Origin of the sequence: Pseudomonas sp. 203-8, from assembly GCF_020708595.1 — a bacterium.
Classification (GTDB): Bacteria; Pseudomonadota; Gammaproteobacteria; order Pseudomonadales; family Pseudomonadaceae; genus Pseudomonas; species Pseudomonas aeruginosa.
Genome location: NZ_JAJFDF010000008.1, coordinates 110957 through 166642 on the forward strand (window position 1 = coordinate 110957; position 55686 = coordinate 166642).

General features: G+C 67.6%; 55 protein-coding genes (2 of these 55 only partly in view). 25 read left to right on the forward strand and 30 right to left on the reverse strand.

The features are described 5' to 3' along the window. The 3 genes in view from LJF27_RS19440 to LJF27_RS19450 are tightly spaced (at most 55 nt apart) and all read right to left on the reverse strand, a layout consistent with a single transcriptional unit that may run on beyond the window. Positions 1-1160 carry the 5' portion of a GMC family oxidoreductase gene (locus LJF27_RS19440; RefSeq protein WP_003102870.1) on the reverse strand. Its footprint begins 436 nt before the window's first position, so 1160 of the gene's 1596 nt are visible here — the first part of the coding sequence; the start codon lies at positions 1158-1160; the stop codon falls past the left edge of the window. Positions 1161-1215: 55 nt separating this feature from the next. Next, entirely contained in the window at positions 1216-1764 is a 549-nt protein-coding gene (locus tag LJF27_RS19445) for a hypothetical protein (RefSeq protein WP_003084486.1), read from the reverse strand. Between the two features lie 54 nt (positions 1765-1818). Continuing rightward, positions 1819-3249 (reverse strand): coniferyl aldehyde dehydrogenase, encoded by a 1431-nt coding sequence (locus LJF27_RS19450; RefSeq protein WP_003102868.1) that lies wholly within the window; start codon positions 3247-3249, stop codon positions 1819-1821. 288 nt (positions 3250-3537) lie between these two features. Between LJF27_RS19450 and LJF27_RS19455 the strand changes: the two genes are divergently transcribed. Continuing rightward, positions 3538-4185 carry a TetR/AcrR family transcriptional regulator gene (locus tag LJF27_RS19455; protein ID WP_003084488.1) on the forward strand — a complete coding sequence of 216 codons (648 nt, stop codon included), beginning with the start codon at positions 3538-3540 and terminating at the stop codon, positions 4183-4185. Here LJF27_RS19455 and LJF27_RS19460 read toward each other — a convergent pair. From LJF27_RS19460 to LJF27_RS19485, 6 genes are all read right to left on the reverse strand, one after another. Beyond that, a complete protein-coding gene (locus LJF27_RS19460; RefSeq protein ID WP_003102866.1) occupies positions 4170-4580 on the reverse strand; it encodes a GNAT family N-acetyltransferase in 411 nt (136 codons plus the stop codon). The genes LJF27_RS19455 and LJF27_RS19460 overlap by 16 nt on opposite strands. Before the next feature lie 62 nt (positions 4581-4642). Beyond that, positions 4643-5641, reverse strand: coding sequence for a hydrolase (locus tag LJF27_RS19465; RefSeq protein WP_003084490.1), 999 nt, complete (start codon positions 5639-5641; stop codon positions 4643-4645). 36 nt (positions 5642-5677) lie between these two features. Next, positions 5678-6244 (reverse strand): hypothetical protein, encoded by a 567-nt coding sequence (locus LJF27_RS19470; RefSeq protein ID WP_003084491.1) that lies wholly within the window; start codon positions 6242-6244, stop codon positions 5678-5680. A 2-nt stretch (positions 6245-6246) separates the two neighbouring features. Beyond that, positions 6247-6843, reverse strand: a complete 597-nt coding sequence (gene rsmD, locus LJF27_RS19475) for a 16S rRNA (guanine(966)-N(2))-methyltransferase RsmD (RefSeq protein ID WP_003102864.1) — start codon at positions 6841-6843, stop codon at positions 6247-6249. Then, positions 6843-8330 (reverse strand): M16 family metallopeptidase, encoded by a 1488-nt coding sequence (locus tag LJF27_RS19480; protein ID WP_003117890.1) that lies wholly within the window; start codon positions 8328-8330, stop codon positions 6843-6845. Before LJF27_RS19480 ends, rsmD begins: the two co-directional genes overlap by 1 nt. After that, the gene (locus LJF27_RS19485; RefSeq protein WP_003084498.1) at positions 8323-9720 is read right to left on the reverse strand and encodes a M16 family metallopeptidase; all 1398 of its coding nucleotides are present in this window, start codon (positions 9718-9720) and stop codon (positions 8323-8325) included. Before LJF27_RS19485 ends, LJF27_RS19480 begins: the two co-directional genes overlap by 8 nt. 120 nt (positions 9721-9840) lie before the next feature. On the opposite strand from LJF27_RS19485, the gene ftsY reads away from it, so the two are divergent. The 5 genes from ftsY (at position 9841) to LJF27_RS19510 (ending at position 14524) form a co-directional block, all read left to right on the forward strand. Then, a complete protein-coding gene (gene ftsY, locus LJF27_RS19490) occupies positions 9841-11211 on the forward strand; it encodes a signal recognition particle-docking protein FtsY (protein WP_004346639.1) in 1371 nt (456 codons plus the stop codon). Then, positions 11208-11879, forward strand: coding sequence for a cell division ATP-binding protein FtsE (gene ftsE, locus LJF27_RS19495; RefSeq protein ID WP_003084505.1), 672 nt, complete (start codon positions 11208-11210; stop codon positions 11877-11879). Before ftsY ends, ftsE begins: the two co-directional genes overlap by 4 nt. Beyond that, positions 11879-12886, forward strand: a complete 1008-nt coding sequence (gene ftsX / locus LJF27_RS19500) for a permease-like cell division protein FtsX (RefSeq protein ID WP_003084508.1) — start codon at positions 11879-11881, stop codon at positions 12884-12886. Before ftsE ends, ftsX begins: the two co-directional genes overlap by 1 nt. Before the next feature lie 113 nt (positions 12887-12999). After that, positions 13000-13854, forward strand: a complete 855-nt coding sequence (rpoH, locus tag LJF27_RS19505) for an RNA polymerase sigma factor RpoH (RefSeq protein ID WP_003084510.1) — start codon at positions 13000-13002, stop codon at positions 13852-13854. Between the two features lie 64 nt (positions 13855-13918). Next, the gene (locus tag LJF27_RS19510) at positions 13919-14524 is read left to right on the forward strand and encodes a hypothetical protein (protein ID WP_003084511.1); all 606 of its coding nucleotides are present in this window, start codon (positions 13919-13921) and stop codon (positions 14522-14524) included. A 4-nt stretch (positions 14525-14528) separates the two neighbouring features. On the opposite strand, the gene mtgA is transcribed toward LJF27_RS19510, so the two are convergent. Next, a complete protein-coding gene (gene mtgA, locus LJF27_RS19515; protein ID WP_003100972.1) occupies positions 14529-15260 on the reverse strand; it encodes a monofunctional biosynthetic peptidoglycan transglycosylase in 732 nt (243 codons plus the stop codon). Between the two features lie 36 nt (positions 15261-15296). Here mtgA and LJF27_RS19520 point away from each other — a divergent pair, with 36 nt between their 5' ends. The 5 genes from LJF27_RS19520 to LJF27_RS19540 all read left to right on the forward strand — a co-directional run bounded on the left by LJF27_RS19520 (position 15297) and on the right by LJF27_RS19540 (position 19167). Next, entirely contained in the window at positions 15297-15674 is a 378-nt protein-coding gene (locus LJF27_RS19520) for a DUF423 domain-containing protein (RefSeq protein WP_003084513.1), read from the forward strand. Positions 15675-15776: 102 nt separating this feature from the next. Beyond that, a complete protein-coding gene (gene thiS, locus LJF27_RS19525) occupies positions 15777-15977 on the forward strand; it encodes a sulfur carrier protein ThiS (protein ID WP_003084514.1) in 201 nt (66 codons plus the stop codon). 58 nt (positions 15978-16035) lie between these two features. Next, positions 16036-16833, forward strand: a complete 798-nt coding sequence (locus LJF27_RS19530) for a thiazole synthase (protein WP_003084517.1) — start codon at positions 16036-16038, stop codon at positions 16831-16833. A 153-nt stretch (positions 16834-16986) separates the two neighbouring features. Further along, a complete protein-coding gene (gene trmB / locus LJF27_RS19535; protein ID WP_217683854.1) occupies positions 16987-17658 on the forward strand; it encodes a tRNA (guanosine(46)-N7)-methyltransferase TrmB in 672 nt (223 codons plus the stop codon). 162 nt (positions 17659-17820) lie between these two features. Further along, positions 17821-19167 (forward strand): DUF1329 domain-containing protein, encoded by a 1347-nt coding sequence (locus LJF27_RS19540; RefSeq protein ID WP_023117224.1) that lies wholly within the window; start codon positions 17821-17823, stop codon positions 19165-19167. Positions 19168-19179: 12 nt separating this feature from the next. Here the strand turns inward: LJF27_RS19540 and LJF27_RS19545 are convergent, their stop codons facing one another. The 12 genes from LJF27_RS19545 to LJF27_RS19600 form a co-directional block, all read right to left on the reverse strand. Continuing rightward, positions 19180-19437, reverse strand: coding sequence for a hypothetical protein (locus tag LJF27_RS19545; protein WP_003084524.1), 258 nt, complete (start codon positions 19435-19437; stop codon positions 19180-19182). A 61-nt stretch (positions 19438-19498) separates the two neighbouring features. Continuing rightward, complete coding sequence (locus LJF27_RS19550) at positions 19499-19822, reverse strand: DUF3392 domain-containing protein (protein WP_003084525.1); 324 nt, start codon at positions 19820-19822, stop codon at positions 19499-19501. Between the two features lie 80 nt (positions 19823-19902). After that, positions 19903-21057, reverse strand: coding sequence for a radical SAM family heme chaperone HemW (gene hemW, locus LJF27_RS19555; RefSeq protein WP_003100967.1), 1155 nt, complete (start codon positions 21055-21057; stop codon positions 19903-19905). Positions 21058-21177: 120 nt separating this feature from the next. Further along, positions 21178-21771: an RdgB/HAM1 family non-canonical purine NTP pyrophosphatase gene (rdgB, locus tag LJF27_RS19560; RefSeq protein ID WP_003084527.1), complete on the reverse strand. Its 594-nt coding sequence runs from the start codon at positions 21769-21771 to the stop codon at positions 21178-21180. After that, complete coding sequence (locus LJF27_RS19565) at positions 21768-22187, reverse strand: DUF4426 domain-containing protein (protein WP_003100965.1); 420 nt, start codon at positions 22185-22187, stop codon at positions 21768-21770. Before LJF27_RS19565 ends, rdgB begins: the two co-directional genes overlap by 4 nt. A gap of 131 nt (positions 22188-22318) precedes the next feature. After that, positions 22319-22939 (reverse strand): methionine biosynthesis protein MetW, encoded by a 621-nt coding sequence (metW, locus tag LJF27_RS19570; protein ID WP_003084530.1) that lies wholly within the window; start codon positions 22937-22939, stop codon positions 22319-22321. Positions 22940-22946: 7 nt separating this feature from the next. Further along, positions 22947-24086 (reverse strand): homoserine O-succinyltransferase MetX, encoded by a 1140-nt coding sequence (metX, locus tag LJF27_RS19575; RefSeq protein ID WP_003084535.1) that lies wholly within the window; start codon positions 24084-24086, stop codon positions 22947-22949. Positions 24087-24174: 88 nt separating this feature from the next. Beyond that, positions 24175-26142, reverse strand: coding sequence for a dynamin-like GTPase family protein (locus LJF27_RS19580; RefSeq protein WP_003121751.1), 1968 nt, complete (start codon positions 26140-26142; stop codon positions 24175-24177). A gap of 107 nt (positions 26143-26249) precedes the next feature. Further along, positions 26250-26546, reverse strand: a complete 297-nt coding sequence (locus tag LJF27_RS19585) for a DUF167 domain-containing protein (RefSeq protein WP_031628111.1) — start codon at positions 26544-26546, stop codon at positions 26250-26252. Further along, a complete protein-coding gene (locus LJF27_RS19590) occupies positions 26543-27136 on the reverse strand; it encodes a YggT family protein (protein WP_003084544.1) in 594 nt (197 codons plus the stop codon). Before LJF27_RS19590 ends, LJF27_RS19585 begins: the two co-directional genes overlap by 4 nt. A 10-nt stretch (positions 27137-27146) precedes the next feature. Next, positions 27147-27968 carry a pyrroline-5-carboxylate reductase gene (gene proC, locus LJF27_RS19595; protein WP_003084546.1) on the reverse strand — a complete coding sequence of 274 codons (822 nt, stop codon included), beginning with the start codon at positions 27966-27968 and terminating at the stop codon, positions 27147-27149. A gap of 11 nt (positions 27969-27979) precedes the next feature. Next, positions 27980-28672 carry a YggS family pyridoxal phosphate-dependent enzyme gene (locus LJF27_RS19600; protein ID WP_003084549.1) on the reverse strand — a complete coding sequence of 231 codons (693 nt, stop codon included), beginning with the start codon at positions 28670-28672 and terminating at the stop codon, positions 27980-27982. 214 nt (positions 28673-28886) lie between these two features. Here LJF27_RS19600 and pilT point away from each other — a divergent pair, with 214 nt between their 5' ends. Further along, the gene (gene pilT, locus LJF27_RS19605; protein WP_003084552.1) at positions 28887-29921 is read left to right on the forward strand and encodes a type IV pilus twitching motility protein PilT; all 1035 of its coding nucleotides are present in this window, start codon (positions 28887-28889) and stop codon (positions 29919-29921) included. 177 nt (positions 29922-30098) lie between these two features. Beyond that, the gene (pilU, locus tag LJF27_RS19610) at positions 30099-31247 is read left to right on the forward strand and encodes a type IV pilus ATPase PilU (protein ID WP_003110016.1); all 1149 of its coding nucleotides are present in this window, start codon (positions 30099-30101) and stop codon (positions 31245-31247) included. Between the two features lie 7 nt (positions 31248-31254). Here the strand turns inward: pilU and czcD are convergent, their stop codons facing one another. After that, positions 31255-32154: a CDF family zinc transporter CzcD gene (gene czcD, locus LJF27_RS19615; protein ID WP_003100957.1), complete on the reverse strand. Its 900-nt coding sequence runs from the start codon at positions 32152-32154 to the stop codon at positions 31255-31257. Between the two features lie 153 nt (positions 32155-32307). Between czcD and LJF27_RS19620 the strand changes: the two genes are divergently transcribed. The 3 genes from LJF27_RS19620 to LJF27_RS19630 all read left to right on the forward strand — a co-directional run bounded on the left by LJF27_RS19620 (position 32308) and on the right by LJF27_RS19630 (position 35509). Next, positions 32308-32712: an NINE protein gene (locus LJF27_RS19620; protein WP_003084560.1), complete on the forward strand. Its 405-nt coding sequence runs from the start codon at positions 32308-32310 to the stop codon at positions 32710-32712. A 242-nt stretch (positions 32713-32954) separates the two neighbouring features. Continuing rightward, complete coding sequence (locus LJF27_RS19625; protein ID WP_003100955.1) at positions 32955-34328, forward strand: pyridoxal-phosphate dependent enzyme; 1374 nt, start codon at positions 32955-32957, stop codon at positions 34326-34328. Beyond that, entirely contained in the window at positions 34325-35509 is a 1185-nt protein-coding gene (locus LJF27_RS19630) for a cystathionine gamma-synthase (protein WP_003110017.1), read from the forward strand. The genes LJF27_RS19625 and LJF27_RS19630 overlap by 4 nt, the downstream gene beginning before the upstream one ends. Before the next feature lie 226 nt (positions 35510-35735). Here LJF27_RS19630 and LJF27_RS19635 read toward each other — a convergent pair whose 3' ends face one another. The 7 genes from LJF27_RS19635 to gshB all read right to left on the reverse strand — a co-directional run bounded on the left by LJF27_RS19635 (position 35736) and on the right by gshB (position 41701). After that, the gene (locus LJF27_RS19635) at positions 35736-37007 is read right to left on the reverse strand and encodes a dihydroorotase (RefSeq protein WP_003118805.1); all 1272 of its coding nucleotides are present in this window, start codon (positions 37005-37007) and stop codon (positions 35736-35738) included. Continuing rightward, positions 37004-38008, reverse strand: a complete 1005-nt coding sequence (locus LJF27_RS19640) for an aspartate carbamoyltransferase catalytic subunit (protein ID WP_003084569.1) — start codon at positions 38006-38008, stop codon at positions 37004-37006. Before LJF27_RS19640 ends, LJF27_RS19635 begins: the two co-directional genes overlap by 4 nt. 23 nt (positions 38009-38031) lie before the next feature. Next, positions 38032-38544: a bifunctional pyr operon transcriptional regulator/uracil phosphoribosyltransferase PyrR gene (pyrR, locus tag LJF27_RS19645; RefSeq protein WP_003084574.1), complete on the reverse strand. Its 513-nt coding sequence runs from the start codon at positions 38542-38544 to the stop codon at positions 38032-38034. A 111-nt stretch (positions 38545-38655) separates the two neighbouring features. Further along, positions 38656-39090 carry a Holliday junction resolvase RuvX gene (ruvX, locus tag LJF27_RS19650; protein ID WP_003084575.1) on the reverse strand — a complete coding sequence of 145 codons (435 nt, stop codon included), beginning with the start codon at positions 39088-39090 and terminating at the stop codon, positions 38656-38658. Then, complete coding sequence (locus tag LJF27_RS19655) at positions 39090-39659, reverse strand: YqgE/AlgH family protein (RefSeq protein ID WP_003100947.1); 570 nt, start codon at positions 39657-39659, stop codon at positions 39090-39092. The genes ruvX and LJF27_RS19655 overlap by 1 nt, the downstream gene beginning before the upstream one ends. A 48-nt stretch (positions 39660-39707) precedes the next feature. Then, positions 39708-40601, reverse strand: a complete 894-nt coding sequence (locus LJF27_RS19660; protein ID WP_003162015.1) for an energy transducer TonB — start codon at positions 40599-40601, stop codon at positions 39708-39710. 146 nt (positions 40602-40747) lie between these two features. Next, on the reverse strand, positions 40748-41701 hold the full coding sequence (gshB, locus tag LJF27_RS19665) for a glutathione synthase (RefSeq protein WP_003100943.1): 954 nt from the start codon (positions 41699-41701) through the stop codon (positions 40748-40750). 254 nt (positions 41702-41955) lie between these two features. Between gshB and pilG the strand changes: the two genes are divergently transcribed. The 9 genes from pilG to LJF27_RS19710 all read left to right on the forward strand — a co-directional run. Then, positions 41956-42363 carry a twitching motility response regulator PilG gene (pilG, locus tag LJF27_RS19670; RefSeq protein ID WP_003084583.1) on the forward strand — a complete coding sequence of 136 codons (408 nt, stop codon included), beginning with the start codon at positions 41956-41958 and terminating at the stop codon, positions 42361-42363. Positions 42364-42409: 46 nt separating this feature from the next. Continuing rightward, the gene (gene pilH / locus LJF27_RS19675) at positions 42410-42775 is read left to right on the forward strand and encodes a twitching motility response regulator PilH (RefSeq protein ID WP_003084587.1); all 366 of its coding nucleotides are present in this window, start codon (positions 42410-42412) and stop codon (positions 42773-42775) included. A 50-nt stretch (positions 42776-42825) separates the two neighbouring features. Beyond that, complete coding sequence (locus tag LJF27_RS19680) at positions 42826-43362, forward strand: chemotaxis protein CheW (RefSeq protein WP_023117223.1); 537 nt, start codon at positions 42826-42828, stop codon at positions 43360-43362. A gap of 84 nt (positions 43363-43446) precedes the next feature. Next, positions 43447-45495, forward strand: a complete 2049-nt coding sequence (pilJ, locus tag LJF27_RS19685) for a chemotaxis chemoreceptor PilJ (RefSeq protein WP_003100940.1) — start codon at positions 43447-43449, stop codon at positions 45493-45495. A gap of 60 nt (positions 45496-45555) precedes the next feature. Continuing rightward, complete coding sequence (gene pilK / locus LJF27_RS19690) at positions 45556-46431, forward strand: type 4 fimbrial methyltransferase PilK (RefSeq protein ID WP_003100938.1); 876 nt, start codon at positions 45556-45558, stop codon at positions 46429-46431. An 11-nt stretch (positions 46432-46442) separates the two neighbouring features. Next, positions 46443-53861 (forward strand): chemotaxis signal transduction system protein ChpA, encoded by a 7419-nt coding sequence (gene chpA / locus LJF27_RS19695; RefSeq protein ID WP_023117222.1) that lies wholly within the window; start codon positions 46443-46445, stop codon positions 53859-53861. After that, positions 53854-54885 (forward strand): chemotaxis protein CheB, encoded by a 1032-nt coding sequence (locus LJF27_RS19700; RefSeq protein WP_023091443.1) that lies wholly within the window; start codon positions 53854-53856, stop codon positions 54883-54885. Before chpA ends, LJF27_RS19700 begins: the two co-directional genes overlap by 8 nt. Next, positions 54882-55388 (forward strand): chemotaxis protein CheW, encoded by a 507-nt coding sequence (locus LJF27_RS19705; protein WP_003106119.1) that lies wholly within the window; start codon positions 54882-54884, stop codon positions 55386-55388. The genes LJF27_RS19700 and LJF27_RS19705 overlap by 4 nt, the downstream gene beginning before the upstream one ends. Positions 55389-55395: 7 nt before the next feature. Next, positions 55396-55686, forward strand: the 5' portion of a protein-coding gene (locus LJF27_RS19710; protein WP_003117898.1) for an AraC family transcriptional regulator. Its footprint extends 504 nt past the window's final position; only the first 291 of its 795 coding nucleotides appear in the window; the start codon lies at positions 55396-55398; the stop codon falls past the right edge of the window.

Genomic DNA, 55686 nt, shown 5'->3' on the forward strand with positions numbered 1-55686 from the left:
GAGCCCTCCGCGCTGTCCGGGTGGAAGCCGTCGCGGAGCAGGGCGAGCATCATGTTGGTATGCGGTAGCTGTTCCATGCGCAGGGCGTTGTCGCTGCCGAAGCCGCCGAGCAGCACCGAGGCCAGCGACGGTTGCAGCGGCGGCACCTCCAGTTTGTAGGACATGCGTCCGGTGACACCGTCGTCCCATTGGAAATGGTCGGAGTAGATCGACTGCGGTGCGCCGTAGAAGGGGTTGATCACCCGGTCGAACAGCCCCGCGCTGAAATTCACCGTGTGCAGGAAGGTGCGCTTGCCGACCCGCTGGCTCGGATCAGGCGCCTTCGAGCGGAGAAGAATCGCCGGGGTGTTGATGCCGCCGCCGGAGAGCACGTAGTGCCTGGCCCGGACCCTGATCCGGCGGCCGTTGGGCGCCACGCAGCGCTCATCCATGCCCAGGCATTCGAGGCCCGTCACCTTGTCGCCGTCCAGCAGCAGCCGGTTGGCGCGCGCCAGGTAGAGCAGCTCGCCACCCTTGTCGAGGGTCGCCGGGATGGTGGTGACCAGCATCGACTGCTTGGCGTTGACCGGGCAGCCCATGCCGCAGTAGCCGAGGTTCCAGCAACCGAGGACGTTGCGCGGGATGACCTTCCAGTGATAGCCGAGCTTCTCGCAGCCCAGGCGGATCACGTCGTTGTTGGCATTCGGCGGCAGCGCCCAGGGCGCCACGTGCAGGCGCTGCTCCATTTTCTCGAACCAGGGCGCCATGTCCTCCGCGCTGTGGCCCTTGACCCCGTAGACCTGGGCCCAGTGCTGCAGGGTCGGTTCCGGGGTGCGGAAGCTGCTGGTCCAGTTGATCAGGGTGGTGCCGCCCACGGCGCGGCCCTGGAGGATGGTGATGGCGCCGTCCTTGCTCATCCGGCCGATGCCTTCCTGGTACAGCTCGGGGTAGGCGTCGGCCTCCTGCATCTTGAAATCGCTGCTGGTCTTCAGCGGGCCTTCTTCCACCAGCAGCACCTTCAGGCCGGCGGCGCTGAGGATTTCCGCGGTGGTGCCGCCGCCGGCGCCGGTGCCGACCACGACCACGTCGGCCTCCAGCTCCAGGTCGTCGTCCAGGCGCGAGCCGTTGTAGGTTTTCCAGCCGCGGGCGAGGCCCTCGGCGAACAGATCGGGTACAGGCATGAATGCACTCTCAGGCTAGGCGGCTTCGGGCTCTTCGTATTGTTCCGGGGGCGGCTCAAGCGATCTTCGGCGGTCCGGGGTAGCCACAATGGGCCCACGCCTCGGGGCGGGCGTACCAGGCCATCATCGCCAGTTGCATCAGCGAACTGTGGCCCATCCGCAACAGGCCGATGAAGCTGTTTTCCCAGCGCGAAAGGAATGCCCGCACGTCGTCGCCGCTGGCGTTCTCCCAACTGCCCCAGATACCGGTGAGCGGGCCACGGGTGAGCGGCAGGGCGAGCACGTCGAAGAGTTGCTGGGTGAGCTTGAACATCTCCGGGGAGAGCCGCGCCAGGTTGTGGTCGAGGCTCTGGATCGCGCCCTCCACGGCTTTCGGCATCTGCTCGGCGGAAACCGCGCCGAGCAGCATCACCGGCAGCAGCGCACGGAGGAACGGCAGGTCGGATTCGCGGACCTTTTCCAGGCCGCTCGCCGGTTTCTCCGCCGAACAGCCGGTGAGGCTGGCGGTGACGCCCGCGGTGGCGAGGAAGGCGCCGCCGATCAGGCCGACTTTCATCAGGCTGCGTCGGGACAGGCCGGCGCTTTCAAGGGTGGTGTCGCTCATTGTTGTTATGTCACCTGCAGCGTAGGAATGAGGGGGCGCCGCACGCGCCCCGGTTCAGCGCACGAACAGCTTGTAGACGAGCTTCTGGATCGACTTGCCGTAGGGGGGGTAGATCATTCGCGCGGCGTTGAAGCGCGGCTTGCTGAACACGCCCTTGGCCTTGCTGAAGGTGAGGAAGCCTTCGTGGCCATGGTAGTGGCCCATGCCGGAGGGACCGACGCCACCGAACGGGATGTCGTCCTGGGCGACATGCAGCAGGGTGTCGTTCAGACACACACCGCCTGAGTGGGTCTCGTGCAGCACGCGCTGCTGCTGCGCCTTGTCGTAGCCGAAGTAGTACAGGGCCAGCGGTCGCGGGCGCTGGTTGACGTAGGCCAGGGCGTCTTCCAGGCGCTCGTAGGGGATCACCGGCAGCAGCGGGCCGAAGATTTCCTCCTGCATCACTTTCATGTCGTCGCTGACGTTCAGCAGCAGCGTCTGCGGCAGGCGCCGTTGCTGGCCTTCGGCGAACAGCGGGACGAGGGTCGCGCCCTTCTCGCGGGCGTCGTCGAGATAGCCCCGGAGGCGGCCGAGCTGGCGCTCGTTGATGATCGCGGTGTAGTCGGGGTTGTCCGAAAGACGCGGGAAGAAGCCCTGGACCACCTCCTTGTACTGACTGACGAATTCCTCGACGCGCCGGCTCGGTACCAGCACGTAGTCGGGCGCGACGCAGGTCTGCCCGGCGTTGAGGCTCTTGCCGAAGGCGATCCGCTCGGCGGCGTCCTTCATCGGCACGCTGTCGGAGACGATCGCCGGCGACTTGCCGCCCAGCTCCAGGGTGACCGGGGTCAGGTTCTCGGCGGCGGCGCGCATCACGTGCTTGCCGACGCTGGTGGCGCCGGTGAACAGCAGGTGGTCGAACGGCAGCTTGGAAAAGGCCACGCCGACGTCTACCTCGCCTAGCACCACGGCGACCTGGTCCTCGGGGAAGATCCGCGCCAGCAGGTCCTTGAGCAGGCGCCCGGTGGCCGGGGTCGACTCGCTCATCTTGATCATCACCCGGTTGCCGGCGGCGAGGGCCCCGGTCAGCGGGCCGATGGAGAGGAACAGCGGATAGTTCCAAGGCACGATCACCCCGACCACGCCCAGCGGCTGGTACACCACCTGGGCCGAGGCCGGCTGGAATTGCAGGCCGACCGCGCGGCGCGCGGGCTTCATCCACTTCTTCACGCGCTTGGCGGCGTAGTGGATGCCGTGCAGGCTGGGCATGATCTCGGCGAGCAGGGTCTCGTCGGCGGAGCGCGCGCTGAAGTCCCGGTCGATGGCCTCGATCAGTGCCTGCTGTTCCTTGAACAGCAGGTCGCGCAGGGCCTTCAGCCACTGCACGCGCTGCGTGGCGTCGGGCATCGGCTGCGCCAGGTAGGCGGCGCGCTGGCGGGCGAAGAGGGCTTCGAGCTGGTTGATTTCCTGCTGGCTCTGCTGCAGGTAGGCGATATCGGCGACCATGGGCTGGCTCCTCGGCGAAGCGTGGGCGGCTGCGTGGCCGCGCGTCTGTCGTTATGGCGGACCTGGTTCGGTCCGATGAATTTCGCTGCGTCGCTGGATTTCTAGAGTAAATACTCTAAAGTGTCAAACAGCATGCCTGCCAGCCCGGCGCTTGCGTACCCAACGAAAGGCGGGCCGGTCTCGGGCCGCCACCCCGGGGGCTGACCCGGGCGGCCGGCTTTGTGTACCTTCTACGCTGTCACGGCGGGGCGCGCCCCGCACTGTTACCCGAACGAGCCCGTCGTCCCCATGGCACCACGCATCAAGACCCGCGATCGCATCGCCCAGGCCAGCCTGGAACTGTTCAACGCCCAGGGCGAGCGCAGCGTCACCACCAACCATATCGCCACCCACCTGGGTATATCGCCTGGGAACCTCTACTACCACTACCCGAACAAGCAGGCGATCATCGCCGAGCTGTTCGCCGAGTACGAAAGCCACGTCGAGAGCTTCCTGCGCCTGCCCGAAGGGCGGGGTCTGACGGTGGACGACAAGACCTTCTACCTGGAAGCGCTACTGGCCGCGATGTGGCGCTACCGCTTCCTCCACCGCGACCTCGAGCACCTGCTGGAAAGCGACCCGGAGCTGGCGGCGCGCTACCGCGCCTTCGCCCAGCGTTGCCTGGTCAACGCCAAGGCGATCTACCGGGGCTTCACCGAGGCCGGCATCCTGCGGATGAACGAGACCCAGCTGGAGGCCCTGACCCTCAACGCCTGGATCATCCTCACCTCCTGGGTGCGCTTCCTCTGCACCACCCTCGATCTCGACGGCGACCTCAGCGAGGCGCAACTGCGTCGCGGCATCTACCAGGTGCTGGCGCTGGAGAGCGGGCACATCGAGGCGCAGGCCCAGGATGCGGTGGACGGGATTTCCGAGCGGCTCTACGTGCCGCTCTGATCGCGCAGGGTTTTCTCCAGCACCTGCTGGATGTGGATGCCGTGGCGGCGGAAGAAGGCTTCGGTACCGAGGGTGGCGTCGGTGAACAGGTAGGCGCCGCGGTGATCCTCGGCGAAGCGCCGCAGCAGGGCTGCGCCGACGCCGCTGCTCTGTGCGCCGGGCAGCACGGCGATTTCCGCCAGCCAGACGCGAATCGGTGTTTCTTCCTCGGCGCGCAGCAGGCCGACCAGGCGGCCGTCGCGTTCGGCCAGCAGGGAATACCCGGAATGCTGGTACAGCGTGCGTAGCTCGGCAGGCGGCATGCGCCGGTCCCAGCCGACCGCCGCGTGGATCGCCAGGATCGCCTCGCAGTCGGCGTCGTCGAGCATCGGGTTGTGCCGCAGCGTCAGTTCCATTCGCCCCCCTTTTTCCTTCAGCCTGTTCCTATTCTGCCGCCCGTCGCCGGACGCCGGCCAGCTCAGTGCTGCCGCAGGCGGGCCTCCAGCCAGTCGGGGATGCGTCGTTCCAGGTAGTAGGTGGGCTGGCGCGGAGAGCCGTCGACGAAGCCGACGTGACCGCCGCGGGCGTGCAGCTCCAGCTCGGTGCAGGGTGCCAGTTCGCTGCGATCGGGCAGGCTGCGGGCGAACACGAAGGGGTCGTCGCTGGAATGGATGATCAGGCTCGGCGTGCGGATGTCCGGCAGGTAGTAGCGGCTGGACGCGCGCCGATAGTAATCCCTGGCGTCGGCGAAGCCGTGCAGCGGCGCGGTGACCCGGCCGTCGAAGTCCCAGAAGGTGCGCATGCCCTCCAGCGGACCGAGGCGTTGCAGGGCGGCCAGGCCTTCCGCCTGGCCCTGCTCGCCGAACAGCCGCTGCTTGTCCTGCACGTAGGCCAGCATGGCCTTCATGAAGTGCGCCTGGTAGACCCGGGAAAAGCCCAGGCCGATGCGGTCGGCGCACTCGTCCAGGCGGAACGGCACCGACACCGCGACGCCGCCGAGCAGCGGGCAGTCCCCAGCGGTTTCGCCCAGGTACTTGAGCAGCACGTTGCCGCCCAGCGAATAGCCGACCGCGTACAGCGGCGCTTGCGGGCGCCTGGCGCGCAGGTGCGCGACCACCTCGGCGAGGTCGTCGCTGACCCCGGAATGGTAGCCGCGCGGCAGGCGGTTCGGCTCCCCCGAGCAACCGCGCCAGTTCAGCGCCACGCTGGCCCAGCCGCGCTCCAGCAGGGCGCGCTGCAGACCGAGGATGTAGTGCGACGAGGATGACCCGGTGAGGCCGTGCAGCGCCAGCACCAGCGGGGTCTCGGCATCGTGCGGGCCGGCCCAGTCGAGGTCGATGAAGTCGCCATCGGCCAGCCACAGGCGTTCGCGCTGCCGTTCCAGGGTCGGCCCGCGGCGGAAGAACGGGCTCCACAGGGTCTGCAGGTGCGGATTGGGCAGCCACCAGGCGGGCTGGAAGGTCGGGGACGCGGTCATGCGCAGGTCATGGGCGGTGGTGGTGTGGCCACCAGCTTACCAGCCGAACTCGTCGGCGAGGTCCTCCGCCCGCTGGCGCGAACCGAGGATCGGTTGCAGTTCGTCGACGAGCTGCTGCCGATAGCGGGGCGCGACGCTGCAGTCGTCCAGCAGGATGTCCTCGCCGGCGCCGCTCCAGACCTCGCCGAAGCAGGCCAGGCTGGCCGCCATCTGCCACAGGTCGTCGAAGCACGGCGCCGGGTCCCAGCCCCTGCCGCCATGCAGGTCGAAGAGTATGCGCCCGCTGCCGGTCTCGAGGATGAACGGGTCGGCGCCCTGGTCGGCCACCACCAGCCAGTCGTCCTGCCAGCCCGACAGGCGCTCGCCGCTGATGCCGTGCCAGCGATAGCCGGCCTGGCGCTGCCAGAGGCGGGCCAGGGACGGCAGGAAAAATGGGTTGCCGGCACTCTCCAGGGTGCAGTCGAGTGGGCCGACCTCGCGGTAGAAACGCTCCAGCTCGGCGGGCAGGGCGATATCGCCCTGCCAGTCGGCGGCGGGTTGCGCCGCGCAAGGCTCGCCAAGCGCCAGCAGGCGTTGGCGAATGCTCGCGGAAGCCGGGCTCATCCTCAGGCTCCCCGCTGCCAGAGCGCGTAATGTACGTTGCCGGCTTTCTTTTCCCGGTGCAGCCGCCAGTTTCCGGGCAGGCCGAGGGACGAGGGGACGCTCTCGCTCTCGGTATAGATCCAGGCGTCGGGGTTCAGCCAGCCGCGGGTTTCGAGCAGGCGGCAGGCGTCCTGCAGCAGGTTCTGATGGAACGGCGGGTCGAGGAACACCAGGTCGAAGGCGCTCGGAGCCTGGTTTCCCAGGTAGCGCACGGCATCGCCGAGGACCAGTTGGGCGGTGCCGCACTTGAGCGCGTCGAGGTGGTTGCGCAGGGCCGCCACCGCTTCGCCGTTGGTATCCAGGGCCAGCCCTTCGCGGGCGCCGCGCGACAACGCCTCGAGGAACAGCGCGCCGCTGCCGGCGAAGGGATCGAGCACCCGTGCGCCTTCGACATAGGGTGCCAGCCAGTTGAACAGGGTCTCGCGGACCCGGTCCGGGGTCGGTCGCAGGCCGGGCCCGTCGGGAAAGACGAAACGCCGGCTGCGCCATTCGCCACCGATGATCCGCAGCTGTCCCTGGCCGCCGTGGCGGCCGGGGGCTTTCGCAGTAGGTTTACTCATCAATGCTCCGGAACGCCGCTGGGTTGCTGGGCCGGCTTGGCGGTGGGTGGCGGCAGGGGTTTCTGCGGCACGCTCGGGCCGGCGCTGACGATGACGAAGGCGTCGGCGTCCAGGTGCTTGGCCATGGCGCTCCTGACCTGTTCGACGCTGAGTCCCTCGACCTGCTTGAGGAAGCTTTCCAGGTAGTCCAGCGGCAGGCCGTAGAAACCGATGGCGCCGAGCTGGCCGACGATGTCGGCGTTGCTCGCGGTGGACAGCGGGAAGCTGCCGGCCAGTTCGCGCTTGGCGTCGTCCAGTTCCTTCTGGGTCGGGCCGTTGGCCAGGTAGTCGCGGACGATGTCCTGGACCAGCTTCAGCGCCCCCTCGCTGAGTTCGGCGCGGGTCTGGAAGTTGATCATGAACGGACCGCGTGCCTGCATGGCGGTGAAGCCGGAATAGATGCCGTAGGTCAGGCCGCGCTTTTCTCGCACCTGGTCCATCAGGCGGGTGCCGAAGCCGCCGCCGCCGAGGATCTGGTTGCCCAGGTAGAGCGCCGCGTAGTCGGGATCCTGGCGGTCGATGCCAAGCTGGGCGAGCATCAGGTGGGTCTGCTCGGAGGGGAAGTCGATGCGCGTCAGGCCGGGCTTGGGCGTTTCCGGCTGGACGGTCTTGGCCAGCGCCGGGCCCTGGGGCAGCGCCTTGGAGACTTCTGCGGCGATCGCTTCGGCCTCCTGCCGCGAGAGGTCGCCGACCAGCGCGATGACCACGTTGCCGGCGGCGTAGGCTTTCTTGTGGAACGCCTGCAATTGTTCGCGGCTGATCGGTGGAATGGACTTTTCGTCGCCGTCGCTGGAGTGCGCGTAGGGATGCTCGCCATAGAGGCGCTTGAACAGCTCCAGCCCGGCCAGCTTGCCGGGGTTCTGCTTCTGGTACTCGAAACCGGCCAGGACCTGGTTCTTGATGCGTGCCAGGGCGTCCTCGGGGAAGGTCGGCTGGCCGATCACCTGTTCGAACAGCTTCAGCGCCTGGGTCCGCTTGTCGGCGTCGGACAGGCTGCGCAGGCCGGCCACCGCCATGTCGCGGTAGGAACCGTTGCTGAACGAGGCGCCGAGGTCCTCGAAGCCGGCGGCGATGGCAGTGGTGTCCTTGCCCGGCACGCCTTCGTTGAGCATGGCGTTGGTCAGCATCGACAGGCCGGGGGTGCCGGCGTCCTGGCTGCTGCCGGCGGCGAAGGTCAGGCGCAGGTCGAACATCGGCAGTTCATGGGCCTCGACGAACAGCACCTTGGCGCCTTCGGCGGTCTTCCATTCCTGGATGTCCAGCTTGCGATGGACCGGCGCCTGCTTGGCGACGTCCTTCAGCGACTGCAACTGGTTTTCCTCGACCGCCGCGGCATGGGCCGCCGCCGGGGTCTGGGTGGGACGCGCGACGAAATAGGCCAGCGCGGCCAGCAACGCGATGACGATCAGGCCGAGCAGGCCATAACGCAGCCCTGTGCGCTCACTCATGACGGGCCTCCTTTTCCTCGGCCTTCACAGGCAGCACTTGCGCCAGGGTCAGGCGCGACGGGGTGAAATAGGTGCGGGCGGCTTTCTGGATATCGTCCGGAGTCACTGCCTTGAGGGCCTCCAGGTCCTGGTCGATCAGCTTCCAGGACAGGCCGACGCTTTCCAGCTGGCCGATGCTGCTGGCCTGGGCGGCGATGGAGTCCTTCTCGTAGACCATCCCGGCGATCATCTGCGCGCGCACGCGCTCGATCTCCGCGGCGCTGGGCGGGTTCTGCTTGAGGTCATCGAGCTGCTTCCACAGACCGGCCTCGACCTGCTCGAGGGTCTTGCCCTTCTGCACGTTCGGCGTGGCCGAGAGGACGAACAGGCTGTCGCCGCGGTTGAACGCGTCATAGTAGGTGGAGGCGCCGGCGACCAGCTCCTCGCCGCGCTCCAGGCGCGAGGCCAGGCGGGCGCTGTAGCCGCCATCGAGCAGCGCGCCGATCAGGCGCAGGGCGTTGACTTCGCGAGGGTTCTCGCTGCTGCCCAGGCTGGGCACGTTGAAGCCCATGATCAGGTTCGGCAGCTGGGTGCGTACGTACAGCTTGAGCCGGCGCTCGCCGGGCTCGGCCAGTTCCAGCGGCTTGCGCGCCGGCGGCAGCTGGCGCCAGGGGATCTCGCCGAAGTAGCGCTTGGCGAGGGTCTTGACCTCGTCGGCGGTGACGTCGCCGACCACTACCAGGGTGGCGTTGTTCGGCGCGTACCAGGATTCGTACCAGTGGCGCAGGTCGTCGATGGTCATGCGCTGCAGGTCGGCCATCCAGCCGATGGTCGGGGTGTGGTAGCCGCTGGCCGGGTAGGCGGCGGCCTTGAAGCGCTCGAAGGCGAGGGCGTTGGGATTGTCGTCGGTGCGCAGGCGGCGCTCCTCCTTGATCACCTCGATCTCGCTCTTGAACTGGTCGGCCGGCAGGCTCAGGTGGGCCATGCGGTCGGCTTCCATCTCCAGCGCCACCGGCAGGCGGTCGCGGGCCAGGACCTGGTAATAGGCGGTGTAGTCGTCGGTGGTGAAGGCGTTCTCTTCCGCACCCAGGTCGCGCAGCACCCGCGAGGCTTCGCCCGGGCCGAGCTTGCGGCTGCCCTTGAACATCATGTGTTCGAGGGCGTGGGACAGGCCGGTGAGCCCGGGTGTCTCGTAGCTGGAGCCGATCCTGTACCAGAGCTGGGAAACCACCACCGGGGCGCGGTGGTCTTCACGCACTATGACCTTCAGGCCGTTGTCGAGGCTGAACTCGTGGGTGGGCTGGGTTTCCGCCGCCTGGGCGAAAAGCGGGAGACAAAGGCTGGCTAGGAGCAGGCCGACGCGGCGGCGAGCTGGGGTTTTCATGGTGATCTGGACCTTTCGTGCCGCCACCGGGGTCTCAGGTCACTGCGGGGCAGGACCCTTAGCCCCGTCGGGCGAGGAGATGCTAGGATACCCATCCGTTTTCCGGGCGGCCACGTCCCGTGCCGCTCCCTTGAGATACAAGCATTCATGTTTGGTTCCAACGACGACAAGAAGGCCCCGCAGGGCGGGGAAAAGAAAGGTCTGTTCGGCTGGTGGCGGAAAAAGCCGCAAGCCGGCGAGCAGCCTGCCGATCAGCCTGTCGAGCCGGTCTCCGAGACAGCGGCCGCCGAGCAGCGCGCGCCTGCCGATGACGTGGCGCAATCCCTGACAGAACAGCCAGGTCGGCAGCAGCCCTCTGCTGCCGAGCCGGCCGAGCCGGCGCCGGTTGCCGAAGCACCGCTCGCCAGTGACGAGCCAGCGTCGGCCGAGGAGCATTCGCCCCGGCCCGAGGCGCCCGTCGCGCAACCCGAGCCTATCCTGGCTGCCGAGCCCGAGCCCGAGCCCGAGCCCGAGCCCGAGCCCGAGCCCGAGCCCGAGCCCGTTGCGCCGCTGGCCGCCGCTCCGGCAGTCAGCGAGCCGGCGACCAGGCCGGGCTTCTTCGCCCGCCTCCGGCAGGGACTGTCCAAGACCAGCGCCAGCATCGGCGAAGGCATGGCCAGCCTGTTCCTCGGCCGCAAGGAAATCGACGACGACCTGCTCGACGACATCGAGACGCGCCTGCTGACCGCCGACGTCGGCGTCGAGGCCACCACCCTGATCGTGCAGAACCTGACCAAGCGCGTGGCGCGCAAGGAGCTGGCCGACAGCGGCGCGCTGTACAAGGCGCTGCAGGAAGAGCTGGCCAGCCTGCTGCGCCCGGTGGAGCAGCCGTTGCAGGTCGACGTCGCGCGCGAGCCCTATGTGATCCTGGTGGTCGGGGTGAACGGCGTGGGCAAGACCACCACCATCGGCAAGCTGGCGAAGAAGCTGCAACTCGAGGGCAAGAAGGTCATGCTGGCCGCCGGCGACACCTTCCGCGCCGCCGCCGTGGAGCAGTTGCAGGTCTGGGGCGAGCGCAACCGCATCCCGGTGATCGCCCAGCACACCGGCGCCGACTCCGCCTCGGTGATCTTCGACGCGGTGCAGGCCGCCAAGGCCCGCGGCATCGACGTGCTGATCGCCGATACCGCCGGACGCCTGCATACCAAGGACAACCTGATGGAGGAGCTGAAGAAGGTGCGCCGGGTGATCGGCAAGCTGGACGAGACGGCGCCCCATGAGGTCCTGCTGGTGCTCGACGCCGGCACCGGGCAGAACGCCATCAACCAGGCCAAGCAGTTCAACCTCGCGGTGGAGCTGACCGGCCTGGCCCTGACCAAACTGGACGGCACCGCCAAGGGCGGGGTGATCTTCGCCCTGGCCAAGCAGTTCGGCCTGCCGATCCGCTATATCGGTGTCGGCGAGGGGATCGACGATCTCCGTACCTTCGAGGCCGACGCCTTCGTCCAGGCACTCTTCGCAGAGCGGGAGAACGCATGATCCGCTTCGAGCAGGTCGGCAAACGCTATCCCAACGGCCACGTAGGCCTGCACGAGGTGTCCTTCCGCGTGCACCGTGGCGAGATCCTCTTCGTCACCGGCCACTCCGGCGCCGGCAAGAGCACCCTGCTGCGCCTCATCCTGGCGATGGAGCGACCGACCAGCGGCAAGCTGTTGCTCGGCGGCCAGGACCTGGGGCGCATCACCACCGCGCAGATCCCTTTCCTGCGCCGGCAGATCGGCGTGGTGTTCCAGAACCACCAACTGCTCACCGATCGTACGGTGGCGGACAACATCGCCCTGCCGCTGCAGATCCTCGGCATGCCCAAGCCGGAGATCGCCAAGCGCGTGGCCTCGGCCCTGGAGCGGGTGAACCTGAAGGAAAAGGGCGAGGCGTTGCCTTCCGACCTTTCCACCGGCCAGCAGCAGCGGGTCGGCATTGCCCGCGCCATCGTCCACCAGCCGGCCCTGCTGCTGGCGGACGAACCCACCGGCAACCTCGACCCGCGACTCGCCTCGGAAATCATGGGCGTGTTCGAGGATATCAATCGCCTGGGCACCACCGTACTGATCGCCAGCCACGACCTGGCCCTGATCGCCCGTATGCGCCATCGCATGCTGACCCTGCAGCGTGGCCGGATCATCGCTGACCGTGAGGATGAGGCCTGATGAGCGCCAACGATCTTCCCCGTGGCCCCGAAGAGGGCGCACCGGAACGCAAGACCCGCGAGAAACCGAGCCAGGAGCAGACCGACTGGAGCGGCTCGTTCAGCGCCTACCTGGAAAGCCATCGCGCCAGCCTGGTGGACAGCCTGCGCCGGTTGTTCGGCCACCCGTTCGGCAGCTTCTTCACCTGCCTGGTGATGGGTATCACCCTGAGCCTGCCGATGGGCCTCTCGCTGCTGCTGAACAATGTCGAACGGCTCGGCGGCTCCTGGCAGCGGGCGGCGCAGATATCCCTGTTCCTCGACCTGAAGACCAGCGAAAATCAGGGCCAGGACCTGCGCGAGCAGATCGAGCGCCTGCCGGACGTGATCGAGGCCCAATTGATCAGCCGCGAGCAGGCGCTCAGCGAATTGCAGGAACAGTCCGGCCTGGGCGAAGCGCTCAAGGAGCTGCCGGAGAACCCGCTGCCGCCGGTGATCTCGGTCACGCCCAAGCAGATCGACCGGGCTGGCCTGGAGGCACTGCGCCAGCAGCTCGCGGAGCTGCCTCATGTGCAGCAGGCGCAGCTCGACCTGGTATGGGTCGAGCGCCTGAGCGCGATCCTCAAGCTCGGCGAACGCTTCGTCTTCGGCCTGACCATCCTGCTGGTGCTGACCCTCTTGCTGGTGGTGGGCAACACCATCCGCCTGCACATCGAAAATCGCCGTAACGAAATCGAGGTGATCAAGCTGGTCGGCGGGACGGACGGTTACGTGCGCCGGCCATTCCTGTACATGGGCGCGTTGTACGGCCTGGGCGCGGGCATCCTGTCCTGGGCGCTGCTGGCCTATTCGCTGAACTGGCTGAACGGTTCGGTGGTCAACCTTTCAGGGCTGTACGGCAGCGACTTCGGCTTGCAGGGCGTGCCGCTGGACGACGGCCTGTCGCTGACCGTGGGCGCGGTGCTGCTTGGCTGGGTCGGCGCCTGGCTGGCCGTGGCCCGCCACCTGCGCGAGCTGGCGCCGCGCTGAGGACAGGCGGATCACGACCGGCCAGCGGGTCGCTGTAAAGGAACTTATACACCCGCTTGCAGTCAGATATCCGAGTGCTACACTGCGCGAGTTTCGTGAATCGGAGGATTCGCATGACCACTTCTTTGCAACCTGTACATGCCTTGGTTCCAGGCGCAAACCTGGAAGCCTACGTGCACTCGGTGAACAGCATTCCGCTGTTGTCGCCGGAACAGGAGCGTGAACTGGCCGAACGCCTCTTCTATCAGCAAGACCTGGAAGCGGCGCGGCAGATGGTGTTGGCGCACCTGCGCTTCGTTGTTCATATCGCCAAGAGTTATTCGGGGTACGGCCTGGCCCAGGCCGACCTGATCCAGGAAGGCAACGTCGGCCTGATGAAGGCCGTGAAGCGTTTCAACCCGGAAATGGGCGTTCGCCTGGTGTCCTTCGCCGTGCACTGGATCAAGGCGGAGATCCACGAGTTCATCCTGCGCAACTGGCGGATCGTCAAGGTCGCCACCACCAAGGCGCAGCGCAAGCTGTTCTTCAACCTGCGCAGCCAGAAGAAGCGCCTGGCCTGGTTGAACAACGAGGAAGTCCATCGCGTCGCCGAGAGCCTGGGGGTCGAGCCCCGCGAAGTGCGCGAGATGGAAAGCCGCCTGACCGGCCAGGACATGGCGTTCGACCCGGCCGCCGACGCGGACGACGAGAGCGCCTACCAGTCGCCGGCGCATTACCTCGAAGACCACCGCTACGACCCGGCGCGCCAGTTGGAAGACGCCGACTGGAGCGACAGCTCCAGCGCCAACCTGCACGAGGCGCTGGAAGGCCTCGACGAGCGCAGCCGCGACATTCTCCAGCAGCGCTGGCTGTCCGAGGAGAAGGCCACGCTGCACGACCTGGCGGAAAAGTACAACGTTTCCGCCGAGCGTATCCGGCAGCTGGAAAAGAACGCCATGAGCAAGCTGAAAGGGCGGATTCTCGCCTGATCGCCGCGCCTCGCGAAAACCGCACCCCGCAAGGGTGCGGTTTTTTTCTGCCCGGAGGAATCCCATGCCGCGCAATACCCGCTGGCTGTTCTACTTGTCGCTGGCGGTCCTGACCTTCGTCGTCGGCGCCTGGCTGGTCCGTACGCCGGAACCGGCGCGACCGTTGCCGTGGCTGGCCGACTGGCAGGAGCAGGTGCTGGCGCCGTTGGCGGACAACGCCTTGACCCTGCGCCAGCTGCACGACGCGGTGGATGGCGAGTTGTGGGTGGACCCGCGCCTAGATGGCGTGCGCCTGGCCTTCCGTGGCCGCCTGCTGGGCGACGGCGGCCCCTGGCAGGTGGAAGGCGAGCTGGGCCTGAGCGCCGAGGAGCAACTGAGCCTGCAGCGGGCATCTGCGTTGCAGCCTGGCAGCGCGCCGCAGCCATTGAGCGCCGGATTGGAAGGACAGTTGGGCGACAAGCCGATCGTGGCGCTGAGCATGATTCCCGAAGGCAGGGTCGGTGCCGAGCGGCTGCTGGCCAGTCTCGGCCAGCCGCGCCTGCGCCTGCAACTGGCCCAGGGCGAGGCCTGGGTCTATCCGCAACTGGGCCTGACCGCGCACCTGCCGGACGACGACTTGCGACTGATGCTCGCGGTGCCGCGCCAGGCCCTGGAAAAACCGCCGCGTTGAGCTTTCAGCGCTCCAGGCGCAGCAGGTAGTCGTCGCCGCCCAACTGCCACATCTGCTGGCGAATCCAGGCCGCGCGCTGGCGTACGTAGGGGCCCGGCCTGGCCGCGCTCCATTTCAGCGGGCTGGGCAGCACCGCGGCGAGCTGGCTGGCCTGGGTGCGGCTCAGGCGCTCGGCGTCGAGGCCGAAGTGATAGCGTGCCGCAGCCTGCGCGCCGAAGACGCCCGGGCCCCATTCGGCGCTGTTCAGGTAGACCTCGAGAATCCGTTGCTTGGTCCAGAGCGTCTCGATCAGCAGGGTGAACCAGGCCTCCAGGCCCTTGCGCAGCCAACTGCGCCCGGACCAGAGGAAGACGTTCTTCGCCACCTGCTGGCTGAGCGTACTGGCGCCGCGGATACTGCCGCCGCGCTCGTTGTGCGCGAGGGCCTGCTGGATGGCCGGCAGGTCGAAGCCGTGGTGCTCGGCGAAGTGCTGGTCCTCGCCGGCGATCACCGCGACCTTCAGGCTGTCCGGCAACTGCTCCCAGGAGCGCCAGTCGCGCTGCAGGTCGATGGGCTGGCCGTCGACCCAGGAGCCGACCTTGCGTTCGACCATGACCATGGTCCCCGGTGGCGGCACCCAGCGCAGGACCGCGACCAGCACGACGCTGGCGGCCATGAACCAGAGCAGGTACTTGAACAGGCGGCGGAACAGGGATCGCAACATGCGCGGCTTGGCTTGGAAGAAGGGGGCGGCCATTATAGCGGGCTGGATGCTATCACCGGAGTCTTGTCCATGCTTCGTCCCTTCCTGTTGTTGGCGGCATTTTTCGGTTTCACCGGCGTGGCCCTCGGGGCGTTCGCCGCCCACGGCCTGAAGAAGCAGCTCAGCGCCGAGTACCTGGCGGTATTCCAGACCGGCGTGCACTACCAGTTGATCCACGCCCTGGCGCTGTTCGGCGTGGCGCTGCTCGCCACCCGCCTGGACGGCCGCCTGGTGAGCGCGGCGGGTGGCCTGTTCACGCTGGGCATCCTGCTGTTCTCCGGCAGCCTCTACCTGCTGACCCTCAGTGGCATCGGCAAGCTCGGCATCGTCACCCCGTTCGGCGGCGTCTCCTTCCTCGCCGGCTGGCTGTGCCTGGGGCTGGCCGCCTGGCGCCTGGGCAACGCCTGAGACCAGTTGCCTCAGGCGGCGCACTTGTCGACAAGGCGCCTTGGTCATCGGGGTGGATCGGGCTAGAATGCCGCTCCCTTTCACTTTCGTGACCGTCCAGCCATGCAGATTCAACTGAACGGCGAGCCCTTCGAGCTGCCCGACGCGCAGAGCGTCGCGGACCTGCTGGCCCGCTTGGAGCTTGGCGGCCGCCGCGTGGCCGTCGAGCTGAACCTGGATATCGTGCCGCGCAGCCAGCACGCCAGCACCGCGCTCAAGGATGGCGACCGCGTGGAGATCGTCCACGCCATCGGCGGCGGCTAGGCCTGGCCCCCGAACCCTTCCATCGGCCCCGCAAGCCTTTCCATCCAGGAGTCATCCGATGAGCCAAGCATCCAGTACCGATACCCCCTTCGTCATCGCCGGCCGTACCTATGGCTCGCGCCTGCTGGTGGGGACCGGCAAGTACAAGGACCTCGACGAGACCCGCCGGGCCATCGAGGCCTCCGGAGCGGAGATCGTCACGGTGGCGGTGCGGCGCACCAACATCGGGCAGAATCCCGACGAGCCGAACCTGCTGGATGTGATCCCGCCGGATCGCTACACCATCCTGCCGAACACCGCCGGCTGCTATGACGCGGTCGAGGCCGTGCGCACCTGCCGCCTGGCCCGCGAGCTGCTGGACGGGCACAACCTGGTCAAGCTGGAAGTCCTCGCCGACCAGAAGACCCTGTTCCCCAACGTCGTCGAGACCCTCAAGGCCGCCGAGCAACTGGTGAAGGACGGCTTCGACGTGATGGTGTACACCAGCGACGACCCGATCATCGCCCGCCAACTGGCCGAGATCGGCTGCATCGCGGTGATGCCGCTGGCCGGCCTGATCGGCTCCGGCCTGGGCATCTGCAACCCCTACAACCTGCGCATCATCCTCGAGGAAGCCAAGGTCCCGGTGCTGGTAGACGCCGGCGTGGGCACCGCTTCCGATGCAGCGATCGCCATGGAGCTGGGTTGCGAGGCGGTGCTGATGAACACCGCCATCGCCCATGCCAAGGACCCGGTGATGATGGCCGAGGCCATGAAGCACGCGATCGTCGCCGGTCGTCTCGCCTACCTGGCCGGACGCATGCCGCGCAAGCTGTATGCCAGCGCCTCGTCGCCGCTGGACGGCCTGATCGACTGATACCGACTACCTGGGGCGGGCTGTCCGCCGGATGCGGGAAGCGTCCGGCAGGCAGCCCGCCCTTCTGTCTCTAGCAAGGTTTTCTTTTACATGAGCGATACCCCGCAATCCCCGGCCCAGGACTCCCTGGCGGAACACGACGAAGCACGGCCGATGCGCACCGTGAAGAGCTTCGTGATGCGCGCCGGGCGCATGACCGAAGGCCAGCAGCGTGGCCTCGACCTGGGCTGGCCGAAGTTCGGCCTGGAACTGAGCGATGAGGTCCAGGACTTCGACGCGATCTTCGGTCGCCAGGCGCCGCGGACTTTCGAGATCGGTTTCGGCATGGGCCATTCCACCCTGGAAATGGCCGCCGCTGCGCCTGACATCGACTTCATCGGCGTCGAGGTGCACAAGCCGGGCGTCGGCGCGCTGCTCAACGGCCTGCTGACCCAGGGCCTGGGCAACGTGCGGGTGTATAGCTGCGACGCGCTGGAAGTGCTGCGCCACTGCGTGGCCGACGCCAGCCTCGATCGGCTGCTGCTGTTCTTCCCCGATCCCTGGCACAAGAAGCGCCACCACAAGCGGCGGATCGTCCAGCCGGAATTCGCCGAACTGGTGCGGCGCAAGCTGAGGGTCGGCGGCGTGCTGCACATGGCCACCGACTGGGAGCCCTATGCCGAGCACATGCTGGACGTCATGAGCGCGGTGCCGGGCTACCGCAACCAGGCCGAAGACGGCCGCTTCGTGCCGCGCCCGCAAGAGCGTCCGGTGACCAAGTTCGAGCGGCGCGGGGAGCGCCTGGGACATGGCGTCTGGGACCTCAAGTTCGAGCGCGTCGACTGATCCACCGCACCAGCGACGTACCCCTGGCGCCGAACCGGCGCCGGGACTCCAAGCAGACCGGGAACACCCGGCGGACCTCACCTTCAAGCTGCACGTTTCCCGGCTTCGGCCGGATCCAATAATAAGAGCGGCACGGCTCGGCCGGCTGCAAAGGAGACTGCTGTGTTGAAGAAACTGGGCATCCTGTTGCTCGGGGCCGGTTGCGCCTGGGCGGCGCAGGCCAAGGTAGACGAAGTCCAGGCCGCACGCCTGGACCAGGACCTGACCCCGCTGGGGGCGGAGCGGGCCGGCAACGCCGATGGCAGCATCCCGCCCTGGACCGGCGGCATCACCCAGGCGCCGGCCGGCTACCGGCCCGGCATGCATCACCTCGACCCGTTCGCCGCCGATCGTCCGCGCCTGGTCCTCGACAGCCGCAACATGGCCGCCTACCAGGCGCTGCTGACGCCGGGCACCCAGGCCTTGCTGCAGGCCAACCCGGACTACCACCTGCGGGTCTTCCCCACCCGCCGCAGCGCATCCCTGCCGCAGCGCCTGTACGACGCTACCCGCGCCAACGCCAGCCGCGCCGAGCTGATCGCCGACGGCAACGGCGTGCAGGGCGCTGCCGCCGGCGTGCCCTTCCCCCTGCCGCAGAGCGGCCAGGAAGCGATCTGGAACCACATCATGCGCTACCGCGGCGAGCAACTGCACCTGCAGACCAACCAGGCGGCGGTGCTGACCAACGGCAGCTACAACCTGCTCAAGCTCGACCGCTACCTGTACTTCGTCTATGGCCGCGAGGGGATGATCCCGGAGAACCTCGACAACACGTTGTTCTACTACAAGTACAAGGTGGTCGCGCCGGCGCGCCTGGCCGGTTCGGCGCTGGTGGTGCAGGAAACCCTCGACCAGGTGCTGTCGATCCGCAAGGCCTGGCGCTTCAACCGTGGCGAGCGGCGCGTGCGGCGCTTGCCGACCCTGGCCTACGACAGCCTGCAGCCGGATACCAACGGCATGGCCACGGCGGACACCGTGGATGTCTACAACGGCGCACCGGACCACTACGAGTGGGCGTTGCTCGGCAAGCGCGAGATGCTGGTGCCTTACAACAGCTACGCGGTGCACCAGAAGGGCCTCGCCTATGGCGACATCCTCAAGAGCCGCTTCATCAATCCCGACCTGCTGCGCTACGAGCTGCATCGCGTCTGGGTGGTCGAGGCGACCCTGCGCAAGGGCTTCAGCCATCCCTACGCCAAGCGCCGCTTCTACCTCGACGAAGACAGCTGGCAGATCCTCGCCGCCGACATCTACGACAAGGATGGCGTGCTGACCCGGGCCCAGGAGGTCCATCCGATCAACTACTACGATGTGCCGCTGGTCTCCAGCACCCTGGAAGCGATCTACGACTTCAAGGGCGGCCGCTACTTCGTCGATGGGCTGGACAACAACGAGCCGATGTACGACTTCGGCGTGCAGGTCGGGCCGCGCGACTTCACCCCGCAGGCGCTGCGCCGGGAGGGGAACTGAGGCGGACGGCCCTCAGACGATCAGCTCGGCGCCGCGTAGCGTGCCGTCGTCGTCCAGGCGCGCCGGCGCCGGGCTGATCTGCAGGTACTTGATGCTGTCCCGCGGAATCAGCAGCAGGTCGCCGTCGACCTCGACGCTGAGATAGGGCGTGTCCAGTTGCTGACGGATGCTGCGGGCAACCTCGGCCGGGTCGTCCTGCTGGCGCGGGAAGCGCAGCGACAGGCGCTGGCCGTCGGTGAAATGCAGGTAGAGGTGCTTGATCGGTTTCATGCGGGCTCCCGGAGGCCATGACGCTCTTGGGGACGGCGCTGGCCGCCGGGAGACCGGGGGCTCAGCTGCGATCGGCGATCATGCCGATCACGAAGAACACTAGCAGGAGCACGGGCGCCAGGGTGTAGTTGTTGAAGTAGCCGAGGCCCTTGGCCAGCCAGGGGGTGACGAAGACCATCGCCAGGCCGTAGCCGACCGCGCAGATCAACACGAACAGCAGGGTGCGGAAGACGAAGTTGAGGCTGCCGATGCGCTGCTGTACCCAGGCGTTGATCGCCGGGCCGAACAGCACCAGCAGGGTGGCCATGATGGCCAGGGAAATGTCCGACAGGTGGCTGCGGCTCCAGCGCGACAGGGTGGCGATCAGGTCCAGCGCGTAATCCATCGAGGGTTCCTTGTAACGAATCGGCGTGTCGGTCGGCGGAGTTTACCTGCCTGCCGGCACGGATGGGCGTGCATCCGTCGTCACGGCAGGAAATGTTGCAGCAGGTCGTTGAGGAACAGCTGGCCGCGTTCGCTGGGGCGCAGGCGCTGCGGGTCGTCGGCGAGCAGCCCGGCGTCGCGCGCGGCGGCGCAGGCATCGGCGATCGCCGCCAGTGGCTGGCCGGTGCGCTGTGGGTAGAGCGCGGCGGGGACGCCGTCGACCAGGCGCAGCACGTTCATCATGAACTCGAATGGCAGGTCGGCCGCTTCCAGCGGGCGCTCGCCGGCCTGGAAGGCCTTTTGCGGGTTGAGGTAGTCCTTCGGCAGGCGGGTCTTCCAGGTCCGCACGATGCGTCCGTCCGGCGCGCTCAGCTTGGCGTGGGCGCCGGCGCCGATGCCGAGGAAGTCGCCGAAGCTCCAGTAGTTCAGGTTGTGCCGGGCGTGCAGGCCGTCGCGGGCGTAGGCGGAGGTCTCGTACTGGCGGTAGCCGTGCTCGTCGAGCAGGGCCTGGCCGGCTTCCTGGATGTCCCAGAGGATGTCGTCCTCGGGCAGCTCCGGCGGCTGGCTCCAGAACACCGTGTTCGGCTCCATGGTCAGTTGGTACCAGGAGAGGTGCGTGGGGGCCAGGGCGAGGGCCTGGCGCAGGTCGGCCAGGGCGTCGTCGAGGCTCTGCCCGGGCAGGCCGTGCATCAGGTCGAGGTTGAAGTTGTCGAAGCCGGCCTGGCGCGCCATGTCGGCGGCGCGCACTGCCTCGGCGCCGTCGTGGATGCGCCCCAGGGCCTGCAGCTTGTCGGCCTGGAAGCTCTGCACGCCGATGGACAGGCGATTGATGCCGAGGCGCCGGTAGTCGGCGAACTTGACCTGTTCGAAGGTGCCGGGATTGGCTTCCAGGGTGATCTCGATGCCGTCGGCGAAGCCGACCCTGCGCTCGACGCCTTCCAGTAGCCGGCCCAGGGCCTTGGCCGAGAACAGGCTGGGCGTGCCGCCGCCGAAGAAGATCGAACCCAGGCGCCGGCCGTGGACATGGCGCAGGTCTTGCTCCAGGTCGGCGAGCAGGGCGTCGACATAGGCCTCTTCGGGCAGCTCCGGGCCAGCGGCGTGGGAGTTGAAGTCGCAATACGGGCACTTGCGCACGCACCACGGGATGTGCACGTACAGGGCCAGGGGCGGGAGCTGGAACGGGGTGGCTTGGGTCACGGCGGGGCGGGGTGGAGGCGGTTTCGGGGCGCTATCGTGGCATGAGTTCGGCCAACCTCCAAGGCGGCCGGACGAAACGCCGTGTCGACGCCGCCCGGGGGCGGCGCCGGCGGTTGCGGCTCAGAGACCCAGGCGCTGCTTGAGCAGGGCCATGGCGCGGGCTCGGTGGCTGAGGCGGTTCTTCTCCTCGGGCGCCAGCTCGGCGCTGGAGCAGTCGCGTTCCGGCACCCAGAACAGCGGGTCGTAGCCGAAGCCGTGGGCGCCGCGGGCTTCGCGGAGGATGCGGCCTTCCCAGATGCCCTCGCAGAGGATCGGCAGCGGGTCGTCGGCGTGGCGCACCAGCGCCAGCACGCTGACGAACTGTGCGCCGCGCTCGGCGTCCGGGACATCCTTCATGGCCTCCAGCAGCTTGGCGTTGTTCGCCGCGTCGCCCCGGCCGTCGGCATAGCGCGCCGAGTAGATGCCCGGCGCGCCGCCGAGGAAGTCCACCGCCAGCCCGGAGTCGTCGGCCAGCGCCGGCAGGCCGGAGAGGCGTGCGGCGTTGCGTGCCTTGAGGATGGCGTTCTCGACGAAGGAAAGACCGGTTTCCTCCGGTTCCACCTGGCTGAACTCGCCGATCGAGCGCACCTTCACGCTGGCGCCGAGCATGGCCTGGAGTTCCTTGAGTTTGCCGGCATTGTGGCTGGCCAGCACCAGCTGTTCGAGCTTGATCATTCGTCCGGGAAGATTTCCTTGTTGAAACTGAAGGTCTGCGCAGGTTCGCCCTTGGCCTCGACCTTGATGGTGAAGACCAGGGTCTCGCGTTGGCTGATCGGGAATTGCGCCAGGTTGTAGATGGCGCCTTCCTCGCTGACTCGGCGGAACTCCAGGGGGATGACCTTGCCGGTCAGGTCCTTGGCCGAGCCGGTCACGGCGGCCTCTACCGGCTTGCCTTTCTCCATCGGCACCACGTTGATCACGCCCTGCGCCTTGCTGCGTACCAGGCCGACCGCGCTGGCCACGTTGGGCTGGAGGAAGCTGGAGTTGAACACGTTGTAGTGGACGTCCAGGTCGCCGAAGCGCTGCACCTGCTCGGCGAGGACCGGCAGGCTCAGGCAGAGGCCGAGGACGAAAGCGGTGAAGCGGCGCATGATGGTTTCTCCTGAAAGGTGGCATGGACGTTGTCCATGGTCTGCTGCCGGCGGCCTTGGCCGGCTTCGGCAGCGCTCTCCCGAGGACGAGCGGAGGGGCGCCCGGCCCTGGCCCGCAGCCTGGCGCGTTCCTAGACGGCGAGGTTGCGGGTCTGCACTCCGGGTCCGGTGACCCGGTAGATTCCAATCTCACCCAATAGATTAGGCCACAGCCGGCTGGCCCAGCCATGCCGGTGGTCACGGTCCACGGCCAGACGGTCGAGCACGCGCATGCGCAACTGGCGGCACAGGCGCTCGAAGTCCTGAAAGGTGCAGAAATGGATGTTCGGCGTGTTGTACCAGGTATACGGCAGGAACTCGGAGACCGGCATCCGGCCGTTGCGCGCCAGGTACCAGCGGCAGCGCCAGTGGCCGAAGTTGGGGAAGGTGATGATGCAGGTCTTGCCGACCCGCAGCATCTCTTCGAGGATCTTGTCCGGATAGTGCACGGCCTGTAGCGCCTGGGTCATCACCACCACGTCGAAGCTGTCGCTGGCGAAGTTGCCCAGGCCCTTGTCGAGGTCCTGCTCGATCACGTTCACCCCGTTTTCGATGCAACGGGCGATGTTGTCGGGGTCGATCTCCAGGCCGTAGCCGCTGACCTGCTTGTGGTCGCGCAGCCAGGCCAGGAGTTCGCCGTCGCCGCAGCCGAGGTCGAGGACGCGGCTGCCGGCGGGAATCCATTCCTGGATGATTTCGAGATCGGCGCGCATCGGGTCCTCACACGCTGATGCGGTTCATGTAACCGCTGAAGGCTTGCAGGTACCGGGGGATCGGCATGAGGAAGGCGTCGTGGCCTTGCGGGGCGTCGATCTCCAGGTAGCTGACGTTCTTTTTCGCCGCGATCAGGGCGTCGACGATTTCCCGCGAGCGGGCCGGCGAGAAACGCCAGTCGGTGGTGAAGGACATCAGGCAGAAGTCCGCCTCGACGCCCTCCAGGGTGCGCACCAGGTCGTCGCCGTGGGCGGCGGCGGGGTCGAAATAGTCCAGCGCCTTGGTCATCAGCAGGTAGGTATTGGCGTCGAAGCGGGTGGAGAACTCCTCGCCCTGGTAGCGCAGGTAACTCTCGACCTGGAACTCGACGCTGTGCAGGTCGTAGTTGAGCTTCTCGGTCTTCAGTACGCGGCCGAACTTGGCGCCCATGGCGTCGTCGGACAGGTAGGTGATATGGCCGACCATCCGCGCCAGCTTGAGGCCGCGCTTGGGAATCACGCCCTGTTCCTGGAAGTAGCCGCCGAGGAACTCAGGGTCGGAAAGAATCGCCTGCCGGGCGACTTCGTTGAAGGCGATGTTCTGCGCCGACAGCTTCGGCGCGCTGGCGATGCACAGGCAGTGACGGACGCGTTCGGGGTAGCTGATGGTCCATTGCAGCGCCTGCATGCCGCCGAGGCTGCCGCCGACCACCGCGGCCCACTGGCGGATGCCGAGGCGGTCTGCCAGGCGCGCCTGGCTATGCACCCAGTCTTCCACCGTGACCATCGGGAAGTCCGCGCCGTAGACCTTGCCGGTCGCCGGATTGATGCTGGCGGGGCCGCTGGATCCGTTGCAACCGCCGAGGTTGTTGAGGGCGACGACGAAGAACTTGCGGGTGTCGATCGGCTTGCCCGGACCGATGCAACTGTCCCACCAGCCCGGCTTGCGCTCGTCGACGCTGTGGTAGCCGGCGGCGTGGTGGTGGCCGGAGAGGGCGTGGCAGATCAGCACCGCGTTGCTCTGCGTGGCATTCAGCTCGCCGTAGGTTTCGATCACCAGGTCGTACTCGGCCAGGGACTTGCCGCTGGTCAGCTCGAGCGGTTCGTTGAAGTGCAGCGTCTGGGGGGAGACCAGACCGACGGAGTCGTCGGGGAAGACTGTGGGCATCGACCCTGCTCTCGAACAAAGGAGGGCGCCAGTCTAAAGAGCGTCGCCCCCAGCGGCAAGCGCGCTGGCGCGCGCCGTGGGAGCGGGGTCAGGCGCGCTGCGAGCCGGGCAGGTTGACCACCTTGGCCTGGCGCTGCAGGGGCGAGGGGCGGCGCAACTGACGGAGGATGTCGCCGGCTTCGCGCAACTGTTCCTGCAATTCCCCGGCGAACCCGGCGAAGGCCTGGCTGCGCTGGCGTACCTGCTGGGTCTCCTGGGCCAGGCCCTTGAGGCGGAGCATGTGGCTTTCGAGCAACTGTTTGTTTTCCAGGGTGTGCTGCATCAGCGGCATCAGCGCGTCGTTGGCCCAGCGCTCGGTTTCCTCGCGCAAGCGCTGGTGCAGGCCGACCACCTCCTGCACCAGGGTGGCGAAGAAGCGCCGGGTCAGCAGGCGTTGCTCGGTAAGCACGGTCTTCAACTGCAGGCGGAACTGGTCGCCCTTCTTCTTCAGTTGCAACAGTTCGCGCTGGTAGCGCTGGACCCGCAGCTGCGGCGCGTCGAGGGCGTAGAGCGGGTTCTCCTCGTTGTGCCGGCGGTAGATGGCGGCGACCATGCGGTTGGCCATGCCGGCCTCGTGCTCGAGGTTGTCGAGGTCGTGCTCCACCGCGCGGAAGAACGCCAGGATCGCCTGGTTGATGCCGACCGTGGTCAGGCTGCCGTTGAGGTTGCGCCGCACCTTCTGCAGGTGCTGTTCCATGCGTTCGCTGCGGATCGTCTCGCGCAGCGTCGCGCCCTGGTGCTGCAACAGGCGCTGGTTGGTCTTCAGGTTGAGCAGGCGGCGGTGGTGGCGGCCGTGGTCGTCCTTGGTCTTCGCGGTCAGTTCGAACAGCAGTTGGCCGCTGTCGCGCTGCTTGTCGTCGAGCAGCGCGCGCTGTTCCTCGACCTTCTCCAGGCGCAGGCGCAGCAGATGCTGGCTGTTGTGCAGCAGGCCAAGGACCTGGCCGAGCACGGCGTTCTCCAGCAGCGCTTCCTTCTGCGCGACGATGCGCTCGCAGAGCAGCGCTTCCAGCCGATCCAGGCGACTGCGTTCGAGCAGCGCCGGTTCGCCGCGGACCTTGGCCAGCAGCGCCTGCTTCGCCGACAGCGGCAGCACGTCGCCGCGCTGCAGGCCGAGCTGGCGGGCCGTGCCGTCCTGGATCAGGCGGATGGCGTTCTGTACGAAGCGCTCGCCGGAAAGGTCGTCCCAGAGCACGTCGATCTTGTTCAGCACGGCGAACAGGCTGCTGTGGCCGTCCTCGCGCAGTGGCTGGATGTACTTCTGCCAGATTTCCATGTCCGAGGCGGTGACACCGGCGTCGGCGGACAGCAGGAACAGGATCGCCTGGGCGTTGGGCAGCATCGACAGGGTCAGCTCCGGCTCGCTGCCGAGGGCATTCAGGCCAGGCGTGTCGAGGATCCGCAGGCCCTGGCGCAGCAGCGGGTGGTCGAAGTTGACCAGGGCGTGGCGCCAGGCCGGGACGCGCACCTGGTCGGGCTCGTCGGCGGCTTCCAGGGCGTCCGGGTGGAAGCCGAGCTGGATCGCCTGTTCCACCGGCAGCGCCTTGGTCTTGGCGACCTGGGCGAAGGCCTGGGCCATGCCCTCCGGGTCGCCGGTGTCCAGCGGAATGTTCACCCAGTGGCGCGGCACGCGCTTGAACTGGGCGACGCTGGCGTCGGCCAGGCGCGTCTCGATCGGCAGCAGGCGGATGTAGCTGCGCTCGGCGCGCGGATCGTGGAACAGCTCGGTGGGGCACATGGTGGTGCGCCCGGCGTGGGACGGCAGCATGCGCTGGCCGTAGCCGGCGAAGAACAGGCTGTTGATCAGCTCGGTCTTGCCACGCGAGAACTCGCCGACGAAGGCCAGGGTGATGTGGTCCGCGCGTAGTTGGCGCAGGGCGCGTTCGAGCTTGGCCTCGACCGCCGGGCTGTTCAGCCGGCTGCGCTCCAGCCAGCCGCGATAGCGGGTGATTTCCCGCATCAGCTCGCGCTTCCAGGCGACGTAGGCGTCGATTTGATGGCTGAGTCTTTCCATGCTCATCCAGGGGCTCCAGGGCGCGGGACCGGCGGGGGAAGGATGGCGTGGATTATGCGGGGGAGCGGGGGAGCGTCAATTGGCCTGCTTCACATTCCTGCACGTAAGGTCGGTCAAGCGGGTCGAGCGGCGATCCCCAGTTCCTCCGGCAATCGGGTCGGACGGCGGATGCGCACCCGTTTCTGCCGGTTCAGCTCGCCGCTTTCGAGACTCACCAGGCTCTTGGCCACGCCGAAGGCCTTGCCGAGGAAGGCCAGCAGATGGGCGTTGGCCTTGCCCTCCACCGGCGGTGCGGTGAGGCGGATCTTCAGGCGCTCGCCGTGCAGCCCGGCGAACTCGTCGCGGCTCGCCTTGGGCTGCAGGTGGCAATCGAGGAGCAGGTCCTCGCCGTCCCAGCGGTAGAAGCTCAGAGGAAAATGCTCAACTGCTGGGGCATGCCGGTCATGGCCGCCAGGTTGTTGATCACCAGCATGTCGATCAGCTTCAGCGCGAGGAACGCGAAGATCGGCGAGAGATCCAGTCCGCCGAGGTTCGGCAGGAGCTTGCGGAACGGCATCAGCAGCGGTTCGCAGATCTGGTTCACCAGTTGCGCGCCGGGGTTGTAGCTGCCCGGGGCGACCCAGGAAAGGATCACGCTGATGATCAGGGCGAAGAAGAACACCTTCAGGAACAGCGAGGTGACGGCGATGATCGACCAGATCAGCAGTTGCATGATGAAGCCGCCGACGCCGTAGCCCATCAGCATCAGGATCAGGATCATCAGCACCAGCTGGATCAGGATCGCCAGCACCAGCGAGGCCAGGTCGATCCCGCCGAAGCCGGGGATGATCCGCCGCAGCGGGTTCAGCAGCGGCTTGGTGGCGCGCACGATGAACTGGCTGAGGGGGTTGTAGAAGTCCGCGCGGACCAACTGCAGGATGAAGCGCAGCAGCACGATCAGCAGGTAGAGGCTGCCGAGGGTCTGGAGGATATAGATAGCAGCGGTGTTGAGGCCGATCATCGACTACTCCTTATTGGCCAAGCTGTTCGGCCAGCTCGGCGGAGCGCTGGCTGGCGGCGTTCAGGGCCTGCTCCACCAGTGCTTCGAAGCCGTTGGCCTGGAAGGATTTGATCGCCGCCTCGGTGGTGCCGTTGGGCGAAGTCACCCGGCGCCGCAGTTCGGCCGGCTCGACCTCGCTGGACAGCGCCATCTGCGCCGCGCCGAGGGCGGTCTGCAGGGTCAGGCGCGAGGCTGTCTCGCGGGACAGGCCGAGCTTCTCGCCGGCGTCGGTCATGGCCTGCATCAACAGGAAGAAATACGCCGGGCCGCTGCCCGACACCGCGGTCACCGCGTCGATCTGCGCTTCGTCGTCCAGCCACAGGGCGATGCCTACCGCAGACAGCAGCTGCCCGGCCTGCTCGCGTTGCGCGGCGCTGACCTGCGCGTTGGCGTACAGCCCGCTGGCGCCCTGGCGCAGCAGCGCCGGGGTGTTGGGCATGCAGCGGACCACCGGGCGCGGCTGGCCGAGCCAGGCTTCGAGGCTGGCACAGGGGATGCCGGCGGCGATGGAGACGATCAGTTGCTCCGGCTTCAGCGCTGGCGCCAAGGCCTGGCACACGGCTTTCATGGCCTGCGGCTTGACCGACAGGACCACGACGTCGGCGTCGGCCACGGCCTCGGCGTTGGACTCGACCACGTCGATGGCGAACTCGCCGGCGATCTTCGCGCGTTGCTCGGCGCCCGGGTCGCTGGCGCGGATCTGCGCCGCCGGCACGCCTTGGGCGCGCAGGCCGCCGATCAGGCTGGCGGCCATGTTGCCGGCGCCGATGAACGCTATGCGGGGTGTGCTCATAGGGGATTCCTTCAAGAAGCCGGCGCGCCGTAGTCGCGGGCGCCGAACAGGGCGGTACCGATGCGGACCCAGGTCGCACCTTCGCCGATGGCTGCCTCGAGGTCGTCGCTCATGCCCATGGACAGGGTGTCCAGGCCAAGGTTCAGGTCCAGCAGCAGTTCGCGCAGGCGGGCGAACGCGGCGTGTTGCGCGGCGCGTTCGGCGGTGGGTTCGGGGATGGCCATCAGGCCACGCAATCGGAGGTTGGGCAGTTGCTTCACGGCCTCGGCCAGGGCCGGCAGGTCCTCGGGGGCGCAGCCGGACTTGCTGGCTTCGCCGCTGACGTTGACCTGCAGGCAGACATTCAGGGGCGGCAGCCCGGCCGGGCGTTGCTCCGACAGGCGCTGCGCGATCTTCAACCGGTCCACCGAGTGCACCCACTGGAAATGCTCGGCGATGGGCCGCGTCTTGTTCGACTGGATGGGGCCGATGAAGTGCCAGTTCAAGGGCAGGTCGGCCAGTTCGGCCTGCTTGCCGAGGGCCTCCTGCAGGTAGTTTTCGCCGAAGTCGCGAAGGCCGGCGGCGTGCGCCTCGCGCACCGCGGCGGCGGGCTTGGTCTTGCTCACGGCGAGCAGGCCGACCGTGGCCGGATCGCGCCCCGCAGCTTGCGCTGCCTCACGGATGCGCGCGGCAACCTTTGCAATATTCTCTGCTATCGTGGACATTACCTGCGCCCTATGGAAGTGCGGTCGGCGTCGGCTCGACGCCCTCGAAACCGCCGGCCTCGATGGCCATCTTCCTGTTCCAGTGTCGAGGTTCCGCGTCTGGCGCAGGACACCACGCGTGTCCTGGAAGCACCCTGGCTCATCCGGTGTTTTCCTTGTCCGAGACGGCGGCTTTGGCGGCATTCTACCTGCTTGCTTGTAATTGGGGAGTCCCATGGATATTACCGAGCTGCTCGCCTTCAGTGCCAAACAGGGCGCTTCGGACCTGCACCTCTCCGCCGGCCTGCCACCCATGATCCGGGTGGATGGCGATGTACGCCGGATCAACCTGCCACCGCTGGAACACAAGCAGGTGCATGCGCTGATCTACGACATCATGAACGACAAGCAGCGCAAGGACTTCGAGGAATTCCTCGAGACCGACTTCTCCTTCGAGGTGCCGGGCGTCGCGCGTTTCCGGGTCAACGCCTTCAACCAGAACCGTGGCGCCGGCGCGGTATTCCGGACCATTCCCTCCAAGGTACTGACCATGGAGGAGCTTGGCATGGGAGAAGTGTTCAAACGTGTTTCAGACGTCCCGCGCGGGCTGGTACTGGTCACCGGGCCGACCGGTTCGGGCAAGTCCACCACCCTGGCGGCGATGCTCGACTACCTGAACAACACCAAGTACCACCACATCCTCACCATCGAGGACCCGATCGAATTCGTCCACGAATCGAAGAAGTGCCTGGTCAACCAGCGCGAGGTGCATCGCGACACCCTCGGCTTCAGCGAAGCGCTGCGCTCGGCGCTGCGGGAGGACCCGGACATCATCCTGGTCGGCGAGATGCGCGACCTGGAAACCATCCGCCTGGCCCTGACCGCGGCGGAGACCGGCCACCTGGTATTCGGCACCCTGCACACCACCTCGGCGGCGAAGACCATCGACCGGGTGGTCGACGTGTTCCCGGCCGAGGAAAAGGCCATGGTTCGCTCGATGCTCTCCGAGTCGCTGCAATCGGTGATCTCGCAGACCCTGATCAAGAAGATCGGCGGCGGCCGGGTGGCGGCCCACGAGATCATGATCGGCACCCCGGCGATCCGCAACCTGATCCGCGAGGACAAGGTCGCGCAGATGTATTCGGCGATCCAGACCGGCGGCTCGCTGGGCATGCAGACCCTCGACATGTGCCTCAAGGGCCTGGTCGCCAAGGGCCTGATCAGCCGCGAGAACGCCCGCGAGAAGGCGAAGATCCCGGAAAACTTCTGATCCTGGCGCCGATCCGCCGCGCTTCGCCCGAATCCCGGAACTGCGTCTAGGATTCAAGAGCGGGAGAGCGGTACCGTAGGCGCATTCCTACCTATCCTTGCCGGCGAGCGCGTCCAGCGCCCGCTCGTCCGCATCCGGCTCGCCGTCGCGGCGCGCCCCTGAGTGAGCGAGAACATCATGGAATTCGAAAAGCTGCTGCGCCTGATGGTGGAAAAGGGCGGCTCCGACCTGTTCATCACCGCCGGCGTACCGCCGTCGATGAAGGTCAACGGCCGGGTGATGCCGGTGACCAAGACGCCGCTGTCGCCGGAGCAGACCCGCGAGACCGTGCTAGGCGTGATGAACGAGCAGCAGCGCCGCGATTTCGCCGAGAACCATGAGTGCAACTTCGCCATCAGCGCCCGCGGCATCGGCCGCTTCCGGGTCAGTGCCTTCTACCAGCGCAACCTGGTGGGCATGGTATTGCGCCGGATCGAGACCAACATCCCGACCCTGGAAGAGCTGAAGCTCCCGGAAATCCTCAAGAAGCTGGCGCTGACCAAGCGCGGCCTGGTGATCTTCGTCGGCGCCACCGGCACCGGCAAGTCCACCTCGCTGGCGGCGATGATCGGCTACCGCAACAAGAACTCCACCGGGCACATCATCTCCATCGAGGACCCGATCGAGTACATCCACCAGCACCAGGGCTGCATCGTCACCCAGCGCGAGGTGGGGCTGGACACCGACTCCTTCGAGGTGGCGCTGAAGAACACCCTGCGCCAGGCGCCGGACGTGATCATGATCGGCGAGGTGCGCTCGCGGGAGACCATGGACCACGCCGTGGCCTTCGCCGAGACCGGCCACCTGTGCCTGGCGACCCTGCACGCGAACAACGCCAACCAGGCGCTGGAGCGGATCATCCACTTCTTCCCGGCCGACCGTCATGGCCAGGTGTGGATGGACCTGTCGCTGAACCTCAAGGCCATCGTCGCCCAGCAACTGGTGCCGACCCCCGACGGCAAGGGGCGGCGGGCGGTGATCGAGGTGCTGCTGAACACCCCGCTGGCCGCCGACCTGATCCGCAAGGGCGAGGTGCACGAGCTGAAGCCGCTGATGAAGCGCTCCACCGAGCAGGGCATGCAGACCTTCGACCAGGCGCTGTACCAGCTCTACACCCAGGGCGAGATCACCTACGAGGACGCCCTGGCCCACGCCGACTCGGCCAACGACCTGCGCCTGATGATCAAGCTCGGTTCGGAAAGCGACGCCGACCACCTGTCGAACCTGACCCAGGGCCTGAGCCTGGAAATCACCGACGACGACCCTGCCGGCCGGCGCTTCCGCTGAACCGTCTTCAGTAGGCCAGCGGCTCCTCGGCCTGGGCGCAGGCCGAGGTTTCCAGTTGCAGGGTGCTGTGTTCGATCTCGTAGCGGTCGTGCAGCAGCGCCTTCACCGTTCCCAGCAGCGCCTCGGCGTCGACCAGGGCCGGGTCGTAGACCAGATGGCTGGTCAGGCTGATCTTGCCGCTGGTGATCGACCACACATGCAGGTCGTGCAGCCCGGTCACGCCGGGAATCCCCAGCAGCGCTTCGCGCAGCTCGGCCAACTGGATTTCCTTCGGCACCCCTTCGAGCAACACATGCAGGCTCTCGCGCAGCAGGATCCAGGTGCGCGGCAGGACCCAGAAACCGATCAGCACCGCCACCAGCGAGTCGACCCAGGCCCAGCCGGTGAAACGGATCACGATCGCGGCGACGATCACCCCCAGCGAGCCGAGCATGTCGCTCCAGACCTCCAGGTAGGCGCCCTTGACGTTCAGGCTGTTGCCCTGGGCCGGCGCCAGCAGGCGCATGCTGGCCAGGTTCACCAGCAGGCCGAGCACGGCGATCACCAGCATGCCCACGGACTGGATCTCCGCCGGCTGGTTGAGCCGCTCGTAGGCCGCGTAGAGGATATAGAAGGCCACGCCGAACAGGAGGAAGGCGTTGAACGCCGCGGCGAGGATCTCGAAGCGGTGGTAGCCGTAGGTCAGGCGATCGTTGGTCGGGCGCCTGGCGATGTTGATCGCGGCCAGGGCGATGGCCAGGGCCACGGCGTCGGTGAGCATGTGCGCGGCATCGGAGATCAGCGCCAGGCTGCCGGTGAGGATGCCGCCGACGACCTCGGCGACGAGGAAGCTTCCGGTCAGCAGCAACGCCCATTTCAGGCGGGTCGAGTTGGTCTGGGCGAAGCTGTGCTCGTGTCCGGCACTCATGGCGGCTCCTGTGGGGCGGTGGCGGCAGCACCAGCCTACAGGATAGGCAATTGCAAAACTGTCATGCGCCGGGCCGCTCTGGCGCGGCGTCCGCCGCTCCGCTAACCTGCGGCTCAAGCGCGGCCGCAGCCGCGCACGGAACGAGGGGGACGCATGACTCAACAGCACGACACCCATAGCAAGGCCATCGGCTACCTGCTGTGGATCTTCGGTTTCACCGGTTCGCACCGCTTCTATTACGGCAAGCCGATCACCGGGACGATCTGGTTCTTCACCTTCGGCCTGTTCTTCATCGGCTGGATCATCGACCTGTTCCTCATCCCGTCGATGGACCGCGAGGCCGACCGGCGCTTCCAGGGCGGCAACCTGGACTACAACGTGGCCTGGATCCTGCTGACCTTCCTCGGCGTGCTCGGCGTGCACAGGATGTACATGGGCAAGTGGATCACCGGGATCATCTACCTGTTCACCGGCGGCCTGTTCTTCCTCGGCGTGCTCTACGACTTCTGGACCCTCAACGGACAGGTGTCCGAGCGCAACGGGCCGCAGCGCATCTGAGGCTCGTCGCCAGGTGCGAGAAGCCCGCCATCCGGCGGGCTTTTTCATGGGTGGCGCCACGGTCGGCAGGGAATTCCTCCGGCGGGACTTAAGGAACCAAAGGTTCTAACGTTCTACCTGTAGGTTATTGGCGCCCGCGCGCGCCAGCCCCTATGGTCTGCAAGCCCCAGAACGGATAGGTGCAATGGCTCACGAGGCCGCGCACCGTATCGCTCCGTGCGGAAACACCGAAAGGAGAAAAGATGACTTCCGACTCACGTCCCGCCGTGCTCGACCTGATCGGCAACACCCCGCTGGTTCGCGTGACGCGCTTCGATACCGGCCCCTGCACCCTGTACCTCAAGCTCGAATCGCAGAACCCCGGCGGCTCCATTAAGGATCGCATCGGTGTCGCCATGATCGAGGCCGCCGAGCGTGACGGCCGCCTGCGGCCCGGTGGCACCATCGTCGAGGCCACCGCCGGCAACACCGGTCTTGGTCTGGCCCTGGTCGGCCGCGCGAAGGGCTACCGGGTGGTGCTGGTGGTGCCGGACAAGATGTCCACCGAGAAGGTCCTGCACCTGCGCGCCATGGGCGCCGAGGTGCACATCACCCGCTCGGACGTCGGCAAGGGCCATCCGGAGTACTACCAGGACGTTGCCGCGCGCCTGGCGCAGGATATTCCCGGCGCCTTCTTCGCCGACCAGTTCAACAACCCGGCCAACCCGCTGGCCCACGAGTGCGGCACCGGCCCGGAGCTCTGGGCGCAGACCGGCCACGATCTCGACGCCATCGTCGTCGGCGTCGGCTCCTCCGGTACCCTGACCGGCCTTACCCGGTTCTTCCAGAAGGTCCAGCCGGAGCTGGAGATGGTGCTCGCCGACCCCGAAGGCTCGATCATGGCCGAGTACTCCCGCTCCGGCACCCTGGGTACGCCGGGGTCCTGGGCAGTGGAGGGCATCGGCGAGGACTTCGTACCGGCCATCGCCGATCTCTCCAGCGTGCGCCATGCCTATTCCATCAGCGACGAGGAAAGCTTCGCCATGGCCCGCGAGCTGTTGCGCGTCGAGGGCATTCCCGGCGGCTCCTCCACCGGCACCCTGCTGGCCGCGGCGCTGCGCTTCTGCCGCGAGCAGAAGGAGCCGAAGCGGGTGGTCAGCTTCGTATGCGACACCGGCACCCGCTACCTGTCGAAGATCTACAACGACCAGTGGATGACCGACCAGGGCCTGCTGCAACGCAAGCACTACGGCGACCTGCGCGACATCATCGCGCGGCGCTTCGAGGAGGGCCGGGTGATCAGCGTCGGTCCGGACGACACCCTGCTCACCGCCTTCCAGCGCATGCGCCTGGCCGATGTTTCGCAATTGCCGGTGCTGGACGATGGAAAACTGGTCGGTGTGATCGACGAGTCGGATATCCTGCTCGGTGTCCACGCCGACGCGCCACGCTTCCGCGATGCGGTAAGCAGCGCGATGAACGCCGCGCCGGAGACCCTCGCGCCCGGCGCCAGCCTGGCCCAGTTGCAGGCGGTCCTGGACCGCGGCCTGGTGGCGATCGTTGCCGATGCCAGCGGCTTCCACGGCCTGATCACCCGTTTCGACCTGTTGAACCATTTGCGGAGAAAGCTCGCATGAGCCAGCACGACCAGCATCCCGACGCCCCGGCCCAGGCCTTCGCGACCCGGGTCATCCACGCCGGGCAGGCCCCCGATCCCTCGACCGGCGCGATCATGCCGCCGATCTATGCCAACTCCACCTACATCCAGGAAAGCCCCGGGGTACACAAGGGACTCGACTACGGCCGCTCGCACAACCCGACCCGCTGGGCCCTGGAGCGCTGCGTGGCCGACCTCGAGGGCGGCGCCCAGGCCTTCGCCTTCGCCTCCGGCCTGGCGGCGATCTCTTCGGTGCTGGAATTGCTCGACGCCGGTTCCCACATCGTTTCCGGCAATGACCTTTACGGCGGTACCTTCCGCCTGTTCGAGCGGGTCCGCCGGCGCAGCGCCGGGCATCGCTTCAGCTTCGTCGACCCGACCGACCTGCAGGCCTTCGAGGCCGCGCTGACCCCGGAAACCCGCATGGTCTGGGTGGAAACCCCGAGCAACCCGCTGCTGCGCCTCACCGACCTGCGCGCCATCGCCCAGCTCTGCCGCGCCCGCGGCATCATCAGCGTGGCCGACAACACCTTCGCCAGTCCCTACATCCAGCGCCCCCTGGAACTGGGCTTCGACGTGGTGGTGCACTCCACCACCAAGTACCTGAACGGCCATTCCGACGTGATCGGCGGCATCGCCATCGTCGGCGACAACCCGGACCTGCGCGAGCGCCTGGGCTTCCTGCAGAACTCGGTGGGCGCCATCTCCGGGCCGTTCGACGCCTTCCTCACCCTGCGTGGGGTGAAGACCCTGGCGCTGCGCATGGAGCGCCATTGCAGCAACGCCCTGGCCCTGGCCCAGTGGCTGGAGCGCCAGCCGCAGGTGGCGCGGGTCTACTACCCCGGCCTGGCTTCGCACCCGCAGCATGAGCTGGCGAAACGGCAGATGCGTGGCTTCGGCGGGATGATCTCCCTCGACCTGCGCTGCGACCTGGCCGGCGCCCGGCGCTTCCTGGAGAACGTGCGGATCTTCTCCCTGGCGGAGAGCCTGGGCGGGGTGGAAAGCCTGATCGAGCATCCGGCGATCATGACCCACGCCAGCATCCCGGCGGAAACCCGCGCCGACCTGGGCATCGGTGACTCGCTGATCCGCCTGTCGGTGGGCGTCGAGGCGCTGGAGGACCTGCAGGCCGACCTGGCGCAGGCGCTGGCGAAGATCTGAGGCTCCGCAGGGAGCGGCGCCGACCGGCGCGGCTGCCGGCCATCGGGTGTTCCCGGCGAGCATGCCTCGGCGGATAACGCTCCGCGTTATTCGCCCTGCCGTTGAGGCGGGTTGGTGGCAGAGGCTGGGATAGGGCGCCCACCCCGGCAACGGATACGCCCCCGGAATCGCGAACGCGAAGATGAAAAAGCCCGCCGGATGGCGGGCTTTTTCGTGGTGGCAGGGATCAGCCCTCGTGGGTCAGGTGTCCGTCCACCAGGGTGTAACGCACTCGTCCCGGCAGGCAGTGACCGACGAACGGGCTGTTCTGCCCCTTCGAGTACCAGCTCTCACCGGCCAGGGTCGAACCCTGCGGGTCGAACAACACTAGGTCGGCGGCCTGGCCGACCGCCAGGCGCCCGGCAGGCAGGCGCAGGGCCTGGGCCGGGCCGTGGGAGAGGCGGGCGAGCAGGGTCGGCAGGTCGAGCAGGCCGTCCTGCACCAGCGTCATCGCCAGCGGCAGCAGCAGCTCGGCGCCGCTGATGCCCGGCTCGGTGGCGGCGAACGGCGCGTTCTTGGCGTCCGCCTCGTGGGGTTGGTGGTGGCTGGCGATGGCTTGTACCACGCCGCTCTTTACCGCCTCGCGCAGGGTTTCGCGGTCGGCCCTGGTGCGCAGCGGCGGTTGCACGTGGTAGAGGCTGGAGAAGCCCACCAGCGCTTCGTCGGTGAGGATCAACTGGTACAGCGCCACGTCGCAGGTCACCGGCAGGCCACGGGCCTGGGCCTGGGCGACGAGTTCGATGCCGCGGGCGCTGGTCAACTGGCTGAAGTGCGCGCGCACGCCGCTCTGTTCCACCAGCAGCAGGTTGCGGGCCAGGGCCACGGTCTCGGCGGTTTCCGGGATCCCCGCGAGGCCGAGGAAGCTGGCGGTCGGGCCTTCGTGGGCGAGGCCGCCTTCGGCGAGATCGGTGTCCTGCGAGGTGAAGATCACCGTCAGGTCGAAGGTCGCCGCGTACTCCAGGGCGCGCCGCAGGATGCGGTTGCTGGCGAAGCCATGCAGGCCATTGGTGAAGGCCACGCAACCGGTGTCGCGCAGGGCCACCAGTTCCGACAGTTGCTCGCCGCCGAAGCCGCGGGTCAGCGCGCCGATGGGGTAGACCTTGGCGTTGCCGGCCTCGCGGGCGCGGTCGAGGATCAGCTCGGCCACCGCCGGGGTGTCCAGCACCGGCCGGGTGTAGGGCGGGCAGCACAGGCTGGTGGTGCCGCCGGCCGCGGCGGCGCGGGTCTCGCTTTCGACGTTGCCCTTGCGTCCATAGCCCGGCTCGCGCAGGGCGACGCTCAGATCGACCAGTCCCGGCGCGGCCACCAGGCCGGCGCCGTCGAGGGTCTTCTGGGCGCTGAAGCCGGCCGGCGCGGCGCCGATGGCGACGATCTTGCCAGCCTCGATGTGGAGGTCGCCGACCTGGTCCAGGCCACTGGCCGGGTCGATGACACGGGCGCCTCGGATACTGATGGTCATTCGGCGTCCTCCTGTTCCAGCTGGCGTTGGGTGTTCTGGCCGCTCATGGCCATGGACAGCACCGCCATGCGGATGGCGATGCCGTAGGTGACCTGGTTGAGGATCACCGACTGGGCCCCGTCGGCCACCGCCGACTCGATCTCCACGCCACGGTTGATCGGGCCAGGGTGCATGACGATGGCATCCGGCTTGGCCAGCTTCAGGCGCTTCTCGGTCAGGCCGTAGAGCTTGAAGAACTCGCCCTCGCTGGGTAGCAGGCCACCCTGCATGCGCTCGCGTTGCAGGCGCAGCATGATCACCACGTCGACGTCCTTCAGGCCTTCGTCGGCGTTGGTGAACACGCGCACGCCGTACTGCTCTTCCAGGCCGATCGGCAAGAGGGTGCGCGGGGCGATCACGCGGATGTCCGGGCAACCCAGGGTCTTGAGCGCCAGCATGTTCGAACGGGCTACTCGCGAATGCAGGATATCGCCGACGATCGCCACCGATAGCTGCTCGAAGTTCCCTTTGTGCCGGCGGATGGTCAGCATGTCGAGCATCCCCTGGGTGGGGTGCGCGTGGCGTCCGTCGCCGCCGTTGATCACCGCCACGTTGGGGCTGACGTGCTCGGCGATGAAGTGCGCCGCGCCCGAGTCGCTGTGGCGCACCACGAACATGTCGGCGGCCATCGCCTCCAGGTTGCGCAGGGTGTCGGTGAGCGTCTCGCCCTTGCTGGTGGAAGAGGTGGATACGTTCAGGCTGATCACGTCGGCCGACAGCCGCTGGGCGGCCAGCTCGAAGGTGGTGCGGGTGCGCGTGGAGTTCTCGAAGAACACGTTGCAGACGGTCTTGCCGCGCAGCAGCGGGACCTTTTTCACCGCGCGGGCGCCGACCTCCAGGAAAGAATCGGCGGTATCGAGGATTTCGGTGAGCAGCTCGCGGGGCAATCCGTCGAGCGAGATGAAGTGGCGCAGCTGGCCCTGGTCGTTGAGCTGCAGCGGGCGCTTGGCGTCTGTCGGCATGGGGCAGGCCCTAGTGAAGAGGATCAGGAAGCGGAGGAAAGGACCTTGCGCTCGAGGGCGAGCGGTGCGGGACCGACCAATTTTACCCGTTCATCGCGACCCAGGGACAGGGTCTGGCCGACCACGTCGGGGCGGATAGGCAACTCCCGGGCGTTCAGGTCGAGCAGGCAGACCAGGGTCACGCTGGCCGGACGGCCGTAGTCGAACAGTTCGTTGAGTGCGGCGCGGATGGTACGGCCGCTCATCAGCACGTCGTCCACCAGCACCAGGTGCTGGCCGTCGATCTCGAACGGCAGCGCCGACGGGCGGACCTGCGGATGCAGGCCGTTCTGGGTGAAGTCGTCGCGGTAGAAGGAGACGTCGAGGGTGCCCAGCGGCTCTTGGTTGCCCAGTTCCCTCAGCAGCGCCTCGGCGACCCAGATGCCGCCGGTATGGATGCCGACGAAGCGCGGCCGCTCGATGCCGCGCTCGGCGAGATGGGCGCGCAGGTCGCTGGCCATGCGCGGCAGGAGTTCGGCGGGATTGGGTAGGCTCATGGTGGCTCCTCGCTGACATCGATGGGATGGCCGCCGGGAGAGCCCGCTGTAGGGAGGCGCCCGCGGTGGCGAAAGCATAATGGCAAACGGCGGCGTGCCGGCTGCCATGGGTCAATCCGGGTGTTCGGCCAGCCAGCCTTCCAGCAGCAGGGCGGCGGCCAGGGCGTCCACCGGTCGCTCGCGGTAGCCGTCGCGCTGGCCCTGGGCCAGGCGCTCGCCCTTGGCGGCGTAGGTCGTGAGGCGTTCGTCGTGGGTAAAGACCGGCAGGTTGAAACGGCCGTTGAGGCGGCGGCCGAACTTTTCCGCGCGCTCGCTCATCTCGCTTGGGCTGCCGTCCATGTTCAGCGGCAGGCCGACGACGATGGCGTCCGGCTGCCATTCCTTGATCAGCGCTTCCACCCGGTTCCAGTCCGGCACGCCGTTCTGCGCCTTCAATACGCACAGCTCGCGGGCCTGGCCGGTCACCGCCTGGCCGACGGCGACGCCGATCTGCCGGGTGCCGTAGTCGAAGCCCAGCAGCAGGCGCAGCGGCTTGTCGCTGGCCATCAGGCGTGACCGGCCTGGGCGGTGAGCAGGCTGAGGTTGACGCCCAGGCGCGCGGCGGCGGCGCTGAGGCGCTCCTCGGGCGGCAGGTCGAAGAGGATCGCCGGGTCCGCCGGGCAGGTCAGCCAGGCGTTGTCGCTCAGTTCGGCCTCCAGCTGGCCGGCTTCCCAGCCGGCATAGCCAAGGCTGATCAGGCTCTTTTCCGGGCCGGTGCCGGCGGCGATGGCGAACAGCACGTCCTGCGAGGTGGACATCGCCAGCTCGCCCAGTTCCAGGGTCGACTGGTAGCTCAGGCCGCTGGGGTGGAGGACGAAGCCACGGTCGGTCTGCACCGGGCCGCCGTTGTAGATGTCGATGTGCTGGCAGCGCGCCGGCGGCAGGGCGTCCGGCTTGAGCTGTTCGAGGACTTCCGCCAGGTTGAGGCCGCTGGGACGGTTGATCACCAGGCCCATGGCGCCCTGCTCGTTGTGTTCGACCAGGTAGGTCACGGTCTGGGCGAAATTGGGGTCGGCCATGTGCGGCATGGCGATCAGGAAATGATGCTTGAGGTAGGTTGGGCTGCTCTGTTTCATGGCCGCTAGTGTCCTGCTTCGGACGCGAGAAAGCCAGCCTTGCCGGCGCTACTTGCTGGACAGCCGGTCGCCGCGTTCGAAGCGCCAGGTACGGATGATCTCCAGCCGGTCGATGTCGGCCAGGTCGCCGCTGAACGGCGCATAGGGCGCGGCCAGGCGGACGATGCGCTGGGCGGCCTGGTCGAGGATCGGCTCGCCGGAAGACTCCAGCACCTGCACCTCGTAGATGGTGCCGTCGCGGTTGATCGACACCAGCAGCCGCAGGCTGCCGTAGAGCTTCTGCCGGCGGGCCTCGTCGGGGTAGTTGAGGTTGCCGATGCGTTCGATCTTCTTGCGCCAGTCTTCCTTGTACCAGGCGCCCTTGTCGCGCATGGTCGAGGCGGCGCTCAGGCGGTGGATGCGCGGGCGCTTGGCGTAGGCCTGCTGCTCCTTGGCCAGGTCGGCCTCGAGGCTGGCGATTTCCGCCGACAGCTGGGTTGAGTCGAAATGCGGCGCCGGCTTGGCGACCTGCTCGGCCTTCTGTGCCTGGGTCTTGCTCGGTGCCTTCTGCTGGCGCTGGCGGGTGGTGGTCACCGCGGCCTTGGGCGCCTCTTCGCTCCTGGCCTGCTTCGGCGTAGCCGGCGGCGCGACTTTCTTCACCTGGTTGTCCTGGAACGGCGCGACCTCGGTGGTCTTCGGCGCGGCCTTGTGCTCCAGGGTTCCGCTGCCCTGCTGGTTCATCTGCGCGAGGTAGTCGGCCTTCTCCGGCGCCTTGTCGCTCTTGAAGGTGGCCAGGGTGATTTCCAGGGTCTTGCTGATCTGGCTCGGCGCGGGCATGGAGAAGCCCACCCCGAGGATGAGGGCGACGTGCAGGATGGCTGCGATGAACAGGGTGAAGCCCAAACGGTCCGCCGGGCGGACGCCGGCAGCGGCGGAGGGGGACTTGAGGACGGCGGCGTTCATTGCGGATCGTGGTGGCTGGCGTGGGGCGAAGTCTGCCGATGGGGGGCGGAAAAGTCTATGACGCACTCCGCGCCTTGGACACGCGGTCGCTCGCCGTGGCGCATCGGGCGGGCCGAGGCGGGCGGACCGAGGCCCGCCCGCGCGATTCAGCGGGCAGCCAGCTGGGCGGCGATGGCGTCCATCAGCTTGTCGCCGATGCGGGTGTCGAAGGCCTGGTCGATCTCGCGGATGCAGGTCGGGCTGGTGACGTTGATTTCCGTCAGATAATCGCCGATCACGTCGAGGCCGACGAACAGCAGGCCGCGCTCGCGCAGGTGCGGGCCGACCTCGGCGGCGATCCAGCGGTCGCGCTCGCTCAGCGGCTGGGCCACGCCGCGGCCGCCGGCGGCGAGGTTGCCGCGAGTCTCGCCCTGGGCGGGGATGCGCGCCAGGCAGTAGGGCACCGGTTCGCCGTCGATCATCAGGATGCGCTTGTCGCCGTCCTTGATTTCCGGCAGATAGCGCTGTGCCATGATCTGCTGGCTGCCATGCTGGGTGAGGGTCTCGAGGATCACCGAGAGGTTCGGGTCGCCTTCGCGGTGACGAAATATCGACGAACCGCCCATTCCGTCCAGGGGTTTGAGAATGATGTCACGATGCTCGGCGGCAAACTCGCGCAGAATATCGGATCGCCGGCTGACCATCGTCGGCGGAGTGCACTGGGTGAACTGCGTGGCGAAGAACTTCTCGTTGCAGTCGCGCAGGCTCTGCGGCCGGTTCACCACCAGGGCGCCGGCACGCTCGGCCTGTTCCAGCAGGTAGGTCGAATAGACGAATTCGTTATCGAAGGGCGGGTCCTTGCGCATCAGGATCACGTCCAGTTCGTGCAGCGGTTGGTCGCTTTCCGCTTCCAGTTCGAACCAGCGGGAGGCATCGTTGAAGACCTTCAGCGGGCGCATGCGTCCACGCGCGACGCCGGCCTTCTGGTAGAGGTCCTGCTGTTCCATGTAGAACAGCGACCAGCCGCGGGCCTGGGCAGCCAGCAGCATGGCGAGCGAGCTGTCCTTCTTGAAGTTGATGCGCGCGATGGGGTCCATGACGATCCCGAGGCGTACGCTCATGGGAATTCCTCCGAAAGGGGGTGGGTTGTCCGGTCGCGGCGGGGAGGCCGCGTGGCAAGCGGGTTTGACGCTCAGGTTGGCGCCCCGTTTGCGCTTGGTCAAGGAAAAAGCCGGCCTGTTCCGGGCATTATGGATAGAGTTGCGTCGAGTGTGCTAAAAAGGCCCGCGATTGGGTCGCAGCCCGTCGGTGACAGGGCGTTAGCGCACTGAAGAAAACACAGAAGAATGATTCACCGAGTCGATATAGGGCGAACATGGAACAGCAATCCGACGGTTTGAAAGTGATGGTGATCGACGATTCGAAAACGATTCGTCGCACCGCCGAAACACTGCTGAAAAAGGTCGGTTGCGACGTGATCACGGCAATCGACGGCTTCGATGCCCTGGCGAAGATCGCCGATACCCATCCGAACATCATTTTCGTCGACATCATGATGCCGCGCCTGGATGGCTATCAGACCTGCGCCCTGATCAAGAACAACAGCGCGTTCAAGTCCACCCCGGTGATCATGCTGTCCTCCAAGGACGGCCTGTTCGACAAGGCCAAGGGGCGCATCGTCGGCTCCGACCAGTACCTCACCAAGCCGTTCAGCAAGGAAGAGCTGCTGGGCGCGATCAAGGCACACGTACCCAGCTTCACCCCGGTGGACGCCGTTTCCTGATATCCGGCCGCATGGCCGTTGATGCTTATTTCGTGATGGGGATCCCATGGCTCGTATTTTGATTGTTGATGACTCTCCGACCGAGATGTACAAGCTGACCGCCATGCTGGAAAAGCATGGTCACCAGGTACTCAAGGCCGAGAACGGCGGCGACGGCGTCGCCCTGGCCCGCCAGGAAAAGCCCGACGTGGTCCTGATGGACATCGTCATGCCCGGCCTCAACGGCTTCCAGGCGACCCGTCAATTGACCAAGGACGCCGAGACCAGCGCCATCCCGGTGATCATCGTCACCACCAAGGACCAGGAGACCGACAAGGTCTGGGGCAAGCGCCAGGGCGCTCGCGACTACCTGACCAAGCCGGTGGACGAAGAGACCCTGCTGAAAACCATCAATGCGGTGCTGGCGGGCTGAGCCCGTCGCAGCGCATCGCTCACCCTGACCCCGGAAAGACCAGGCCCCGCATGTCGGACGTTCAGACCCCCTTCCAGCTCCTCGTCGACATCGATCAGCGCTGCCGACGCCTGGCCGCCGGCCTGCCGGCCCAGCAGGAGGCGGTGCAGAGCTGGAGCGGGATCGGCTTCCGCATGGGCGGGCGGTTCTTCGTCGCCCCCATGGGGGAGGTCGGCGAAGTCCTGCACGAACCGCGCTACACCCAGCTGCCGGGCGTGAAGACCTGGGTCAAGGGGGTGGCCAACGTACGTGGCCGCCTGCTGCCGATCATGGACCTCTGCGGTTTCCTCGGCGCCGAACTGTCGCCCTTGCGCAAGCAGCGGCGGGTGCTGGTGGTGGAGCACCTGGACGTGTTCGCCGGCCTCATCGTCGATGAGGTGTTCGGCATGCAGCACTTCCCGGTGGACACCTTCAGCGAACAGCTGCCGCCACTAGAAGCGGCACTGCAACCCTTCATTCATGGCGTCTTCCATCGAGAGCAGCCGTGGCTGGTGTTCAGCCCGCATGCGCTGGCGCAACACCAGGGCTTCCTCGACGTCGCCGTATAAACAGCTTCACCGGTTGGGCCGGTCTGCCGGCCCGTGTCGTGACATGGAAATCGTAATCGTGGTCGGTCCGGGCGGGGGCCAAATATGAAGAAAATCAACGCAGGCAATCTTTTCGCGGGCATGCGCAGCAGCTCGGTGATCGCGGGGCTGTTCATCGTCCTCATCGTCTCGATCGTGTTGCTGTTCGCCAACTTTGCCTACCTCAACACCCAGTCGAACCATGACAAGCAGTACATCGGCCATGCCGGCGAACTGCGCGTCCTGTCGCAGCGGATCGCGAAGAACGCCACCGAAGCGGCGGCGGGCAAGGGCGAGGCGTTCAAGCTCCTGAAGGATGCGCGCAACGACTTCGAGAAACGCTGGAACATCCTGGTCAACGGCGACGAGAGCACATCCCTGCCGCCCAGCCCCGAAGCGGTGAAGCCGCAGATGGACGTGGTGCAGCAGGACTGGGATGGCCTGCGCAAGAACGCCGACTCCATCCTCGCCAGCGAACAGACTGTACTGTCCCTGCACCAGGTGGCCTCGACCCTCGCCGAAACCATCCCGCAGCTGCAGGTGGAATACGAAGAGGTGGTCGACATCCTGCTGGAGAACGGTGCCCCGGCCGACCAGGTCGCGGTCGCCCAGCGCCAGTCGCTGCTCGCCGAACGTATCCTCGGCTCGGTGAACAAGGTGCTGGCCGGCGACGAGAACTCGGTGCAGGCCGCCGACAGCTTCGGCCGCGACGCCAGCCTGTTCGGCCGCGTACTGAAGGGCATGCAGGAAGGCAACGCGGCGATGAGCATCTCCAAGGTGACCAACGCCGAGGCGGTGGATCGCCTGAACGAGATCGCCGAACTCTTCGAGTTCGTCTCCGGTTCGGTGGACGAGATCCTCGAGACCTCGCCCGACCTGTTCCAGGTCCGGGAAGCGGCGAACAACATCTTCAGCGTTTCGCAGACCCTGCTGGACAAGGCCTCGCAACTGGCCGACGGCTTCGAGAACCTGGCCGGCGGGCGCAGCATCAACCTGTTCGCCGGTTACGCCCTCGGCGCCCTGGCCCTGGCCTCGATCATCCTGATCGGCCTGGTGATGGTGCGCGAGACCAACCGCCGGCTGGCCGAGACCGCCGAGAAGAACGACCGCAACCAGGCCGCGATCCTGCGTCTGCTCGACGAGATCGCCGACCTCGCGGACGGCGACCTGACCGTGGCCGCGACCGTGACCGAGGACTTCACCGGCGCCATCGCCGACTCGATCAACTACTCCATCGACCAGCTCCGCGAACTGGTGGAGACCATCAACCAGACCGCCGTGCAGGTGGCCGCAGCGGCCCAGGAAACCCAGTCCACCGCGATGCACCTGGCCGAAGCCTCCGAGCACCAGGCGCAGGAAATCGCCGGCGCCTCGGCGGCGATCAACGAAATGGCGGTGTCGATCGACCAGGTATCGGCGAACGCCTCGGAATCCTCGGCGGTAGCGGAACGTTCGGTAGCCATCGCCAACAAGGGCAACGAGGTGGTGCACAACACCATCACCGGCATGGACAACATCCGCGAGCAGATCCAGGACACCTCGAAGCGAATCAAGCGCCTCGGCGAATCGTCCCAGGAGATCGGCGACATCGTCAGCCTGATCAACGACATCGCCGACCAGACCAACATCCTCGCCCTGAACGCCGCGATCCAGGCGTCGATGGCCGGGGACGCGGGCCGCGGCTTCGCCGTGGTAGCGGACGAGGTACAGCGACTGGCGGAACGTTCCTCGGCGGCGACCAAGCAGATCGAGGCGCTGGTGAAGACCATCCAGACCGACACCAACGAAGCGGTGATCTCGATGGAGCAGACCACCTCCGAGGTGGTCCGCGGCGCGCGCCTGGCCCAGGACGCCGGTGTGGCCCTGGAGGAGATCGAGAAGGTATCCAAGACCCTCGCGGCGCTGATCCAGAACATCTCCAACGCCGCCCGTCAGCAGGCATCGTCGGCCGGCCACATTTCCAACACCATGAACGTCATTCAGGAGATCACCTCGCAGACCTCCGCCGGTACCACCGCCACCGCACGGAGCATCGGCAACCTGGCGAAGATGGCGAGCGAGATGCGCAACTCGGTATCCGGCTTCAAACTGCCGGAGGGCGTGGAGCAGGCCTGAGCATAGGCGCGGCGGCCGCCTGGCGGGCGCCGCGTCGACACCTTGGACGAGGGGCACGGCATGCAGGCGAACGGCGTCTGGTCACTGCAGCCGCTGGCCGATATGTCGGCAGCGGAGTTCCGCGACTGGCAGGTCCTGTTGGAGAACCGCACCGGCGTGGTGCTCAACGAGCAACGCCGGACGTTCCTGCAGGCCAGCCTGACCGCGCGCATGCGTGAACTGGGCATCGGCGACTACCACAGCTACTACCGCCAGGTGACCGACGGTCCGCGTGGCGCAGTGGAGTGGGCGACCCTGCTGGACCGCCTGACCGTCCAGGAAACCCGTTTCTTCCGTCATCCCCCGTCTTTCGAGCTGCTCGAGCGCTACCTGGGCGAGCGCCTGCGCCGCGAAGGCATGCCGCGGCCCTGGGCCCTGTGGAGCGTCGGCTGCTCCAGCGGCGAGGAACCCTACTCGCTGGCGATGTGCGCCGCGCAGGTGTTGCGCGGGCAGGAACGGGAAGATTTTTTCGGCGTCACCGGGACGGATATCAGCCTTCACGCCCTGCAGCGGGCGCGGCAGGCGAACTATCCGGCCCGCAAGTTGGAGCAACTGGAGGCCGGGCTGGTCGAACGCTATTGCGAACGCCAGGCCGACGGCAGCTTCAGCGTGAAAACGATACTGACCGAGCGCGTCTGCTGCGCCCGGCTGAATGTGCTGGACCTGGCGAAGGCGCCCTGGTCCGGCATGGACGTGATTTTTTGTCAGAACCTGCTGATCTACTTCCGTCGCTGGCGACGGCGCGAGATCCTCAACCGGTTGGCCGAACGGCTGGCGCCGGGAGGCTTGCTGGTGATCGGGGTCGGCGAAGTGGTCGACTGGAGCCATCCGGAGCTCGAGCCGGTCGCCGACGAGCGGGTCCTGGCCTTTACCCGTAAGGGGTACTCAGGCACATGAATGGAGTGGCTATGGGTGACCGGCACGACTACGTCGCTCTGGAATGGGTGAAAGGCGAGATCGCCGAAACCCTGAAACAGGCGCGCCAGGCGTTGGAAGCGTTCGTCGAGAACCCGCAGGACCCGACCCGCATGCGGTTCTGCCTGACCTACGTGCACCAGGTGCAGGGCACCCTGCAGATGGTCGAGTTCTACGGCGCGGCCCTGCTCGCCGAGGAAATGGAGCAGTTGGTCCAGGCCTTGCTGGACGGTCGCGTGCCGAACCAGGGCGAGGCCCTGGAAGTGCTGATGCAGGCGATCCTGCAACTGCCGGTCTACCTCGACCGGATCCAGACCGCCCGGCGCGACCTGCCGATGGTGGTCCTGCCGCTGCTCAACGACCTGCGCGCCGCGCGCGGCGAGAAGCTGCTCTCGGAAACCAGCCTGTTCGCGCCCGACCTGTCGCAGCGCCAGCCGCAACTGGACGGCGAGGCCATCGCGCAACTGCGCACCGACGAACTCGGCGGCTTGCTGCGCAAGCTGCGCCAGACCCAGCAGATGGCCCTGGTCGGCCTGCTGCGCAACCAGGACGTGGCCACTAGCCTCGGCTACCTGGCGCGTGTCTATGCGCGCCTGGAGGGCCTGTGCCGCGAGGCACCGCTGGGGCCGCTGTGGAGCATCGCTTCCGGCCTGGTCGAGGGCCTGGCCAACGGTAGCGTGGTCAACAGCGCCTCGGTGCGCACCCTGCTGCGCCAGCTCGACCGCGAACTCAAGCGCCTGGTCGAGCAGGGCGCCGACGGCCTGAACCAGGCCGCGCCGGACGAGCTGGTGAAGAACCTGCTGTTCTACGTGGCCAAGGCGCCTTCGCAGTCGCCGCGGATCCGCGCTCTGAAGGAACAGTACCGCCTCGACGAGGCGCTGCCCGACCACGAGACGGTGGACGCCGAGCGCGCCCGCCTCGCCGGACCCGACCGCGACGCGATGCGTTCGGTGGTCGGTGCCTTGTGCGAGGAACTGGTGCGGATCAAGGACAGCCTCGACCTGTTCGTGCGCAGCGACCGTGGCCACCCCTCGGAACTGGACGCCCTCCTGGCGCCGCTCAAGCAGATCGCCGATACCCTGGCGGTACTCGGCTTCGGCCAACCGCGCAAGGTCATCCTCGACCAGTTGGACGTCATCCACGCCCTGGCCCAGGGCCGCCGCGAGCCGAGCGACGCGATCCTGATGGACGTCGCCGGCGCGTTGCTCTACGTCGAGGCCACCCTGGCCGGCATGGCCGGTCCCGGCGACGAGCGCAACAGCGAGGAAAGCCGCCTGCCCACCACCGATGTGGCGCAGATCCACCAGTTGGTGATCAAGGAAGCGCGCAACGGTCTGGAGCAGGCCAAGGACGCGATCATCGAGTTCATCGCCTCGCAGTGGAACCACGAGCACCTGGCCCGCGTGCCGGAGCTGCTGACCCAGGTCCGCGGCGGCCTGGCGATGATCCCGCTGGAGCGCGCCGCGACCCTGCTGGAAACCTGCAACCGCTATATCCAGGAACAGCTGCTGGCGCGCAAGGCGGTGCCGGACTGGCAGAGCCTGGATACCCTGGCCGATGCCATCACCAGCGTCGAGTATTACCTGGAGCGCCTGAGCGAGGACCATGCCAGCCAGAGCGACCTGATCCTCGACGTCGCCGAGGACAGCCTGGCGAACCTCGGCTATACGCTGAAACCGAATTCGTCGGCCCCGGCCGAGCCTGGCCTGTCCGGGCCCGCTGCCATCGAGTCCCCGGCTGCCGAGCCGGAGAGGCCGGAGGCGGTCGTCGAGGTCGCCGAGACAGCGGAGCAACCGCCCGCCGACACGGCTCCTGCCGAGGCCGCGAGGGAAGATGCCCCGCAGTTGGCCAGCGACGACAACTGGACCCTTGGCGAAGTCGCGCCCGACGCCGGCGAGCCGTCCCTCGACCTGGCCCTGGACCTGCCGCTGGACGATTCCGCCGAAGTGCCGCCGGCGTTGCCGGAGGTGGTCGAGGAGAGCGGCCAGCCGCAGTCGACCCCGGCGCCTGCCCGCAGCCTGGACGATTTCAGCCTCGACGAGATCGATCTCTCCGGCCTCGACCTGCCCGCCGATGCGGCCCCGGCCTCCGGGCCGGCGGCCCTGGCGGACTGGTCGCTGCCGGAGCAGTGGGGGCTCGGCGATGACCTGGCGCAGCCGGCGCAGGCCGGCGAGACGTTGGATCTGAGCCTGGAGGAGCCGGCGCTGTCCTTCGACGCGCCGCTGGAAAGCCTCGAGCCGTTGCCGGCGCTGGAGCCTTTCGACGGCTCCGCTGAACAGGAGCTGGTTCTCGATGCGCTCGATCCGCTGCCGCTGGATGTAGCCTTGCCGGAGGCGGAGGGCGAGGTGTCCGCCTGGGAGGGCTCGAGCCTGGAGGAACTGGATCTTTCCGACCTCGATCTCCCCGAGGTGCAATTGCCCGAGGCTGAGGCCGAGGCGCCGCCTGCCGCCGAGGCGCTCGCCAGCGAAGCGCCGGCCCTGTCTCTGGCCGAGGTGATGGCTGCGCCGGTGCAGCCGATCAACCCGCCGGCGCAGAACGTTCCGGTCAGCCTGCTGCCACCGCCGGCCGACGAGGAACCGGTGGACGAGGAACTGCGCGAGGTCTTCATCGAGGAGGCCGGCGAGGTCCTGGAGACCATCGGCCGCTACCTGCCGGCCTGGAAAGCCGACCACGACGACCGCGAAGCGCTGACCGAGGTACGCCGTGTCTTCCATACCCTCAAGGGTAGCGGACGGATGGTCCGTGCCCTGGTGATCGGCGAACTGGCCTGGTCGATAGAGAACCTGTTCAACCGCGTGCTCGATCGCAGCATCGCCGCCAGCGAGCCGGTGCAGCGAGTGGTGGACCAGGTCGTGGCCCTGTTGCCGGAGCTGGTCGAGGAGTTCGCCGCCAATGCCCAGCGCCAGCGCGACGATGTCGACCTGCTGGCGGCCACCGCGCATGCCCTGGCCAAGGGCGAGCCGCTGCCGGAACCGCCGGCGCCGGACGACGGCGGAGTACCGCCGGAAGCCGGGGCGGAGCAGCCGTCGAGCCTGGACAACGGCGTCCAGGCGCCGCCATTGGCCGACGCGCCGCAGGCCGCTGCCGAGGCGCAGAGCGACGTCGAACTGCTCGATCCGCAACTGCTGGAGATCTTCACCAACGAGGCGGAAACCCATCTCGAGGCCCTGGTCGGCTTCCTCGCCGACTGCGCCCGCGAACTGCCGCAGCCGGTCACCGATGCCTTGCAGCGTGCCCTGCATACCCTCAAGGGCAGCGCACACATGGCCGGCATCCTGCCGATCGCGGAGATCGCCACGCCGCTGGAAAAACTGGTCAAGGAATACAAGTCCAACCTGCTCGCCTTCGACCTGCGCGAAGCGGAGTTGCTGCACGACGCCGAGCAACTGTTCCGCATCGGCCTGGAGCAGGTCGGCGCGCAACGGCCATTGAACCCGATCCCCGGCAGCGACGCGTTGCTGGAGCGTATCGAGGCACTGCATCAGGAACGCATCGCCTCGCTCGAGGCCGAGCGCTACAGCGATGCCGGCGAGCGCCGCGATCCGTTGCTGATCGAGGCGTTCCTCGTCGAAGGCATGGACATCCTGCTGGACGCCGAGGACCTGCTCGAGCGCTGGCACGAGCATCCGCAGGAGCGCCAGGAACTGAGTGCGCTGCGCGAGGAGCTCAGCACTCTGGACCGGGGCGCCCGGCATGCCGAGCTGCCACAGGTGGAAGAACTCTGCCAGGCCTTGCTGGCGCTCTACGATGCCGTCGAGGAAGGCCGCCTGGCGGTCAGCCCGGCGTTCTTCGAGGAAGCCCGCCAGGCCCACGAGGCGCTGATCGGGATGATGGACCAGGTCGCCGCCGGCCTGCAGGTCACGCCGCGTCCGGAGCGGGTCGCGGCCCTGCAGGAGCTGTTGGAAGCGCCCGCCGCCGAGGCCGTTCCGTTCATCGACCCGGAGAGCCTCGGCGCCGACGATTTCCCCCCGGAAGACGAAGAACCGGCCCTCCCCGAGGCGGTCTTCGAAGAGGCCGGGACGCCTGCCGAGGAGACCGTACCGGCAGCGCCTGCACCGGCTCCCGGCCGCGAGCTGGACGAGGAAATGGTGTCGATCTTCCTCGAAGAGGCGGTGGACATCCTCGAAAGCGCCGGCCAGGCACTGGCCCAATGGCAGGCCGAGCCGGGCGCGCTGTCTTCGCTCAGCGCCCTGCAGCGCGACCTGCATACCCTCAAGGGCGGCGCACGGATGGCCGAGATCGCCGAGATCGGCGACCTGGCCCACGAGCTGGAGGCCCTCTACGAAGGACTGGTCGACCGCCGTTACCAGCACTCCCCGCAACTGGCCGGATTGCTGCAAGCCTGTCACGACCGCCTGGCCGAACAGCTCGACCAGTTGAGCGCCGGCCAGCCCCTGGCCGACCCGCACGACCTTATCCAGTCGATCCGCCGGTTCCGCCAGGGCCCGCTGGCCGAGGCCGCGACACCGGGCGAGGCGGAAAGCCCTGTCGAGGAACTCGTTGCACCTGCCGTCGAGGAGCCCGCCGCGCCTGCTGCGGAGGCGTTCGAAGAGCGCGATCCCGAACTGGTGGAGATCTTCCTTGAGGAAGGCTTCGATATCCTCGACAGCGCTGCCGCCGCGTTGCAGCGCTGGATGGACGACGTCGACAACACCATCGAACTGGAAGCCTTGCAGCGCGACCTGCATACCCTCAAGGGCGGTGCGCGGATGGCCGAGATCGGCGAGATCGGCGACCTCGCCCATGAGCTTGAATTCCTCTACGAAGGCCTCTGCGGTGGACGCCTGCGCGCCAGCCCGGCCTTGTTCGGCCTGCTGCAGCGCTGCCACGACGAGCTGGCCGAGATGCTCGAGGCGGTGCGTGGCCACCGCACGCTGCCCGACGGGCAGGCGCTGATCGCGGAGATCAGGCGCCTGCGCAGCGATCCCGACGAGCAACTGAGCGTACCCACCAGCGTCAGCCTCAAGCCGCTGGCGGCGAAGGGCGCGGCAGCCGACGAGAGCGAGATCCTCGACATCTTCCTTGAGGAAGCCGACGACCTGCTGGAGAACCTCGAACTGGCGCTCGGCCGCTGGGACGGCGGCAACGGCGACGCCCAGCCGCTGGACGACCTGCTGCGGATCCTGCACACCCTCAAGGGCGGTGCGCGCCTGGCCGGACAGACCGAGCTGGGCAACCTGGCCCACGACCTCGAGCAGTATCTCACCGATGCGCAGCAACAGGGCGCGCCGTGGCCGGACAGCCTGCTGCTGGATGCGCAGTCGGGGCTGGAAGGCCTGCAGCGGCAGGTCGACCTGTTGCGCGAGCGGCTGGCCGAGGACGACGAGGCCGGTGAGCGGCCCGAGCCCGCCCAGGCGCTGGTCCAGGCCGACGATACCGACCGCGCGGTGGCCTCCGCGCTGGCCGAGCTGACCCGCCTGGCCCCGGCGGCTGGCGCGATCATGGCGGCCGAGGCGGCGCCTCCGGCCGCCCCGGCCACCACCCTGCCGTTCGTGCGCAAGGCCCAGGAGGCGGCCCAGGAGGCCGCTTCCCGACGTGCCCCGCAGGAGCTGGTGAAGGTGCCGGCGGAACTGCTGGAGAACCTGGTCAACCTGGCGGGCGAGACCTCGATCTTCCGCGGCCGGGTCGAGCAGCAGGTGAGCGACGTCGGCTTCACCCTCGGCGAGATGGAGTCCACCATCGAGCGGGTGCGCGACCAGTTGCGCCGCCTCGACACCGAGACCCAGGCGCAGATCCTCTCGCGTCACCAGGCCGATGCCGAACGCGCCGGCTACGAAGAGTTCGACCCGCTGGAAATGGACCGCTATTCGCAGTTGCAGCAGCTCTCGCGCGCACTCTTCGAATCGGCCTCCGACCTTCTCGACCTGAAGGAAACCCTGGCGGCGAAGAACCGTGACGCGGAGACCCTGCTGCTGCAACAGGCGCGGGTCAACACCGAACTCCAGGAAGGCCTGATGCGCACCCGCATGGTGCCGTTCGATCGGCTGGTACCGCGTTTGCGGCGGATCGTCCGGCAGGTGGCCGGCGAGCTTGGCAAGCAGGTCGAATTCGTGGTCGGCAACGCCGACGGCGAGATGGATCGTACCGTCCTCGAACGCATCGTCGCGCCGCTGGAGCACATGCTGCGCAACGCCGTGGACCACGGCATCGAGTCCGGCGAGACGCGCCGCGCGGCGGGCAAGCCGGAGCACGGTACGATCCGCCTGAACATCGGCCGCGAGGGCGGCGACATTCTCCTCACCCTCTCCGACGACGGCGCCGGCATCCGCCTCGACGCGGTACGGCGCAAGGCCATCGAGCGTGGCCTGATGAGCGCCGACAGCGACCTCAGCGATCATGAAGTGCTGCAGTTCGTGCTCGAGTCCGGTTTCTCCACCGCCGAAAAGGTCACCCAGATCTCCGGGCGCGGCGTCGGCCTCGACGTGGCCAACTCCGAGGTCAAGCAGCTCGGCGGCTCGGTGAGCATCCAGACCGAGCCGGGCCAGGGCACCCGCTTCAACGTGCGGCTGCCGTTCACCGTGTCGGTGAACCGGGCGCTGATGGTGCTATCCGGCGAGGATCTCTACGCGGTGCCGCTGAACACCATCGAGGGCATCGTGCGGGTTTCGCCCTACGAACTGGAGGCGCTCTACGACCAGCGCGGCGAGGCGGGACTGGATACGCCCAGCTTCGAATACGCCGGGCAGTCCTACGAACTGAAGTACCTCGGCGAGCTGCTGAACAACGGCCAGGAACCCAAGCTGGTCGGCCAGTCGCTGCCCTTGCCGGTGATCCTGGTGCGCTCCTCGGAGCATGCGGTGGCGGTGCAGGTCGACTCGCTGGCCGGTTCCCGCGAGATCGTGGTGAAGAGCCTCGGTCCGCAGTTCGCCGGGGTCGCCGGGATTTCCGGGGCGACCCTGCTCGGCGATGGCCGGGTGGTGGTGATCCTCGACCTGCTGGCGACCATCCGCTCCCGGCACGCGCTGCTCGGCCAGGAAAGCCGTCGCGAACGCCTGGCGCTGCGCCAGGAAATGGCGGCGAGCGAAAGCGAGCAGCAGCGGCCGCCGCTGGTCATGGTGGTGGACGACTCGGTCACCGTGCGCAAGGTCACCACCCGCCTGCTGGAGCGCAACGGCATGAACGTGCTGACCGCGAAGGACGGCGTGGACGCCATCGCCCAGCTCCAGGAGCACCGTCCGGACATCCTCCTGCTGGACATCGAGATGCCGCGCATGGACGGTTTCGAGGTCGCCACCCTGGTGCGCCACGACGAGCGCCTGGGCAACCTGCCGATCATCATGATCACCTCGCGGACCGGCGAGAAACACCGCGAGCGCGCGCTGGGCATCGGCGTCAACCAGTACCTCGGCAAGCCTTACCAGGAAACCGAGCTGCTCGAAGCCATCCAGTCCCTGGTCGGCCAGCATGAGTGAGCGCGGCACGCCACGGGTCGCGGTGATCGCCGACACCTCGTTGCAGCGCCACGTGTTGCAACAGGCGCTGCTCGGCCATGGTTACGAGGTGGTGCTCAACGCCGACCCGGCCAGGGTCGACGACGCCGCGCTGGAGTGCGCGCCCGACCTGTGGCTGGTGGACCTGACCCAGCAGGACGACTCGCCGCTGCTGGACAGCCTGCTGGAGCAGGACCGTGCGCCGGTGCTGTTCGGCGAGGGCCACGCGCCGGAGCGGCATACCGAACATTACCCGCGCTGGGAGCGGCGGCTGATCGGCAAGCTGAAGCGCTTGATCGGCGACCCCAGCGATGGCGTTGGCGACAGCCTCGGTGCATTGCTCGACGAGGAGCGTCCGCCGCGCCTGGAGATTCCCGGCGACCTCGCGGCGATGCCGCTGCAGGCCGGCGAAGCGGCCCGCGAGGTGTGGCTGCTGGCGGCCTCGCTCGGCGGCCCGGCGGCGGTGAAGGCATTTCTCGACGCCTTGCCCGGCGGCCTGCCGATCGGCTTCCTCTATGCCCAGCACATCGATGCCAGCTTCGAGCAGAACCTGCCGCAGGCAGTCGGCCGGCACAGCCAGTGGCATGTGAAGAACGTCCGCGACGGTGAAGCGCTGCGTTGCGGCGAGGTCATGGTGGTGCCGGTGCTGCACGAGCTCGGTTTCCACCACGACGGGCGACTGAAATGCAGCCAGCGTTCCTGGCCGGAACCCTACACCCCGTCCATCGACCAGATGATGCTCAACCTGGCCCAGCAGTTCGGCCCCGACTGCGGGGTGATCGTTTTCAGCGGCATGGGTAGCGACGGCAGCGCCGCTGCCGCCTACGTGCGGCGCCAGGGTGGCGAGGTATGGACCCAGCGCGCCGACAGTTGCGTCTGTTCGAGCATGCCGGACAGCTTGCGCGAAGCCGGTTACAGCAGTTTCAATGCCAGCCCCCGCGAACTGGCCGAGGCATTGGTCAAGCATCTGGCCGCACGCTGCGCGCCGACAGGAGTCGAAACATGAACCAGGCCGTGATCGAGCAGGATGGCATGAGCCGGAACACCCCAGCCAACCCGACCCCGGACAGCCTCACCGGGCTGCTCCTGCCGCTGAGCGACCGCACCCTGCTGTTGCCCAACGTCGCCGTGGCCGAACTGATCGCCTATCGCAACCCGCAGGTCGCCGCCGGCCTGCCGCAGTGGTACCTGGGCCAGGTGGCCTGGCGCGACCTGCGCCTGCCGCTGCTGTCCTTCGAGGCGGCCTCCAGCGGCGAACAGCAGCCGGTACTCGGCAGCAGCGCGCGGGTGGTGGTCATCAACGCCCTCGGCGGACGACCCCATGTGAAATTCCTCGCCCTGCTGGTGCAGGGCATTCCGCGCTCGGTGCGGCTGGACGCCAATCTCGCGAGCACCGCCGCGCCGCTGGCGGCGCTGGAACTGGCGGCGGTGGACATCGGCGGCGAAACCGCACGGATTCCGGACCTGGCCGGGCTCGAAGAGAAGCTCGCCGACGCCGGCCTGATCTGAGCCGTCCATGGCCGGCCTGCAGCACGCGCGGATCGGCGCCTCCCTCGAGGTCGCCAGCGCCAGCCTGGCCGGGCACCGCTTCGAGAAGCACAGCCACGACGAGTTCGTCATCAGCGCCAACCTCTGCGGATTGGAAGATGTCTGGCTGGATGGCCGTACCTTCCAGGCCGACAGCGGCGACCTGACCCTCTACAACCCGGGGCAGATCCAGGGCGGCGGCGTCCGCGACGGCCAGCCCTGGCGCTTCGCCAGCCTCTATCTGCCTGCCGCCGAACTGGCGAGCAGCCTGGATCTTTCC

Coding starts and splice junctions, on each gene's coding strand:
- LJF27_RS19445 (WP_003084486.1), bottom strand. CDS start 1,764: ATGAGCGACACCACCCTTGAAAGCGCCGGCCTGTCCCGACGCAGCCTG.
- LJF27_RS19450 (WP_003102868.1), bottom strand. CDS start 3,249: ATGGTCGCCGATATCGCCTACCTGCAGCAGAGCCAGCAGGAAATCAAC.
- LJF27_RS19455 (WP_003084488.1), top strand. CDS start 3,538: ATGGCACCACGCATCAAGACCCGCGATCGCATCGCCCAGGCCAGCCTG.
- LJF27_RS19460 (WP_003102866.1), bottom strand. CDS start 4,580: ATGGAACTGACGCTGCGGCACAACCCGATGCTCGACGACGCCGACTGC.
- LJF27_RS19465 (WP_003084490.1), bottom strand. CDS start 5,641: ATGACCGCGTCCCCGACCTTCCAGCCCGCCTGGTGGCTGCCCAATCCG.
- LJF27_RS19470 (WP_003084491.1), bottom strand. CDS start 6,244: ATGAGCCCGGCTTCCGCGAGCATTCGCCAACGCCTGCTGGCGCTTGGC.
- rsmD (WP_003102864.1), bottom strand. CDS start 6,843: ATGAGTAAACCTACTGCGAAAGCCCCCGGCCGCCACGGCGGCCAGGGA.
- LJF27_RS19480 (WP_003117890.1), bottom strand. CDS start 8,330: ATGAGTGAGCGCACAGGGCTGCGTTATGGCCTGCTCGGCCTGATCGTC.
- ftsY (WP_004346639.1), top strand. CDS start 9,841: ATGTTTGGTTCCAACGACGACAAGAAGGCCCCGCAGGGCGGGGAAAAG.
- ftsE (WP_003084505.1), top strand. CDS start 11,208: ATGATCCGCTTCGAGCAGGTCGGCAAACGCTATCCCAACGGCCACGTA.
- ftsX (WP_003084508.1), top strand. CDS start 11,879: ATGAGCGCCAACGATCTTCCCCGTGGCCCCGAAGAGGGCGCACCGGAA.
- rpoH (WP_003084510.1), top strand. CDS start 13,000: ATGACCACTTCTTTGCAACCTGTACATGCCTTGGTTCCAGGCGCAAAC.
- LJF27_RS19510 (WP_003084511.1), top strand. CDS start 13,919: ATGCCGCGCAATACCCGCTGGCTGTTCTACTTGTCGCTGGCGGTCCTG.
- mtgA (WP_003100972.1), bottom strand. CDS start 15,260: ATGGCCGCCCCCTTCTTCCAAGCCAAGCCGCGCATGTTGCGATCCCTG.
- LJF27_RS19520 (WP_003084513.1), top strand. CDS start 15,297: ATGCTTCGTCCCTTCCTGTTGTTGGCGGCATTTTTCGGTTTCACCGGC.
- thiS (WP_003084514.1), top strand. CDS start 15,777: ATGCAGATTCAACTGAACGGCGAGCCCTTCGAGCTGCCCGACGCGCAG.
- LJF27_RS19530 (WP_003084517.1), top strand. CDS start 16,036: ATGAGCCAAGCATCCAGTACCGATACCCCCTTCGTCATCGCCGGCCGT.
- trmB (WP_217683854.1), top strand. CDS start 16,987: ATGCGCACCGTGAAGAGCTTCGTGATGCGCGCCGGGCGCATGACCGAA.
- LJF27_RS19545 (WP_003084524.1), bottom strand. CDS start 19,437: ATGAAACCGATCAAGCACCTCTACCTGCATTTCACCGACGGCCAGCGC.
- LJF27_RS19550 (WP_003084525.1), bottom strand. CDS start 19,822: ATGGATTACGCGCTGGACCTGATCGCCACCCTGTCGCGCTGGAGCCGC.
- rdgB (WP_003084527.1), bottom strand. CDS start 21,771: ATGATCAAGCTCGAACAGCTGGTGCTGGCCAGCCACAATGCCGGCAAA.
- LJF27_RS19565 (WP_003100965.1), bottom strand. CDS start 22,187: ATGCGCCGCTTCACCGCTTTCGTCCTCGGCCTCTGCCTGAGCCTGCCG.
- metW (WP_003084530.1), bottom strand. CDS start 22,939: ATGCGCGCCGATCTCGAAATCATCCAGGAATGGATTCCCGCCGGCAGC.
- metX (WP_003084535.1), bottom strand. CDS start 24,086: ATGCCCACAGTCTTCCCCGACGACTCCGTCGGTCTGGTCTCCCCCCAG.
- LJF27_RS19580 (WP_003121751.1), bottom strand. CDS start 26,142: ATGAGCATGGAAAGACTCAGCCATCAAATCGACGCCTACGTCGCCTGG.
- LJF27_RS19590 (WP_003084544.1), bottom strand. CDS start 27,136: ATGATCGGCCTCAACACCGCTGCTATCTATATCCTCCAGACCCTCGGC.
- proC (WP_003084546.1), bottom strand. CDS start 27,968: ATGAGCACACCCCGCATAGCGTTCATCGGCGCCGGCAACATGGCCGCC.
- LJF27_RS19600 (WP_003084549.1), bottom strand. CDS start 28,672: ATGTCCACGATAGCAGAGAATATTGCAAAGGTTGCCGCGCGCATCCGT.
- pilT (WP_003084552.1), top strand. CDS start 28,887: ATGGATATTACCGAGCTGCTCGCCTTCAGTGCCAAACAGGGCGCTTCG.
- pilU (WP_003110016.1), top strand. CDS start 30,099: ATGGAATTCGAAAAGCTGCTGCGCCTGATGGTGGAAAAGGGCGGCTCC.
- czcD (WP_003100957.1), bottom strand. CDS start 32,154: ATGAGTGCCGGACACGAGCACAGCTTCGCCCAGACCAACTCGACCCGC.
- LJF27_RS19620 (WP_003084560.1), top strand. CDS start 32,308: ATGACTCAACAGCACGACACCCATAGCAAGGCCATCGGCTACCTGCTG.
- LJF27_RS19625 (WP_003100955.1), top strand. CDS start 32,955: ATGACTTCCGACTCACGTCCCGCCGTGCTCGACCTGATCGGCAACACC.
- LJF27_RS19630 (WP_003110017.1), top strand. CDS start 34,325: ATGAGCCAGCACGACCAGCATCCCGACGCCCCGGCCCAGGCCTTCGCG.
- LJF27_RS19635 (WP_003118805.1), bottom strand. CDS start 37,007: ATGACCATCAGTATCCGAGGCGCCCGTGTCATCGACCCGGCCAGTGGC.
- LJF27_RS19640 (WP_003084569.1), bottom strand. CDS start 38,008: ATGCCGACAGACGCCAAGCGCCCGCTGCAGCTCAACGACCAGGGCCAG.
- pyrR (WP_003084574.1), bottom strand. CDS start 38,544: ATGAGCCTACCCAATCCCGCCGAACTCCTGCCGCGCATGGCCAGCGAC.
- ruvX (WP_003084575.1), bottom strand. CDS start 39,090: ATGGCCAGCGACAAGCCGCTGCGCCTGCTGCTGGGCTTCGACTACGGC.
- LJF27_RS19655 (WP_003100947.1), bottom strand. CDS start 39,659: ATGAAACAGAGCAGCCCAACCTACCTCAAGCATCATTTCCTGATCGCC.
- LJF27_RS19660 (WP_003162015.1), bottom strand. CDS start 40,601: ATGAACGCCGCCGTCCTCAAGTCCCCCTCCGCCGCTGCCGGCGTCCGC.
- gshB (WP_003100943.1), bottom strand. CDS start 41,701: ATGAGCGTACGCCTCGGGATCGTCATGGACCCCATCGCGCGCATCAAC.
- pilG (WP_003084583.1), top strand. CDS start 41,956: ATGGAACAGCAATCCGACGGTTTGAAAGTGATGGTGATCGACGATTCG.
- pilH (WP_003084587.1), top strand. CDS start 42,410: ATGGCTCGTATTTTGATTGTTGATGACTCTCCGACCGAGATGTACAAG.
- LJF27_RS19680 (WP_023117223.1), top strand. CDS start 42,826: ATGTCGGACGTTCAGACCCCCTTCCAGCTCCTCGTCGACATCGATCAG.
- pilJ (WP_003100940.1), top strand. CDS start 43,447: ATGAAGAAAATCAACGCAGGCAATCTTTTCGCGGGCATGCGCAGCAGC.
- pilK (WP_003100938.1), top strand. CDS start 45,556: ATGCAGGCGAACGGCGTCTGGTCACTGCAGCCGCTGGCCGATATGTCG.
- chpA (WP_023117222.1), top strand. CDS start 46,443: ATGGGTGACCGGCACGACTACGTCGCTCTGGAATGGGTGAAAGGCGAG.
- LJF27_RS19700 (WP_023091443.1), top strand. CDS start 53,854: ATGAGTGAGCGCGGCACGCCACGGGTCGCGGTGATCGCCGACACCTCG.
- LJF27_RS19705 (WP_003106119.1), top strand. CDS start 54,882: ATGAACCAGGCCGTGATCGAGCAGGATGGCATGAGCCGGAACACCCCA.